Origin of the sequence: Streptococcus sanguinis, assembly GCF_003943735.1 — a bacterium.
In the GTDB taxonomy this organism is placed as follows: domain Bacteria; phylum Bacillota; class Bacilli; order Lactobacillales; family Streptococcaceae; genus Streptococcus; species Streptococcus sanguinis_E.
Genome location: NZ_RJMV01000014.1, coordinates 1 through 54,114 on the forward strand (window position 1 = coordinate 1; position 54,114 = coordinate 54,114).

Genomic DNA, 54,114 nt, shown 5'->3' on the forward strand with positions numbered 1-54,114 from the left:
GAACTATAATGTTTCCCAATTTAATCGAAATTTATCAAATATTGATATAAAGTTTAATGAATTTATTAATCGAGATGATTCCTATGAGAAGATAATACTTGACTATATTTATCAGAATAATTTATATTTAATTTCAGAGAAAAATTTGCGATTTTTCATACATTGGAACTTGAAAAAAGGATATACTGACTATGAATTCAATCATCAGAATTTTGAACTTCTTAATACAAATATTGCATTGAAACCTTTATTAGATTATTGTTTGTCTTCGGAAGAAAATTTATTGCAATATGCCAAGGTTTACATTGAATTATCAAATGGTAAAATGGATGACCATCCGTCCTATATTGAACAATTGCTCAACCATGATATCATATTCCAAAATGAGGTTGTTAAAGGTGAAAAGAAGACGATAGCTGAAGCTATAATTAATAGTATTCCAAAGCTTTCTATTTATTATACTGGAGAGAAATTTAATGAATTATCTGGTGAGAATAAGCTGAAATTGATAAATTACCTTGTACTAAAACAAAAAGCAAAGGTTAATTCTGAAGTTGTTTTTAATTACTTTAACATTACCGAAGTTATTAATAAATATTTAATTGACTTCATTAATCAGGACCCTAGTTTTAAATTGAAAAAAAATATATTTTTGGAGCTCAGTAAGGACCTACAAGATGATTTCGTTACTCAAATTGTATCTGCAAATGATTTGGAATTAGCTATCTATAAATCAATGCTTGCAGGAATAAAACCACATTATGAAGAGTTTGATGAAAAGGGGCTTTCGGATGAAAGAATGAGTGTTTTGATAGATTTGAAGATTATAGATTTTAACACTACTAATCTTGACTTTATTAGAACAGAGTATCCATCTATGCGAACTTATTTCATTTTTAAAAACATAGAAAAGTATCTTAAGATTGAAGGAGATGTTCATGATGAAATGGAGCTCAATGATTTGTTGCAATACGAAGGACTAGATGATTCCTATAAGCTACAAATAATAGATATTCTGGATTATGTAAGTTTGAAAAATCAAAAATTCTCAATTGAACTTATTACTCACATCTTAGATTCTAAATTTGATATAAATGATTTTAGCTATATAATTAGTCCTGATTATTATGACAATGCTGATGAATCCATCAAAAACAAGATAAGAGAACTAACTAAAGAGAATAGGGATAAACTTATTAATCTAGATAATAGTGAAATTAGTATCAACCTATGCGAATGGTTATTAGGCCTAGGCGATATTGAGGATTCAGAACGTAAAAATTTGCTTAAAAATAACTTATTATCGAATCCTGAAATGTCAAAATATAAGTTATATTTATTAGGGGATAACTTAGATTTATTTGAGCTATGGGAGATAATGAACTTATTGAGTGATTCTGATATGCATGCAGAGTGGATTGAAGCGTTTAATAAATTGAATGAAAATGAAGATGTTGGCCACAATGGGAATCAGTCAGCAACGGTATCTCGTTGTGAATTCAATATCAAGTTATTAGACTATCTAAAGAAAAGAGATTTGATATCCAAAAAATCTCGTCCTGATTTAAAAGGTATTGTTTTATATGGATTTAGAAGTGGCCAAATTGAATATCAATAGTCTATTTGAATAGAAACGCTGTAAATTTAATTATGAGTGTCTACATTATTGTGAGTTACTCTACTGTTGTCAACCAATCAAGCCCTTCTTTCAGAATGGGTCTTGATTGGTTTTTCTTATTTCCGGATTTTAAACTGTATTTGTTCTGTATTTCAAATAAATAGAGGCTTGAAACTTTATCATATAGCAGCTTTTGGTTAGAACATTCGCCATTATTACGTTTTGGTTAAATTTGTTAGGAGTGTATGAATTGTCAGAAAATTTTTATTATAATATGGTTTATAAATAAAGATAAGGAGACTTCTATGCAAAGACAACGTTTTTCACTCCGTAAATACAAGTTCGGTCTGGCTTCTGTTCTGCTGGGAACTGCTCTGGTTTTTGGTGCTGGACAGGCTCAGGCGGATGAGCAGGCGACAGTTAATTCATCAGGACAAAGTCAGCCGTCTACCGCTGTGGTATCAGCGACTGAGTCCGCTTCTCAAGCAGCTACACCTGAGAGTCAGCCGGCAAGTTCAGCTGCTGTGGAGAAAGCAGCACCAGCTTCTTCTGAATCGGTAGCTTCAAGTACAGAGCAGGCGAGCCAGCCTTCTACGGCAGAGGATAAGGAAGCAGCTGCAGCTCCTGTAGAGAAAGGAGCGACTTCTTCATCAGAACAGGCTTCTTCAAGTGCTGAGAAGGTAACTCAGCCAACTGCCACAGAGACCAAGCTGACAGCTCCAGCTAGTCCGACTGTAGAGTCTCCAGCAGCCGTAAACTCAGACAAGTCTGCATCTAAACCTGATGCAGTAGCAGAGTCACCAACTTCTCGGGATGCTAAACCAAGCAGCATCAGTACCAATGAGATTATCAAGGTTCCTCAGACCTGGTCACAGGGTTATAAAGGTCAAGGCCGTGTGGTAGCCATTATCGACTCAGGTCTGGATGTCCACCATGAGGTTCTGAAGATCTCTGACCCGTCAAAGGCCAAGTATCAGACAGAGGCAGCTCTGGAAGAGGCTAAGAAAAAGGCCGGTATTGACTACGGGAAGTGGTACAACAGCAAGGTTGTCTATGCCTATAACTATATCGATGGTGATGACAATATCAAGGAAAAGAACAGTTACTCACATGGTATGCACGTAACAGGGATTACAGCGGGAAATCCCAACAAGAAAGCTCCTAATGATGAGTATGTCTATGGTGTTGCGCCAGAAGCACAAGTTATGTTTATGCGGGTCTTCTCAGACCGTCAACGTACAACAAGCGACGCTATCTATATTAAGGCCATTGATGATGCAGTAGCTTTGGGAGCTGATACCATCAATATGAGTCTGGGCTCAGCAACAGGTTCAACGGTTGATGTCAGCCCTAGTCTGCAAGCGGCTATTGAGCGCGCTCGGGCCAAGGGGGTGAGCGTGATCATTGCGGCGGGTAATGACAACACCTTCGGAAGTGAATACTCTAAACCGCTGGTTGAAAATCCAGACTATGGTCTAGTTGGCAGTCCTTCAACAGTAGAAAGCTCTATCTCAGTCGCCTCTGTCAATAACACTGTTCTGACAGAGGAAGTCATGGAAGTGCGTGGTCTGGAAAAGAATGATAAGCTTTTGAACGGTCATTTCAGCTACTCCATGGGTGAGACAAATGCAACCTTTGAAAAGGGCAAGGAATATGAGTATGTCCATGTTGGTCTTGGCCGTGAAGAGGACTTTGCTGGTAAGGATCTGACAGGTAAGCTGGCTCTTATCCAGCGTGGTTCCTTTACCTTTGCTGAAAAAGTTAGAAATGCCATTAGCCATGGTGCTGTTGGTGCTCTGATCTACAATAATGTCGACGGAGCTAACCTAACGATGAGCCTAGACAGTGAATCTAAAAAGGTTCCGTCAGCCTTTATCAGTAAGAAATATGGAGAGGCTTTAGCAGCTGGTAACTACAAGGTGGCCTTTAATGGACTTAAGGTCAATCGGCCGCATCCAGGAGCAGGTAGTCTGTCTGACTTCTCTAGCTGGGGTGTGACGACAGATGGCTTGCTCAAGCCAGATGTGACAGCACCAGGTGGCGATATTTACTCTTCACTTAACGACAATACCTATGGCAATATGCAGGGAACCAGTATGGCTACCCCTCATGTGGCTGGTGTAGCGGCTCTGGTCAAGGAATATCTCCTTCAGCACTATCCAGACCTGACACCTGCCCAGAATGCCGATTTGGTCAAAGCGCTCATCATGTCCACAGCCAAGCTGCACGTCAATAAGGAAACAGGTGTCCATACCTCTCCGCGTCAGCAGGGAGCTGGTATCGTAGATACGGCAGCGGCTATTTCTACGGGCCTCTATGTGACAGGGGATAACCAATATCCTAGCGTTTCCTTGGGTAATGTCCAAGACAGCTTCACCTTTGATGTTACGGTTCATAATATCACGGATAAGGATCGGACACTGAAGATGATTGTCAATACCAACACGGATGCGGTCAAGGATGGCTACTTTACCCTGACACCTCGCAAACTAACCGAAACGGTCTGGCCAGAAGTTACCGTCAAGGCTCATAGCAGCCAGAAAGTGACGGTCAAGGTAAATACTGCTAAGTTTGCGGAAGAGTTGATCAAGCAGATGCCGAACGGCTATTTCTTAGAAGGCTTTGTCCGCTTTGTGGATCCAGCGGATGACGGCGATGTGGTGAGCCTGCCATTTATGGGCTTCCGTGGGCAATTCCAAGATCTGCCAGCTGTAGAAAGACCAATCTATGATCTGGTCCAAGAAGGCAAGTCAGGCTTCTATTACCCAGTTCCAGAGGACAAGAGTATCCTGTCTGATGACAATGTCTCTTCCCTTGTGACAGAGTCAAATGATACACTCTACTCTACCGGTCGAACAGCTGCTCGCAGCTCAATTGTACTGGGAACTGCAGAAAATGCTGATGGTAAGCATGTGCTGCAGCTGGGAGCAGATGGTAAGATTCGTCTGGCCTTCTCACCTAATGGAGATGGCAATCAAGACAGTATCCAGTATCGGACAGTTTTTTATCGCAATATCAATAATCTGACAGCTAGTGTCTATACGGCAGATGATAAGGACTATCGCTTCCCAATCTGGCAGAGCAGCACGATTAGAGAAGGTCGCAAGAACTATTATAGTGGTCAGTCAGACAATCCTAAGTCCTACCTACTAGAAGATACATACTGGGACGGTCGTGATAGCAAGGGTGAGAAGCTGGAAGATGGCCTCTATACCTATGTGGTTCGCTATACGCCAGATGTGCCAGGTGCTAAAGAGCAGCAGATTAGCTTTAACCTGAAGATTGATAATCAGAAGCCTTTGATTAGCTCAGGCTATATCAGTACCAAGGATGGTGCGGAAACCTTTACGGCTCGTAAGCCAAAAGATGTTGGCAACGGCGGTATTTTGAGAGAACAGGTCTTCTATCTGCAAGCAGATGAAAAAGGGAAAGAGACCTATAAAGACGTGGATGATTTTGGCATTGAGCGTGATTACGAGCGTCGAGTTTACATCTCAGCCAATGCGGATGGCAGCTACACCTTGCCAAAAGGAGTGGACAAGTCTAAGATCTTCTATGTGGTAGAGGACTATGCGGGTAACCGTGATGCCATAGCTTTGTCAGAGCTAGTCAGTGCTGAAAATGATGGTCGTATCCGTGTCGCTCTGGTGGATGCCAATACGCGTCAAGATGTGCATTCGACCTTTGTCTATCGAATCAAGGATAGCAAGGGCAAGTATGTCGAACTGGACAAAGGCAAGCAAATCAATGCCCTGCCGTTTGGACGCTACACAGCTGAGATCTTTACTTATGATAAGGATGAGCTTCGTTTCTACAGCGCTCTGACTCAGGAGTTTGAGCTGACAGCCCAAGATAGCTTTAAGACGATTGAGTTTCTAGTCAAGAAGCTGGTCTTTGCACCGGTCAGCGTTGCCTTTGATCAAGCTGTTCCGAAGAATACTCAAGTGGTTCTCAAGAATAACAATGGCGATGCCTATACGCTTCCAGCAGAACTGTTTGGCAAGCATGCCTTCGGAAGATCCGTAGCAGCTGGATTCTACTCTGTCTTTGTCAACCTGCCGACTGGCTACGAGCTCTGGGAAAGTGAGCCGACTGTTGAGGTCAAAGAGGGCAAGAATAACCTGCTGAAGCTGGGAGTTATCGTCAAGTCAGGCTTGCTGGCAGCTGTCAATCAGCAGTCTAGTCTAGTCGGCACTGCTCAGTATTACAATGCTTCTGCAGCGAAGCGCACAGCCTTCGACCAAGCATATCAAGCAGCTAAGGAAGCTTTGACAAGCAAACTGACCCAAGCGCAAGTTGATGCCGTAAGAGCAAAACTAGAAACAGCTTTGGCTGATCTAGACGGCAAGGACTCTGATATTGCTGCGGTTAAGGCGGCTGTGGAAGCTTATGCAGCAACCACTAAGACAGGTGCTTATGCCAATGCTAAGGATAGGACTCGCCGCGCTTATGACAAGGCCTTCCAAGCAGTGGCTCTGCTCTTGGTGCAGGACAAGGTGACCCAGGAGCAAATCGATACAGCTCTAGCTCAGCTGACTACAGCAGAGAAGAAGCTGGATGGCAAGGCGACTAACTTTACCAATCTCAAGAAGATAGTCGATGATGAGGTGCATTACCAAGCCATCAGCAATAAGTTTATCTATGCGACTGACGCATTGAAGTCGGCTTATCTAGAAGCTTATGCACAGGCTAAGGCAGTCTTGGCGGATTCAGGTGCCAGCCAGGAAGATGTCAAAGCAGCTATTGCCAACCTCAGAGAGGCAAAAAGAAAACTCGATGGCAGAAAGCCAAGAGTCGTAAGACCAAAAAAACCTAAACAAGTCTAATTGGTTTTCAAGTCAGTTAAAATCCCTTAAGTTGAAACTTGAGGGATTTTTCGATAAGTATTTTACATTGGTCCTATTTTCTGCTATAATCTTTTTTAGAAAGAATTCTCATTGTCTACTTTTTAGCGAGTTCGGGATAGTGTGAGCCGGATAAGGAAGCAGTGCAGATGGCGCTTTCGGATATAATTTCAAAAGTAATGAAGTAATAAATTAGGGTGGAACCGCGTCTTGACGCCCCTAGGTGAATAACCTAGGAGTGTCGGATGTGGTTCTTTTGCGTACTGAGTCTATTGTTCGAAAGAAAGGAGATTCGTGGAGAACCTTTATCTTGTAAAAGACGAGAACCAATTAGCAGCTTTTCGAGATTTCGTCGCAAAGAATGCCGCAAAGTTGCAGGGTTATCTAGCTTTTTTAAAAGACGAGTTTGCGGTTTATGACTTGCCGCAAGCCATCATTTGGTCCGATTTTGATTCTGCTACGCAAATCATTCGGGAAATTCCTGTACCAGCCTATACAAATGATAGGCGGATGGTTATGACTCCCGAGTTGCCGGTTTGGAAAGATTTATATCTTCTTCAGCTGGAGAATTACGAGTCCTCTCACCAAACTCAAGCAATAGCAAACCACTATCAGTCTTTGTCTGAAAAATCCCTCTTGCAGATTGTGGGTCATGAGTTGGCTCATTGGTCGGAGCATTTTTTAGATGACTTTGATGGATACGGTGCCTATATCTGGTTTGAAGAAGGGATGGTTGAGTATATTAGCCGCAAGTATTTCTTTACAGATGAGGAATTTCAAACGGAAAAGGCTTATAATCAGTCTCTCGTTGAGCATTTTCAGAAAAAGCACGGTTGGCATTCATTAAATGATTTCGGCACTTCGACTTATCAAGGGAATTATGCTAGTATTTTTTACGAATACTGGCGCAGTTTTTTGACAGTTGACAAGTTAGTAGAAAATCTAGGCAGTGTGCAAGCGGTCTTTAATTCTTATCATCGTTGGGCAAATACAGATAAAACACTTACCTTGTTGGATTGGTTCATAGAACAGAAAATAATAGACAAAGAGATATAAACAAAAGGAGTAACAAATGTCCAAGAAACTTACTTTTCACCTCGCCAAAGTCAATTGTGAACCTAAAGGTTCGATTGACTAACGACAACCGCTATGGGGCGGTTTGTCTAGGCGATGTACTAGCTTTTCAAAAGGGAAATAATCGTTCCCTTTTGAACGCTTCGCAAGAATCTCAAGAAACTAAAGGAGTAACTAATGTCTAAGAAATTAACATTTCAAGAAATAATTTTGACTTTACAGCAGTTCTGGAATGACCAGGGGTGTATGCTTATGCAGGCTTATGATAATGAGAAGGGGGCGGGAACGATGAGTCCCTATACCTTCCTGCGGGCTATTGGGCCAGAGCCTTGGAATGCGGCTTATGTCGAGCCTTCTCGCCGGCCGGCAGATGGTCGTTATGGGGAAAACCCGAACCGTCTTTATCAGCATCACCAATTTCAAGTGGTTATGAAGCCGTCTCCAAGCAATATCCAAGAACTTTATTTGCAGTCTTTGGAACTCTTGGGTATCAATTCGCTGGAGCACGACATCCGCTTTGTCGAGGATAACTGGGAAAATCCGTCAACTGGCTCGGCTGGTCTGGGCTGGGAAGTTTGGCTGGATGGTATGGAAATCACTCAGTTCACTTACTTCCAGCAGGTCGGAGGTCTGCCAACTCAGCCGGTGACTGCTGAGGTGACTTATGGTCTGGAGCGTCTGGCTTCTTATATCCAAGAAGTGGACTCAGTCTATGACATTGAGTGGGCTGATGGCGTTAAGTATGGCGAAATTTTCACGCATCCTGAGTATGAGCATTCTAAATACAGCTTTGAAGTCAGTGACCAAGACTTGCTCTTGGGGAATTTTGAGAAGTTTGAAGCGGAAGCCAAGCGCTGTCTGGACGAGCATCTGGTGCACCCGGCCTATGATTACGTTCTCAAATGCTCGCATACCTTTAATCTCTTGGATGCGCGTGGAGCCGTATCTGTGACAGAGCGGGCTGGTTATATTGCTCGTATTCGTAATCTGGCGCGTGTTGTGGCCAAGACCTTTGTAGCTGAGCGCAAGCGTCTGGGCTACCCGCTTTTGGATGCAGAGACTCGCGAGAAACTCTTGGCAGAGGAGGGAGAATAATCATGGTAAAAAATTTATTAGTTGAATTAGGCTTGGAGGAAATGCCAGCCTATGTCGTGACACCGAGCATGAAGCAGCTGCGCGACAAGATGGGAGCCTTCCTGACAGACCATCGTCTGAGCTTTGAGAAAATTGAAATGTTCTCCACACCTCGTCGCTTGGCGGTGCGCGTGGTTGGCTTGGCGGACAAGCAGTCTGATTTGACCGAAGATTTCAAAGGCCCTTCTAAGAAAATTGCTCTGGATGCTGATGGCAACTTTACCAAGGCTGCAGAAGGCTTTGTTCGTGGCAAGGGCTTGACGGTTGAGGACATTACTTTCCGTGAGATCAAGGGCGAAGAATATGTCTATGTGACCAAGGAAGAAATCGGTCGCCCTGTTGAGGAGATCATCCCTGCAGTGACAGAAGTTCTGCAAGCCCTGACCTTCCCTGTCAGCATGCACTGGGCCAACAACACCTTTGAATACATCCGCCCGGTCCACACCTTGACAGTACTCTTAGATGAGCAGGCCTTTGACTTGGACTTCTTGGATATCAAGAGCGGCCGTACCAGCCGTGGACACCGTTTCTTGGGGCAAGAAACGGAGATTGCCTCAGCGGATTCCTATGAAGATGACCTACGGGCTCAGTTTGTCATTGCCAGTCCTCTTGAGCGGGGAGATATGATTGTCGAGCAGATTCGAGCACTAGAAGAGGAGCACGGGGTTTCTATCGAGATTGACGAAGACTTGCTCAATGAAGTGTTGAATCTGGTAGAATATCCAACTGCTTTCCTAGGTAATTTTGATGCTAAATATTTAGAGGTGCCAGAAGAAGTCTTGGTGACTTCCATGAAAGAGCACCAGCGTTACTTTGTTGTGCGCGATAGTGAAGGCAAGCTTTTACCGCACTTTATCTCTGTCCGCAACGGAAATGCAGAGCATTTGGAAAATGTCATCAAGGGAAATGAAAAAGTCTTGGTGGCTCGTCTGGAAGATGGGGAATTCTTCTGGAGAGAAGACCAAAAACTGGCTATTGCCGACTTGGTTGAAAAGCTGAGCAATGTGACCTTCCATGAAAAGATTGGCTCTCTGGCAGAGCACATGGAGCGGACTGGCAAGATTGCTGCTCTCTTGGCGCAAGAAGCAGGATTGGATGCTGATGAGACAGTCGATTTGGCTCGTGCAGCGGCTATTTATAAGTTTGACCTGCTGACTGGTATGGTTGGGGAATTTGATGAGCTGCAAGGTATCATGGGCGAGAAGTATGCTCTTCTGGCTGGTGAGAATGCTGCGGTGGCAGCTGCTATTCGGGAGCACTATATGCCGACATCAGCCGATGGCGAATTACCTGACACCAAGGTCGGAGCAGTCTTGGCTCTGGCTGATAAGCTGGATACCATTCTGTCCTTCTTCTCAGTTGGACTGATTCCGAGCGGTTCCAATGACCCGTATGCACTACGCCGTGCGACTCAGGGTGTTGTGCGTATCTTGGATAAGTTTGGCTGGAACATTGACTTGGCTCAGCTTCTTGGTCGACTTTACGAACTCAAGTTTGATAGTCTAAGCTATGACAATCAAGAGGCCGTGCTAGACTTCTTCCGTGCCCGCGTTGAGAAGATGATGGATCACGGCATTCCAAAAGACATCGTGACGGCTGTTCTTCAAAGCACTCACTTTGTCGTACGCGATTTGGTAGAAACAGCTGCGCTTCTAGCAGAAAAAGCTCAGGAAGATAACTTCAAGTCAGCAGTGGAAAGCCTATCTCGGGTCTTCAATCTAGCTGAGAAAACCCAAGGGCAGACAGCTGTCAATCCAGCACTCTTTGAAAATCAAGAGGAAAAAGACTTGGCTGCGGCCATTGAAGCAGTAGAGCTGACATCTTACTTAGCTGCCAATCTGGACCAACTCTTTGCGCTCAGTCCAGTTATCGATGCTTTCTTTGACCATACCATGGTCATGGCAGAAGATGAGGCTGTGCGTAACAACCGCCTAGCTCTCCTAGCTTCTTTGACAGCCAAGGCTGGCCAGTTGGCGCAGTTTAATCAGATTAATACCAAATAAAAGGTAAGAGAGAGGTAGAATCATGGATCCTAAAAAAATTGAACGTATCAATGAATTAGCTAAAAAGAAAAAAACGGAAGGCTTAACTGCTGAGGAAAAAGTGGAACAAGCCAAGCTTCGTGAAGAGTATATCGAAGGCTACCGTCGCTCTGTTCGTCATCACATCGAAGGCATCAAGATTGTTGATGAGGATGGCAATGATGTGACGCCTGAAAAATTGCGTCAAGTTCAGCGTGAGAAAGGTCTTCATGGCCGTAGTCTGGATGACCCAGAGTCTTAAGTAAAAATATAAAAAAATCCCTCGCTAGGAATCTAGAAAGCTCCTGTCGAGGGATTCTTTTATTCTTGTTTACGTTTTTTCAAAATACGGAGAGCTACATAGATGCAGCTAGCGATGATTGCTACATCCAGCCAGAAAATCCAAGGCTCTGTAATACGGAAAAAGAAATAAGCAGCGATGGCAGTAATGAGGAACAGAATGCCTAGATCCATTTTTTCTTTGAGATTGAGTCTCATAGGTCTTCTTCCTCCTTTTTTTGTGCTTGACGAATCTTTCCTTTGGCAATGAAATGCATAATCAGTCCAAATCCAAGGCCTGCGGCTAATCCAGTTACAATAAGTTTAGGTTGAAGCAAAACTTGTAGGATATCTTTCTTTTCCATGACAGCTATCATGATGCCGAAGATAGGATAAAAGAGAAGCCAATAGGAGAAGCCTGCTTTGAGGCCAGCATGTTTCATAGCTTTTTCTTCTCTTTCATCCTGAAGTCCTAGCTCTAGGTCATCAATTCCTTTGCGCCGTGCTTGAATGACTATATAGACACAGAAGCCGAGGATAAGGATTTCCAGCAGGATAGGATAAGCAACAGCGATAATTTGGGGCCAGCGAAAGGCTAGGGGAAAGGCGATGGCATTGCCAAAAATCAGAATAAAGAAAAGCCAAATGAAGCCTATATTTCCTAGATGCTCAGCCTGTTGGCGTTTTTGCTCGTCCAAAGGTCCGGTAATGCCGTAAAATCGTTTGATCATCTTGTCTGAGAATGTTTCTTTTTTCATGTTTGTTTCCTTTCTAGCTTAAGTCAAGGGATTATTCGCTCTGTTCAGTATGGTGTTTGCGCGATTTGAAGTAAAAGCTGATAAAAATACCTAAAATGCTAGCGACCAAGGCTGTTTTCAGGATTCGATCAGCTTGTAAAAAGAGAGTGAAAAAGTCTTGCTTGAGAGTGACTGCTTCTACAAGGCTAAAGATAGGATGGAAAGTCAAGCCAACGAAGAGAGCAATCTTAAGACCAGGATATTGAAGCTTGCGCCTTTCTTTTTCACTCATGAGTTCCAAATCCAAATCTGCCAGGTGCTCTTTCTCAGACCTGAAGTAAATGATACCAGCTATTATAAAGGTAAGAAGTTCTATAATAATAGGATAAATCCGAGCATCTAAGCCTGGATAGATATCGGCTAGCATGAAAGCTAGGAAATTACCAACTTGCAGAATCAAGAAAAGCCAAATAAAGCTTATATTTCCTAGATGCTCAGCCTGTTGACGCTTTTGCTCGTCCAAAGGTCCAGTAATGCCGTAAAATCTTTTAATCATCTTGTCTGAGAATGTTTCTTTTTTCATTTTTTAGTCCTTTCTTTAGGTATGAATGTTGTTACAAGGAAAAACTCTTAGTCATCTGATTCTTCATCTGTCAGCTGGGGTTCCCAAAAGAGGGCGTTGAGGTCAGTATCCAGCGCTCTAGCCAGATTGATACAGAGCTCGAGGGTGGGGTTGTATTTGTTGTTTTCAATCATATTGATAGTTTGCCGCGATACCCCGATAGACTTTGCCAACTCTAGCTGAGACATCTTTTTTTCTTTTCGAAATTCTTTGACACGATTCATTACACCCTTCCTTTCTAATTCTATAACTGATAACTTTCAGGTAGTTTGTCAGTTATATTTGACTTTTATTTTATGCTAGTATAATACTTTTCAGAAAAAGTGTCAAGTATATCTGACAAAAAATTTAAAAAAGGATTTCATCCGCTTACTTTTTCTTTTAAATTTTTTTTTGCTTTTGAATGTGATATAATAAGTAAGATATGACAAACGAATTTCATCACATTACTGTTCTTCTTCATGAAACGGTTGACCAGCTGGCGGTTAAGCCTGACGGCATCTATGTCGATGCGACCCTTGGGGGTGCTGGTCACAGCGAATATCTTTTGAGCCAGCTCGGAGACGAAGGGCATCTCTATGCCTTTGATCAGGACCAGACGGCTATTGACAATGCTAAAAAGCGCTTGGCTCCTTATGTAGAGCGGGGGATGGTGACCTTTATCAAGGACAATTTCCGCCACCTCAAGAGCCGTTTGCAAGAAGCTGGTGTGGAAGAAATTGATGGGATTTGTTATGACTTAGGCGTTTCCAGCCCTCAGCTGGATCAGCGTGAGCGTGGTTTTTCCTATAAACAGGATGCGCCTTTGGATATGCGTATGAACCGCGAGGCAGCCTTGACAGCTTTTGAGGTTGTCAATCATTATAGCTATCAGGATTTGGTACGAATCTTTTTTAAATACGGCGAAGACAAGTTTTCTAAGCAGATTGCCCGTAAGATTGAGCAGGCTAGAAGTGTCAAGCCCATTGAAACAACGACAGAACTGGCTGAAATTATCAAGTCAGCCAAGCCAGCTAAGGAGCTAAAGAAGAAAGGCCACCCAGCCAAGCAGATTTTTCAGGCCATTCGGATTGAGGTCAATGATGAACTGGGCGCAGCGGATGAGTCTATTCAGCAGGCCATTGATCTGCTAGCGGTGGACGGCCGGATTGCGGTCATTACTTTTCATTCGCTGGAAGACCGTCTGAACAAGCAGCTTTTCAAGGAGGCGTCGACAGTGGATGTTCCCAAAGGCTTACCTTTCATCCCAGATGAACTGCAGCCTAAGCTGGAGCTGGTCAGCCGCAAACCAATTTTACCAAGCAAAGAAGAATTAGAAAGCAATAATCGGGCTCATTCCGCCAAGCTGCGCGTGGCCCGTAAAATACACAAGTGAGGAAGAAATGTCAGAAAAAAGACCAAATCCGCTTCAAGATCAGATGAGAAAATTTTCCCGAGTTGAGAAGGCCTTTTACGGATCTATCGTTTTGACTGCCATTATTTTAGCGGTCAGCATCGTCTTTATGCAGACCAAGCTATTGCAGGTGGATCGGGATTTGACGGAAGTCAATACACAGATTGAAGCGGAGCAGACAGAGCTGGCTGATATCAAGCAGGAAGTCAATGAACTGACCCGCTATGAAAGGTTGTCCCAGTTAGCCAGCTCTCAGGATATGAAACTCCAGAAGGGAAATCGTAAAACAGTGAGTTCAACGGATGAAGAATAGAATTTTTGAAAAAATTAAAAAATACGCCCTGAAAAATAGGCAAACCCCTGAATACAATCGGCGGCAAGTGGGAAAGAGCATGAGCATCTTAGCTATCTTTCTCTTTTTCGTTTTCTTGATTAATTTTGCCATTATTATCGGGACAGACCAGAAGTTCGGTGTTAATCTGTCAAAGGGAGCAGAAGTTGTCCATCAAAAGACGGTCACAGTCGCTGCTCGGAGGGGAACAATCTATGACCGAAATGGAGTTCCCATTGCGGAGGATGCCACGACTTATAATGTCTATGCCATTATTGACAAGAGTTACAAGTCAGCTACCGGCAAGATTCTCTACGTAGAAGAATCCCAGTATGATAAGGTGGCAGAGATTTTCAATCAATACTTAGAGCTGGACAAGGACTACGTCAAAACCCAGCTGTCGCAGAAAAATCTCAAGCAGGTTTCCTTCGGGGCTCAGGGCAATGGCATCACCTACAGTAATATGAATGCCATGCGGGAAGCCTTTGAAGCTGCTGGTATTGAAGGGATTGACTTTACTACCAGTCCTAACCGCAGTTATAATAACGGTGTGTTTGCCTCCCAGTTTATCGGTCTGGCCCAGCTGCAGGAGGATAAGGAAGGCAATAAGACGCTGAAAGGGACTTCTGGCATGGAGCAGGCTCTGGATAGGATTCTTGCTGGTCAGAATGGGGTTGTGACCTACGAAAAAGACCGGAATGGCAATGTTGTGCCTGGGTCAGAAAAGGTCTCTGTACAGGCAGAGGACGGCAAGGACGTCTATACAACGCTGTCGGCTGATTTGCAAACCTACCTGGAAACGCGGATGAATGCCTTCCAGGAAAAGGTTAAAGGCAAGTTTGTCAATGCGACCTTGGTCAGTGCTAAGACAGGCGAAATCCTAGCCACATCTCAACGGCCTACCTATAATGCAGATACCAAGGAAGGCTTGAATGAGAAAAATCTAGGCAACTGGAACACCATGCTCTATCAAGGTCAGTATGAGCCTGGATCTACTATGAAGGTTATGACTCTAGCTTCAGCTATTGATAATGGCAGCTTTAATCCTAACGATACCTATGACAGTAGAGAATACAAAGTTATGGATGCGACCATTCGGGACTGGAATGTCAACATGGGGATTTCAGAAGGGGAAACCCTGACCTTTGCCCAAGGATTTACCTATTCCAGTAACGTTGGTATGACTATTTTGGAACAGAAGATGGGCAATGACAAGTGGCTGGACTACTTGAGTAAGTTTAAGTTTGGTCTGCCGACCCGCTTTGGGATGGGCAATGAAACTTATGGCTCCCTGCCAGGTGATAACTATGTTACGATTGCCATGAGCTCTTTCGGCCAAGGGATTGGTGTGACCCAGGTGCAGATGCTACGTGCCTTCTCATCTGTTGCCAATGATGGCGTCATGGTAGAGCCTAAGTTTATCAATGCCATCCATGATCCTAAAACCAATACAGCTCGTAAGACTGCGACGGAAATTATTGGAAATCCTGTCTCAGAAAAAGCAGCTCAAACCACTCGGGATTATATGGTTCAGGTCGGAACAGACCCCTACAAAGGAACCCTGAATGTCGGTGGAGAACCCGTCATTCAAGTGGCCGGTCAGAATGTCGCTGTCAAGTCAGGGACCGCTCAGATCGCTTCTGAAAATGGTTATCTAGAGGGCGAGAACGACTATATCTATTCAGTTGTTGCCATGACCCCGGCAGAAAATCCGGAATTTATCATGTATGTGACAGTTCAGCAGCCTGAGGAAAAATTCCAGCCTATATTCTGGCAGGAAGTGGTCAATCCGGTCTTGGAAGAAGCTGTCGCTCTCAAAGACAGTCTTAATCTGACGACAGAGACAACTCCAGCTCTTGAAACAGTCACTGAAGAAACCAGCTATAAAATGCCATCACTGGAAGAACTGACCAAGCAACTAGGTCTGAAACATCAAGTCAGTCCTGGCGGTCTGGCAGATGAATTGCGCCGCAACCTCGTCCAGCCAATTGTGCTGGGAACAGGTGGCAAGATTAAAAAAGTATCTGTCAAAGAGGGCAAAAATCTCAAGGCCAACCAGCAGGTTTTGATCTTGTCAGATGATTTAGACAGTCTGCCTGATATGTACGGCTGGACCAAGGCCAATGTCGAACGTTTTGCCAAGTGGCAGGACATCGAAGTCACTTTCAAAGGAGAGGGATCCAAGGTCGTCAAGCAGAGCGAGAAGACCAATACTTCGCTGAAAAATCTCAAGAAAATAACAATTACAATGGGAGACTAATATGCTTATTGCTCTTATTGCAGGAATCGTAACTTTTATCCTAACTATCATCGGCATTCCTGCCTTTATTCGTTTTTACCATAAGGCTCGTATCACAGGCCAACAGATGCACGAAGATGTTAAGCAGCATCAGGCCAAGGCCGGAACACCAACCATGGGTGGTACTGTCTTTCTTTTGACATCTGTTCTGGCCAGCTTTGTTATCGGTCTGTTTTCGCATCAGCTGTCCAACGGCCTCATCATGATTCTTTTTATCTTGGTTCTGTATGGCGTTGTCGGCTTTTTGGATGATTTCCTTAAGGTGTTTCGTAAGATCAACGAGGGTCTAAATCCCAAGCAGAAACTGTTTTTGCAGCTGGTTGGCGGAGTTGTCTTTTACTTCTTTTATAATCAGCACGGTGCAGGCGACCAGCTGAATGTCTTTACCGTTCCTGTCCAGATAGGCTTCCTCTATGTCTTTTTCGTCCTTTTTTGGCTGATTGGCTTTTCCAATGCTGTCAATCTGACGGATGGAATTGATGGTTTGGCCAGCATTTCGGTGGTCATTAGCTTGGTAGCCTATGCTGTGATTGCTGTTGAGCAGAAGCGTTTTGATATTCTGATTGTCATCATTAGCATGATTGGCGGCTTGCTAGGCTTCTTTGTCTTCAACCATAAGCCCGCTAAAATCTTCATGGGAGATGTAGGAAGCTTGGCTTTGGGCGGTATGCTGGCTGCTATCTCCATTTCCCTTCATCAAGAGTGGACTTTGCTCTTGATTGGTATCGTCTATGTATTTGAAACGACCTCAGTCATGATGCAGGTGACTTACTTCAAGCTGACCGGCGGCAAGCGGATTTTCCGGATGACCCCGGTTCATCACCACTTTGAGCTGGGAGGCCTAACTGGCCACGGCAAGGAGTGGAGCGAGTGGAAGGTCGATTTCTTCTTCTGGGGAATCGGTATCGTGGGCAGTCTTTTGACCCTAGCTATCTTATATCTATAGCAAGAAGCGAGTCTCTGGCTCGCTTTTTTGCTTCTTAGATTTGAGGATAAGCAGGATGGTCAATTTTTTGGTATAATAGTTAGGATAATAGAATAGAGGACAAGATGAAATTTACAGAATTTAAGTTTAAAGATTATATTCAGGAAGCGCTCAGGGATTTGAACTTCGTTGAAGCGACTCCAGTCCAAGAGAAGCTGATTCCAGTGGTATTGTCAGGTCGGGATTTGGTCGGTGAGTCCAAGACAGGCTCTGGGAAGACCCACACATTTTTGCTGCCGATCTTTCAAATGCTGGATGAGGAAGCAGACAGCGTGCAGGCTCTTATTACAGCCCCAAGTCGGGAGCTGGCAGCACAGATTTATCAGGCGGCTCGTCAGTTGGCTAGCTTTTCTGAAAAAGAGATTCGGGTGGCCAATTATGTCGGCGGGACTGACAAAGCTCGTCAGATTGGGAAGTTAGAGTCTAGTCAGCCTCATATCGTCATCGGAACCCCTGGGCGGATTTATGACCTGGTAGAGTCTGGCGATTTGGCTATTCACAAGGCCAAGACCTTTGTCGTTGACGAGGCAGATATGACACTGGACATGGGCTTTTTGGCGACGGTTGATAAGATTGCAGGCCGGCTGCCAAAAGACCTGCAGTTTCTCGTTTTTTCAGCGACCATTCCGCAGAAGCTCCAGCCTTTTTTGAAAAAATACCTATCTAATCCAGTGATTGAGCAGATTAAGACCAAGACGGTCATTGCGGACACCATTGAAAACTGGCTCCTATCAACCAAGGGACGAGACAAGAATGCTCAGATTTATCAAATCAGTCAGCTTCTGCAGCCTTATCTGGCCATGATTTTCGTCAATACCAAGACGAGGGCAGATGAACTGCACAGCTATCTGACAGCTCAAGGGCTCAAAGTTGCTAAAATTCATGGAGATATTGCTCCGCGGGAGCGCAAGCGTATCATGAATCAGGTCAAGAATCTGGATTTTGAGTACATTGTCGCTACTGACTTGGCAGCGCGGGGGATTGATATCGAAGGTGTCAGCCATGTTATCAACGATGCCATTCCTCAGGACTTGTCTTTCTTTGTCCATAGGGTAGGCCGAACCGGCCGTAATGGTCTTCCTGGCACAGCCATTACCCTCTACCAGCCGAGTGACGACTCAGATATTCGTGAACTGGAAAAGATGGGGATCAAATTCGCTCCCAAGATGATAAAGGATGACGAGTTTCAGGATACCTATGACCGAGACCGTCGTGCCAATCGGGAAAAGAGCCGGGAGAAGCTGGACACGGAAATGCTGGGGCTGGTCAAGAAGAAAAAGAAAAAAATCAAGCCAGGCTACAAGAAAAAAATTCAGTGGGCTGTTAACGAAAAGCGCCGCAAGACCAAGCGAGCAGAGAATCGTGCACGTGGCCGGGCAGAGCGTAAGGCTAAGCGCCAAACCTTTTAGTGATATACTTTTCTTATCGCTGTGATAAGAAAAATATATTAGTCTTTATGAGATAGATATGATAGACTAGTGAAACTAGTCTATTTTTATATTGGGCTTAGTGTGGCTTATTTGATATTTAGGAACACGAGATTTGCACTAGCTACTCACGTTTTGACTGCTAAAAGACAGTAAAAGCGAAGCAAATTCTTTGTTTTGTTCCAGAATTATGTTAAAATATTTCATTATCAAGAAAAGGAAGTAATAATGGTGGTTACAACTTATCTTCTGACAACTGGTTGGTATGAGGAGTTCCTCAAGTTCATTCCAGATGGTAAATTATTTAGTTTAAGGGCTGTTTTTGAGGCTATTCCCGGCATTTTGCAAAATTTGCCAATCACCCTTCTTTTGACAGCGGGTGGTGCAGTCTTTGGTATTCTGCTTGCCATGGTTTTTGCTATCGTCAAGATTAATCGGGTTAAAGTCCTGTATCCGATTCAGGCTTTCTTTGTCAGCTTTCTGAGAGGAACACCGCTGCTGGTCCAGCTCATGCTGACCTATTTTGGGATTCCTTTATTGCTGAAGGCTATCAATCAGAAGTATGGCACAAGCTTTAATATCAACGAGATTCCAGCGTCTGTCTTTGCGATTGTTGCCTTCGCTTTCAACGAAGCAGCTTATGCCAGTGAGACCATTCGGGCAGCAATCTTGTCCGTGGATTCGGGAGAAATTGAAGCTGCTCGCAGTTTAGGGATGACCAACAAGCAGGTTTATATGCGTGTCATTATCCCCAATGCAGCAGTAGTCGCGACACCTAGTCTGATTAATTCCCTGATCGGCTTGACTAAGGGAACTTCTCTGGCCTTTAGCGCTGGTGTAGTGGAAATTTTTGCCAAGGCACAGGCTATCGCGGGGGCAGACTACCGTTACTTTGAGCGTTTTATCTCGGTGTCGCTGATTTATTGGGCAGTCAATATTCTCATTGAGCAACTTGGCCGCTGGATCGAAAAGATGATGGATATCAAGCAGCCGGATAAATTTGAATCGCTTCAGCAAGCAGAAGGAGAAGGAATCTGATGATTAATATTTCACATTTAAGTAAGACTTTTTCAGGTCAAAAGGTTCTGGATGATCTCAGTTTGGACATTCAAAAAGGCGAAGTAGTGGCTTTGATTGGCTCTTCAGGTGCTGGGAAATCAACCTTTCTCCGTAGCCTTAACTATCTGGAACAGCCAGACAGCGGAAAAATCACTATCGACGGTTTCAAAGTGGATTTTTCAAGGATTTCCAAAGATGAGATCTTGCTGCTGCGCCGCAAGCTAGCCATGGTCTTTCAGCAGTTCAACCTCTTTTCCCGTCGGACAGCTCTGGAAAATGTCAAGGAAGGTCTACTGGTAGTTAAGAAATTGTCAGACCAAGAAGCGACCAAGATAGCCAAGGAAGAGTTAGCAAAGGTTGGCTTGTCAGACCGAGAAAATCACTATCCTAGACATTTGTCAGGCGGACAGAAGCAGAGGGTAGCCTTGGCAAGGGCTTTAGCTATGAAGCCAGATGTTCTTTTACTAGACGAGCCGACCTCAGCCTTGGACCCCGAGTTGGTAGGAGAAGTAGAGAAATCAATCGCTGATGCAGCCAAGTCTGGCCAAACCATGATTCTGGTCAGTCATGATATGTCCTTTGTCGCTCAGGTTGCGGATAGAGTACTCTTTTTGGATAAGGGGAAAATCATAGAGTCTGGGACACCAGATGAAATTATTCATCATCCAAAGGAAGAAAGAACCAAGGAATTTTTTGCTAGTTACAAACGCACCTATATTTGATATAATAGAGACAGTGAAGGCTCAGTTGGCTAGACCAGCTGAGTTTGTTTTCAGTCTCAGCATACTGCGGAGCAGGCTTTCTTGTCTAGTGGGTGTTTTATGCTGACAGCTAGATTTGGAGTTGTTCCCTTTCTTTGTACTATGAGGCTGATTGACCTTTGAGGAGTTGACATGTTAGATCAAATATTTGCACTTTATATCGAGAGCCTGCTTTATACAGCAGTCGGTGTAGGGATTATTGCGGGTTTATGGATTGGACTGCGGATGATTCGCCGCAAGGACAAGACAGCCAAGGAGCGTCAGAGTCATCTGTACGATGTCCTTTTGATTGTCATTATGACGATTCCAGTCCTGTCTTTTGCGACGCTGGGCCTGCTCATTGTCCTAAAAGCTTAAATGCTTGTAAAACTGTAGAAAAGTTGTTAGAATAATTCTAGTTACAACAAGGAGAAAGAAGAGTTATGTACGATACAATTATTATTGGAGCCGGGCCTGCCGGCATGACAGCTGCCCTCTATGCAGCCCGCAGCAACCTAAAAGTTGCCCTGCTGGAGCGTGGTATTCCTGGTGGTCAGATGAACAATACTGCTGACATTGAAAACTATCCAGGCTATGCCAATATTAGTGGTCCTGAGCTAGCAGAGAAAATGTTTGAGCCTCTTGAGAATCTAGGTGTTGAACATCTATTTGGCCTAGTAGAAAAAATTGAAGACCGAGGCGATTTTAAGGAAGTCATCACAGAGGATGAGCGTTTTGAAGCTAAAACAGTCATCATTGCTTCTGGTGCCAATCATCGTCATCTGGGGGTTCCTGGCGAGGAAGACTACAACAGCCGCGGCGTTTCCTACTGTGCGGTCTGTGATGGCGCATTTTTCCGCGATGAAGACCTGCTGGTTGTCGGTGGTGGCGACTCGGCGGTAGAGGAAGCTATTTTCTTGACGCGCTTTGCAAAAAGTGTGACCATTGTTCACCGTCGTGATGAGCTGCGAGCACAAAAGGTGCTGCAGGATCGCGCCTTTGCCAATGAAAAGATTCGCTTTGTCTGGGATTCTGTAGTGGAAAGTATCCATGGTGATGAGCGTAAAGTGACTGGCGTAACCTTCAAGAATGTCAAGACAGGTGAGATTAGCCAAGCAGATTTTGGCGGCATCTTTATCTATGTCGGTCTAGATCCGGTTAGTGAATTTGCTGCGGACTTGAGTATCACTGATGAGGCTGGCTGGATTCTGACGGACCATCAGATGAAAACGTCAGTAGCCGGTATTTACGCTATTGGTGATGTTCGCCAGAAAGACCTGCGCCAGATTACAACGGCTGTTGGCGATGGTGCCATTGCCAGTCAGGAAGCATACAAATATCTTACAGAGCAAGCATAAAAATAAGAGCTAAGCAAGTGTGTCTATTCAAGTGAGTTGACAGGATTTGCTTAGCTTTTCTGGAATTATGATATAATAAGAGGTATCTAGCGTAAAGGAGCAAGAAGATGTACCCAGATGATAGTTTAACTCTGCACACTGATTTGTACCAAATCAACATGATGCAGGTTTATTTCAAGCAAAATATTCATAACAAGCGTGCAGTTTTTGAAGTTTTTTTCCGTAAGAATCCTTTTAATAACGGCTACGCAGTTTTTGCGGGCTTGGAAAGAATTATTTCCTATCTCAATAATCTGACGTTCAGCCAGAGCGATTTAGATTATTTGCAATCCTTGGGCTATCACGGAGAGTTTCTGGATTATTTGCGGAATCTCAAGATGAGTCTGACAGTAAGATCTGTTCAGGAAGGTGATTTGGTTTTTGCCAATGAACCAATCGTGCAGGTGGAAGGTCCACTGGCTCAGTGTCAGCTGGTTGAGACTGCTCTGCTCAATATCGTTAATTTTCAGACCCTGATTGCTACCAAGGCAGCCCGTATCCGCTCTGTTATCGAAGATGAGCCACTGATGGAGTTCGGTACGCGCCGGGCCCAGGAAATGGATGCTGCTATTTGGGGGACTAGGGCAGCGGTGATTGGCGGAGCTAACGGTACCAGTAATGTCCGAGCTGGCAAGCTCTTTGATATTCCAGTCTTGGGAACGCATGCCCATGCTCTCGTTCAAGTCTATGGAAATGATTATGATGCCTTTAAAGCTTACGCTGAGACTCATCATAACTGTGTTTTCCTAGTAGATACCTACGATACATTGCGCTTAGGTGTTCCGGCAGCCATTCGGGTGGCGCGTGAGCTAGGAGACAAGATTAAGTTTCTGGGTGTCCGCATTGATTCGGGAGACCTTGCCTATATTTCTAAGAAAGTTCGTCAGCAATTAGATGAAGCTGGCTTCCCTGACGCTAAGATTTATGCGTCCAATGATCTGGATGAAAATACCATTCTCAACTTGAAAATGCAAAAAGCCAAGATAGATGTCTGGGGTGTGGGAACCAAGCTCATTACAGCCTACGACCAGCCGGCTTTAGGAGCGGTTTATAAGATTGTTGCTATTGAAGATGAGAATGGCGTTTTGCGCAATACCATCAAGCTGTCCAATAATGCCGAAAAAGTTTCGACTCCAGGCAAGAAGCAGGTTTGGCGTATTACCAGCCGCGAAAAAGGGAAGTCCGAGGGAGACTACATTACCTATGATGGCCTTGATGTTAATGGCTTGGAAGAGCTGGAAATGTTTCATCCGACCTATACCTACATCAATAAAACGGTAAAAAATTTTGATGCCGTACCGCTTTTGGTGGAAATTTTCCAAGAAGGGAATTTGGTTTATAATCAGCCGACCTTAACTGAGATCCAAGCCTATGCCCGTAAGGAATTTGATAAACTTTGGGACGAGTACAAGCGGGTTCTCAATCCACAGGATTATCCAGTTGACCTGGCTCGAGATATCTGGCAGGATAAGATGGATTTGATTGACCAGATGCGCAAGAAAGCCTACCAGACAGGAGCAGAAAAATGAGTCTACAAGAAGAAATTATCGCTCAACTGGGCGTCAAACCAATCATTGACCCGGAGGAAGAAATCCGCAAGTCGGTGGACTTTCTCAAGGCCTATCTAAGAAAGCATCCTTTCTTGAAAAGTTATGTTCTGGGAATTTCTGGTGGTCAGGACTCGACCTTGGCTGGCCGTTTGGCCCAGCTAGCTGTAGAGGAAATGCGGGCTGAGACTGGTGATAATAGCTACCGCTTTATCGCTGTTCGTCTGCCTTACGGTGTTCAGGCAGATGAAGATGATGCGCAAAAGGCTCTGGCTTTTATCCAGCCCGATGTCAGTTTGACAGTCAATATCAAGGAATCTGCTGATGCCATGACAAGGGCTGTGGAGGCAACGGGTGCCACAGTCTCTGATTTTAACAAGGGCAATATCAAGGCCCGCAGCCGTATGATTGCCCAGTATGCTTTGGCTGGTTCGTACAGCGGGGCTGTCATTGGGACCGATCACGCAGCAGAAAATGTCACGGCCTTTTTCACCAAGTTTGGGGATGGCGGAGCAGATATCTTACCGCTTTACCGTCTCAATAAACGGCAAGGCAAGCAGCTTTTGGCCACTTTAGGAGCTGATCCTGCCCTCTATGAAAAGGTACCGACGGCTGATTTGGAAGAGGAAAAACCTGGGATTGCGGATGAAGTCGCTCTGGGAGTGACCTACAATGAAATTGACGATTATCTCGAAGGTAAGTCTGTTTCAGCTCAAGCCCAAGAAACTATCGAATCTTGGTGGCATAAAGGACAGCATAAACGCCATTTGCCGATTACGATTTTTGATGAATTTTGGAAGTGAAATCTCTATTGAAACTTTTTAGTTTGAGCTAAGAAACGAGGAAGCTATGAAAAAGATTGGTACACAGTCCATTGAAACCAAACATCTTTTGCTAAGACCTTTTCTGGAATCAGATGCTCAAGCTATGTACGACAACTGGGCTTGTCGTCCGGATAATTTGTTGCATGTGACCTGGTGTGCTCACGAGAGTCCTGAAGTCACCAAACGATCCATTGCTCGCTGGGTTGAGAATTATCAAAACAAGGATTTTTACAAGTGGGCCATCTGCCTGAAAGAAAATCCTGAACAAGTGATTGGCGATATTAGTGTGGTGGATAGAGATGAAGCAGTTAATGCTTGCGAAATCGGTTATATTTTAAGTAAAGACTATTGGGGGCAGGGGCTGATGACAGAAGCTTTGAAAGCTGTTTTGAACTATCTCTTGCAAGACGCAGGATTCAATCGTGTCACAGCAAGATTTGTAACAGCCAATCCAGCTTCGGGGCGTGTTATGGCTAAAGCTGGAATGAGCTACGAAGGTACTTTCCGTCAGGCTGTATTTCATAAAGGACAAGTCAAAGATTTTTCCGTCTATGGAATCCTAACATCCGATTTAGAAAAAGGCTAGGACTCTTTTGCCCAGCCTTTTTACTTGCGCTCTTTTTTTAAAGTTCTATAATAGATGTATAATGACAAGGAGGATTCTATGAAGTCGTTAGAACAAGATTTTACAGATAAGTTGTATGCTGCTTATGAGGCCAATCCCAAGTTTGCAGCAATTGAAAATGCCATCAGCCACAATGGCCTTTTGGCTTCCTTAGAGAAGCGAAGCGCTGCTGTGGAAAACACACCTGTCTTTTCACTGGACCTCACTAAGGACAAGGTTAGCGACCAGAAAGCTTCTGGACGCTGTTGGATGTTTGCAGCTCTTAATACCTTCCGCCACAAGATGATTGCTGGTTTCCAACTGGAGGATTTTGAGCTATCTCAAGCCCATACCTTCTTTTGGGATAAATATGAAAAATCCAACTGGTTCTTAGAGCAGGTGATTGCGACGGCTGACCAAGAATTGACTAGCCGTAAGGTCAAGTTTCTCTTAGATACGCCTCAGCAGGATGGTGGTCAATGGGATATGGTCGTGGCGCTTTTTGAGAAATACGGCGTCGTGCCTAAGTCCGTCTATCCAGAGTCAATCTCTTCCAGTAACAGCCGTGTGCTCAATCAAATTCTCAATAAGCTCTTGCGCCAGGATGCGCAGATTTTGCGAGAATTAGTGGTAGAAGGAGCAGACTTGGCAGAACTTCAGGCTAAGAAAGAAGAGCTCCTCCAAGAAGTCTTTAACTTCCTAGCTATGAATTTAGGCTTGCCGCCTCGCCAGTTTGACTTTTCTTATCGCGATAGGGACAATCATTTCCATAGCGAGAGCGGATTGACACCACAGACCTTTTATCAAAAATATGTTGACCTCAAGCTAGATGACTATGTTTCTATCATCAATGCGCCGACTGCAGACAAGCCTTATGGTCGGTCCTATACAGTCGAGATGTTGGGAAATGTCGTTGGCAGCAAGCCAGTCCGTTATTTGAATGTTGAAATGGGCCGACTAAAAGAGCTGGCTATTGCGCAAATGCAGGCTGGCGAGACCGTTTGGTTTGGCTCGGATGTAGGTCAGTCTAGCAATCGCAAGGCAGGTGTTATGGCAGAAGGGATGCATGATTTCACTGCTAGCATGGATATTCGACTAACTCAGGACAAGGCTGGCCGCTTGGACTATAGCGAAAGCCTCATGACCCACGCTATGGTCTTGACAGGTGTGGACTTGGATGAAAATGGCAAGGCTAAGAAATGGAAGGTCGAAAACTCCTGGGGCGAAAAGGTTGGTAACAAGGGCTATTTCGTAGCCTCTGACGCTTGGATGGACGAGTATACCTATCAAATCGTCGTCCGTAAAGAGTTTCTGACAGCCGCAGAATTAGCTGCATATGAAGCAGAGCCTCTTGTCCTATCTCCCTGGGATCCCATGGGTGCTTTGGCAAAGTAAGCTTTGATGAGAGAATAAGAAAAGAGTAAGAATTTTTCATTCTTACTCTTTTAGTTTGTATTCTAATCTTCGTAACCCTAGTCATTTCCACCGTCACCGGAAGATGAGTCATTGTGGCTAGAAGAGCTATTGTTTGAATCACCAGAATGCTCACTGGAAGCTGATGTGTCAGAGCTAGCTTCTGTACTGTAACTGCTATAGCTAGAATAGTTATAGTACTGCTGGTTATTGTAGTAACGGTTATAGCCAGTACCACTGTTGAGGTAGACATAAGATCCACTGCGGTAGAGACCATCTGGCATTTCCCAATCTTCTGAAGCAGAGCCGTCTTGAGCTAGGTAAAGCATCATTTCGCGGTAGACATCTGTTGCTACCTTAACCCCATCATCAAGAATTGGTGTCAGGCGGTTAGAGTAGCCGGTCCAAACAGCCATTGAATACTTAGGCGTGTAACCAACGAAGAGCTCGTCTGGTGTGACAATGCTAGAGTAGTAGTAAGGCTTGGTCAGCTTGGCTAATTCATCGTCAGCATAGTTGGAGGTTCCAGTCTTACCAGCCTGATAAACCCCAGAAATAGCAGCGTTTGTACCTGTACCAGACTGCAAGACTGTTTTCATCATATCGGTCATCATGTAGGCTGTCGTTTCCTTCATAGCCTTGGAACCATTGTTGGAGAAGGTCTTCTCTGTTCCGTCGCTGAAGACAACGCGATTGACATACTGAGGTTTGTAGTAAGTACCACCATTGGCAAAGGCTGCATAGGCAGCAGCCATTTTTTCACTGCTGGCTCCGTATTCGTTGCCGGATTTGCTGGTATTACTTGAAAAGGCATTAACATAGAACATTTCAGGATAGTTAATCCCAATACGATTTAGGAACTTGAGGGACTCATCCAGACCAACGGCTTCCAGCGTTTTCACGGCAGGAACGTTCCGGGATTCCTGAATAGCGTATTGAATCGTCATCCCGCCGTAGTATTTCTTATCCCAGTTATAGACTGGTGTGCTGGAATACGGGAAGTTATATGGAGCATCCGTGATAGGAGCAGCAGTTGAAGTATAGACTTCATTTTCAAGAGCTGGAGCATAATCGGTGATTGGCTTCATTGTTGAACCGAAGTCACGGTTGGTTTCAACAGCTTGGTTGGTACCAAAGGATACGTTGGTAGATTGGTTACGAGAACCGAGCTGGGCAATGACTTTACCAGTTTGCACATCCATAACAGTGGAGGCAACCTGCATTTCGTCATCTGGATAAGCTACATAATCTCCTGTGTTGTAAATATCCCAGAGTTTCTTTTGGGCATCAGTGTTGACGTTTGTATAGACTTCCATACCAGTTGTCAGGACATTGTAGCCAGTCTCTTCTTCTACTTGTTCAATTACTTCCTTAAGATAATTATCCATGTAAGCGGGATAACTAGTGGAAGCTTTCAAACTTTGAAGTCCGTCGGTTACAGGGGTATTCTTAGCTTGCTCATACTGCTCATCTGTGATGTACTTGAGATCATGCATCTCACGAAGTACCAGATTACGGCGGTTGGTTGCAGCCTCTGGGTGAGTGTAAGGGTCGTATTGGTTAGGTGCCTGAGGCATACCTGCCAGTAGAGCTGTTTGGTGTAAGCTCAAGTCTTTTAGGTCCTTGCCATAGTAGCTTCGGGCTGCTGTCTGCATACCGTAGTTACTGTTAGACATGTAGACTTTGTTGACATAATAGGTCAAGATTTGCTGCTTGGTTGCTTTGCGCTCAAGCTGAGCGGCCAGCCAAGCTTCTTGGATTTTACGTGAAAGGGTCGCGTCCGAAGAAGAAGTTGAGAAATAAGACAGCTTAATCAACTGCTGGGTCAGAGTTGAACCACCTTGACGGCCTCCGCCACGGATGTTACTGATAAGGGCACCTGCAATCCGAATAAAGTCCACCCCGCGGTGGTTGAAGAAGCGATGGTCTTCGATGGCGACAATGGCGTTAACCAAATCCGTAGGTATTTCACTAGTTTCAGCATTGACCCGCTTTTCAGCGCCTAGGTCCGCAATCAAATTGTTATTGCTGTCAAAAATCTTACTGGATGTGGTCGCGATGAGGTCTTTTTCAGAAAGCTTAGGAGCCTTGACCGCATAGTAGGTAAATACCAAACAGCCAATCACGAATCCAATCATAAGCAGGGTTATAAGTGCACTTGCAAGATATTTCAAAGCCTGCATAAGAGTTTGTTTATTCATTTATAATACCACCTAGTAGTTTTTGTTCGATAATTTCAAGATAAGGGATGCTGGGAAGTTGCTGCATTTCAATCGGATAACCATGCTCTTGAATGTAGGTTAAGGGCATGGACTTCCCTCCCTTGTCGATCTTGTAAAACTCAATTAAATAAGAAGCGGGAAGTAGGTAAGTCTCCCTTAAGCTGGAAAAATGCAGTAAGACAAAACAGATGCCCTTTTGCTCAAGGACTGCCTCCATATGTTCAATCTGATGCGAATGAAAATTTTTCATGGGCATCGATTTTTTCTGTCGGGTTTCCTTGGCTTCAAAGTCAATATAATGGCCCTTGTAGACACCAGAATAGTCTGTTGTGGAAGCTTGCCGAAAGTAAGCCTCTACAATCTTGGCTCGGCTACGGTGCGGATAATCAACCTTGACAATCTGAATGGGGGTAGGCTTTTTATGGATGACAGCGAGTCCTCTGCTTAGATAGTAGTTGTTGGATTCGTTGATCATCTTTTCAAAAGACATCCCACGATTGGCAAAGTTAACAATGCCGGGAACAGGCCTGTTGATACTGCTTTTTGCCTTTAGCTTATGCGGATAGTTGACCATAAAACTCCTTATTGGTACAATAGCATCACTCTATTATACCACAAAAAACTTTTTTAAGGGAGAATAAATGACCAGTCTATTAATAACAGGCTACAAAGCCTTTGAAATCGGCATTTCGACGGAAAAAGATATGAGAATAAAAATTATAAAAGAAGCCGCTAAGAGGGACTTAATCCGTTTTTTGGAAGACGGAGTGGATTGGCTGGTTTTTATGGGAAATCTGGGCTTTGAATCTTGGGTTTTGGAGCTGGCCAACGACCTGAAAAAGGACTATGAATTTCAGACGGCAACCATCTTTCTCTTTGAGAATCAAGGTGAAAATTGGAACGAAGCTAATCAAGCAAAATTAGCTGCTTTTAAGCAAGCCGATTTCGTCAAGTATGCTTATCCGACCTATCAAAATCCTAGTCAGTTTCGTGATTACAATCAATTCGTCATTCAAAATACAGATGGAGCCTACTTGTTTTACGATGAAGAACAGGAGACAAAACTGAAATATCTTTACCAAGAAATGAAAAAACAAGAACAATATTTTATCAAAAAATTAACATTTGATGACCTGAATGAAGTGGCCGAAAATTTTTCGGGAAATTAGATGATAAATCTTGATTTTTATTAGGCATTTTGTTTATAATTGAATATGACAAACTAGATTGGAGAGAGAAGATGGCAAGTATTATTTTTACAGCAAAAGATATTTTTGATCAGGATTTTAAACGCGAAGTACGCGGTTATAGTAAGTCCGAAGTGGATGAGTTTTTGGATGATATTATCAAGGATTATGAGACTTATGCAGCCTTGGTAAAGGAGCTGCGTGAGGAAAATCGCCGTCTCAAGGAAGAGTTGGCTGCGAAGCCGGTTGAAAAAGCACCGGTTCAGCCGACTCAGCCTGTCCAATCAACACAAGCGACTCAGTCGACTGTGGAAAGCTTCCCTCAGATGACTTCTGCGACTAACTTTGATATCTTGAAACGCTTGAACCGCCTCGAAAAGGAAGTATTCGGGAAACAAATTCTGGATCGTGAATAATGGTTCTTTTTAGAACAGTGCAATTTTTGGATAATCGCGTGGAAATTTTAGATTTTCATGAGGAAAGTCCATGCTAGCACTGGCTGTGATGCCGGTAGTGTTTGTGCTAGGCGAAGAAATAAGCCTAGGGACGGATTTTTCCGTTACGGCGACTGAAAGGGCTAAGTCTTTGGATATGTCTGATTAGGTCTGAAAGTGCCACAGTGACGTAGTTCTTCTGGAAACAGAAGAAGTGGAACGCGGTAAACCCCTCAAGCTAGCAACCCAAACTTTGGTCGGGGCATGGAGTGCGTGGAATCGAACATAGCACTCTGACTGGAAACAGTAGACAGATGATTATCGAAGGAAATGGTACCTAGTCATTTCCGGAACAAAACATGGCTTACAGAAAATTGCATATAGGCTGAGGCTGGGACGTCAAGTCCTGTCCTCTTTAAATTTTATAATAGAATAGCAAGAGAGTGGCTGAGCGCTCTATTCTCTGCCAAGTTCAACTAACTGTTGCTTCATTTGTCTGATGGATATTTCAAGGAATGAGCTAGCTGATAAATGGCAGCGAAACCTTCTCAGCCCAAAATTTAAAAAGGGAGAGTGAGGAAAATCGATGTGACGAAATCACGATTTTTGTCTCACTCCCTTTGTTTGTATAGATTAGAATCCATTTAAAAAGCCAAGATGAAAGAAAAATTTAATTTAATTGCGACCGCAGCGGCAGGGCTAGAAGCTGTCGTCGGCCGTCAAATCAGAGAGTTGGGACTTGATTGTCAGGTCGAAAATGGCCGGGTTCGCTTCGAGGGTGATGTCAGTACTATTATTCAAACCAATCTCTGGCTGCGCGCGGCCGATCGGATTAAGATTGTAGTTGGCAGTTTTCCAGCCAAGACTTTTGAAGAGCTCTTTCAGGGAGTTTTTGCTCTGGATTGGGAGAATTATCTACCGCTGGGAGCTAAATTTCCTATTGCCAAGGCCAAATGTGTCAAGTCAAAACTTCACAATGAGCCTAGCGTTCAGGCTATTTCTAAAAAGGCAGTTGTCAAGAAGCTGCAGAAGCATTATGCACGTCCGGAAGGGGTGCCCCTGCAGGAAAATGGAGCTGAGTTTAGGATAGAGGTTTCTATTCTAAAAGATGTAGCGACGGTCATGATTGATACGACAGGATCCAGCCTCTTCAAACGTGGTTATCGGGCCGATAAAGGTGGTGCACCGATCAAGGAGAATATGGCAGCAGCTATTTTACTTCTATCAAATTGGTATCCAGATAAGCCTTTGATAGACCCGACTTGCGGCTCTGGTACTTTTTGTATCGAGGCAGCCATGATTGGGATGAAGATAGCGCCGGGACTCCATCGTCCCTTTGCCTTTGAAGACTGGAATTGGGTGGATAAAGACCTGGTAGCTCAGGCTCGCTCGACTGCACTCAGTCAGATTGATCAGACCATCCAGCTGAATATTTCTGGATCGGATATCGATGGCCGTATGGTAGAACTAGCTCGAAAAAACGCTGAGCAAGCAGGAGTTGCAGAGCAGATTCACTTCAAGCAGATGCGTCTGCAGGATTTGCATACAGATAAGATTAATGGTGTGATTATCTCTAATCCGCCGTATGGGGAGCGCCTCCTAGATGATGAGACTGTGACTCGTCTTTATCAGGAAATGGGAGAAACCTTTGCTCCGCTCAAAACCTGGAGCAAGTTTATCCTGACTAGCGATGAAGCGTTTGAAAGCAAATACGGCAGTCAGGCCGATAAAAAACGCAAACTTTATAATGGTACTTTAAAAGTTGATTTATATCAGTATTTTGGCCAGCGGGTCAAACGTCAGTTAGATTAGAAAGGATTTGCCGTGACGAAAGAAGAAAACTACTCACCGGAAGAAGAAAAGAAAGAGTCGGTCCTTGATTTTGAAGAGGCCAAGGAAATGACAGTCGGACAAGCCACTCGTAAAAAAGAGGAGCTGGAAGCCGGTGTGAATGAAAGTGACAATGTGCTAGATAAGTATATCAAGCAGCACCGTCAGGAAATCGAAGCTGGAAAATTTGAAACCCAGAAAATCAGAAAGCTGCAGGAGCAGGAAGCAGCTCAAACTGAGCAAGCCTCTTCTGATTTGACCGACTTCATCAAAGAAAGACGGCAAGAGGTTGAAAGTGAACAGGAGATTCCAACAGCTCAGTCGACAGGCACTGAGAGAGCAAGTGAGCCAGAAGCAGCTCCAAACCCCTTAGGTTCTCGCAGTCAACGCTCAGAGCAAGCTGATGCGGTTCCTGCCGCTCCCGTTCAAAAGACATCTTACGGTCCTATTCCAGAACCGCTTGATGAGAAGGAATTACAGGTTTCTAAGACGCCTTTCTACAAGAAAAAAGCTTTCCTTTATCCAGTCTTAGGACTTTTAGGGATTGCTGTAGCGGGCACAGGGCTTTACTTTGCTCTGGGGCATAATTGGGGTCATAAGACCGTTACAAGCTCCAGCTCTTCAACATCGCAGTCCAGTAAAAAGAGCTCGTCTTCCTCTAGCTCTGATAATATTGCCAAGGATTTGAAGTCCTTTAATGATGAGTATGCTGCATTCTTCACAGATAGCAATCAGACAGCTGTTAAAAACAGTAAATTTGGTGACTTGGAAAAATTAAAAACCTTACTTGAAAAGCTAAAAGGCAGCAAAGACTATGATGCCGCTAAGAGCAAGTATGATTCCTTGGTCAAGCAGATTTCGGCTATCCAAAGTGTCAATTCGCAGTTTGATGGCGGAGCGATTACTGACGGTGTCTTGAACAAGGATGCCAAGGCGAATACAAATGCGACCTTCTCAGATGTATCAAGTGGCAATGCTAAGTTAGATGAAGTTCTAAAGGCAGCGATTGCCCAAGGACGTAGTCAACAAGTACCAACACCAGCTCCCGCTACTGATCAAGGAGGTACAGGTGCAGGTACAAGTGGCGGTTCAAGCTCGTCTGCTTCTGGTTCAGGAGCTTCCAGCTCTTACTCTGGCTATGGTCTCCCAAGCAACGGAGTAAATCTGCAGAGAGACCTCAGTCGTGTTCCTTATAATCAAGCAGCTATTGATGACATCAACAATCCGGCTTGGACGTTTAATCCTGGCGTTCTGGAGAAGATTTTGCAAACTTCTCGTGAGCGCGGCTACATTTCTGGAGACAGCTATATTCTGGAACGCGTTAATATTATCAAAGGAAACGGCTACTACAACCTCTTCAAACCAGACGGTACCTACCTCTTCAGTATCAACTGTAAGACTGGATACTTCGTCGGAAATGGACCGGGTCATGCTGACTCACTTGATTTCTAGTTTGTTGATGGATTTCATTATACATGCACAAAAAAAGTTCTCGATTTCGAGAACTTTTTACTGTTTTAAATCACATGGCGTTCAAAGGCATCGTCAGAGATTCCTTGGCTGAGAATGAGCTTAGCCCATTCTTTGGCTGAAAAGAGGCTGTGATCCTTGTAGTTTCCGCAGGATTCAATGGTTGTTCCAGGGACATCTTCCCAGCTAGTTGACTCAGCGATTTCTTCCAGACAGGATTTGATGACCTGAGCAATCTGGCTGGAGCTGTGTTGGCCCCACATAATCATATGAAAACCAGTGCGGCAGCCAAAAGGTGAGCAGTCAATCATACCATCAATGCGCTTGCGAATCAACATGGCCAGCAAATGCTCAATGGTATGCAGGCCAGCAGTTGGGATTGAATCTTCATTAGGCTGAACCAGACGGATATCAAAATTGGAAATGATGTCGCCTCTAGGGCCAGTTTCTTCTCCGATAAGGCGGACATAAGGCGCTTTGACAATGGTGTGATCCAGCTCAAAGCTTTCGACGATAACTTCTTTAGACATGGTTTCTCCTTTACAATATAGCAAGTGCGAGAAGGTTTTTCTATTGATATCAAGCCATAAGTTTGTCTTGTTAGCGAAGAAAAAGCCTGTCTCATAGACACATTTTCTTCTCTGATTATAGCATAAAAAATTTTTATTTGGGAATAAAGTTTGCATCTTAAAGGAATGAAAAATTTGAACAATCTTGCTTATCTCTTGAAAAAAGTTTTGGTGCTCAGGCTTCTACAAACTTTGAAGATTTAGTCGGTAAAAATTGGACAAAAGCTTTCTTGTTTTTCAAAAAATAGGTTTGTGAATTTTTTAGATTTGTGATAGAATAGTATGGAATTTTGAATTCAACAATTAAATAGATTTGGAGTAAAAACATGGACCTATTTCCTATAATTATGTCTGTTTTTGCTGCCATCATTGGTTTAGTGATTGGATATGTAAGTGTCTCAGCTAAGATGAAATCATCTAAAGAAGCTGCAGAGCTTACTCTTTTAAATGCTGAACAAGAAGCAACCAATTTACGCGGACAGGCTGAACGCGAAGCTGATTTGATTGTCAAAGAAGCCAAGCGGGAAACAAGTTCGCTTAAAAAAGAAGCACTTTTGGAGGCAAAAGAAGAAGCCAGAAAATATCGTGAACAAGTTGATGCAGAATTTAAGTCTGAACGTCAAGAGTTAAAACAAATCGAAAGCCGCTTGACAGAGCGTGCTTCTACCCTTGACCGCAAAGACGATAATTTAAGCAACAAAGAAAAGGCTTTGGAGCAAAAAGAACAAAGTCTCTCAGATAAATCTAAACACATTGATGCGCGTGAAGAACAAGTAGCGGAACTTGAAAAGCAGAAGGCGGCAGAGCTGGAGCGAGTTGCTTCGCTATCGCAGACAGAAGCGCGTGATATTATTTTGACGCAGACCGAGGACAAGCTTTCTAAAGAGATTGCGACTAGGATTCGGGATGCGGAGCAAGATATCAAAGAGCGGTCTGATAAGGTTGCGAAGAATATCTTGGTCCAAGCCATGCAGCGTATTGCCGGTGATTATGTCGCTGAGCAAACCAATTCAACGGTGCATCTGCCAGATGACAGTATGAAGGGCCGGATTATTGGCCGTGAAGGTCGCAATATCCGAACTTTTGAAAGTCTGACTGGTATTGATGTCATCATTGATGATACGCCTGAAGTGGTTACTCTCTCAGGTTTTGATCCGATTCGACGTGAGATTGCTCGTATGACCATGGAAGCACTCTTGAAAGATGGCCGTATTCACCCAGCTCGCATCGAGGAGTTGGTTGAGAAGAATCGTCTGGAAATTGACAATCGCATCCGTGAGTATGGGGAAGCCGCAGCTTATGAAATCGGAGCTCCTAACCTGCATCCTGATCTGATGAAAATCATGGGTCGTTTGCAGTTCCGTACTTCTTATGGCCAGAATGTCCTGCGGCACTCTATTGAAGTGGCCAAGCTTTCCGGTATCATCGCTGCTGAGTTGGGTGAAAATGCCAATTTAGCTCGCCGTGCTGGATTTCTCCATGATATTGGCAAGTCTATTGACCGTGAGGTTGAAGGCAGCCACGTGGAAATCGGGACTGAACTGGCTCGTAAGTACAAGGAGCATCCAATCGTTGTTAATACGATTGCCAGCCACCACGGAGATGTGGAAGCAGAAAGTGTCATTGCTGTTATCGTAGCTGCAGCAGACGCACTCAGTGCTGCTCGTCCAGGTGCCCGCAGTGAATCTCTGGAAAGCTATATCAAGCGTCTCCAAGATTTGGAAGAAATCGCTAATAGCTTCAAGGGTGTCAAGAACAGCTTTGCTTTACAAGCCGGCCGTGAAATCCGGATTATGGTTCAGCCGGACAAGATTAAGGATGACAAGATTACGATTTTGGCGCACGATGTGCGTGAAAAGATCGAAAACAACTTGGAATATCCAGGCAATATCAAGGTAACGGTTATCCGTGAGATGCGTGCCGTTGACTACGCAAAATAAAGAAGAAATGCAGTCTGGTAACAGATTGCTTTTTTCTTGAATTATCTGCCGGTCTATTTGGTTTTCCGTATGATTGCTTGCTTATTTTTTCTAGTTTCTCAAAACTCTAGACACATACATTTCTTCCTATACTCTTGAAATATCAGCCTAATTTTGTTACACTAGATAGAAAGACTGTGAAGGAGACATGATGACGGAACGAGGCTTACTAATCGTCTTTTCTGGCCCCTCTGGTGTAGGAAAAGGGACTGTTAGACGAGAAATTTTTGAAAGCACTGATAATCAATTTCAGTACTCGGTATCCATGACGACTCGTACTCAGCGTCCAGGTGAAGTGGATGGAGTTGACTATTTCTTCCGCACTCGCGAGGAGTTTGAAGAGCTGATTCGTCAGGGACAGATGCTGGAGTATGCAGAGTATGTAGGAAACTACTACGGGACGCCTCTGACTTATGTCAATGAAACGCTGGATAAAGGTATTGATGTCTTCCTGGAGATTGAAGTTCAGGGAGCTTTGCAAGTCAAGAAAAAAGTTCCAGATGCCGTCTTTATTTTTTTGACTCCTCCAGACTTAGAAGAACTCAAAGACCGCTTGGTCGGCCGCGGGACAGACAGTGCTGAGATTATCGCCCAGCGCATTGAAAAGGCCAAAGAGGAAATTGCCCTCATGCGCGAGTATGATTATGCCATTGTCAATGATCAGGTGTCGCTGGCTGCCGACCGTGTCAAGCGCGTGATTGAAGCAGAGCATTTCCGAGTAGACCGTGTTATCGGCCGTTATCAGGACATGCTTCCAAAAAATGAAACGATTATTCGATAGAAAGTTAGAAATTAGGTAGAAAATTATGATGTTAAAACCGTCTATTGACACATTGCTGGACAAGGTTCCGTCAAAATATTCCTTGGTTATTTTAGAAGCTAAGCGCGCTCATGAGCTTGAAGCTGGAGCTCCCGCTACGCAGGAATTCAAGTCTGTTAAATCCACTCTTCGTGCTTTGGAAGAAATTGAATCCGGCAATGTCGTTATCCATCCAGATCCAGAAGGCAAGCGCGAGGCAGTTCGCCGTCGGGCAGAAGAAGAGCGCCTGCGTAAAGAAGAAGAAGAACGCAAGATTAAAGAGCAAATCGCTAAAGAAAAAGAAGAAGGTGAGAAGATTTAAGGTTGGGGATGCTCAATCTTATTTTTTCTGTAATGACGTTTAGGAAAGTGGGGTGAGAATGTGAAGCTAGCAAAGATTATTGTGGATGTTCCTCTGATGCAGACGGACAAGCCCTATAGTTATGCTATTCCAGAAGAGTTTGAAGGGATGCTGGCAGCTGGCATGCGGGTCCATGTCCCTTTTGGGCAGGGAAATCGCCTGATTCAAGGGATTGTAGTCGGCTTTGATGAGACGGGAGGCCAAGAAGAGCTGAAGGAAATTGCAGAAGTCCTTGATTTCAGCCCCGTCTTGAATCAGGAACAGCTCTGGCTGGCGGATGAACTGCGTAAGTCAGTCTTTTCCTATAAGATTACCCTTTTAAAGGCCATGCTGCCTAGTCTTCTCAACTCCAGCTATGATAAACTGCTCTATCCGACAGAGCTGCTGAATGATGAGGAACGCTCAGCTATCTTTGGTCAGGAGGACAGTCTTCGCTTCTCTGATTTGGACAAGAAAAGCCAGGCCAAGCTGATGCGACTGACCCAAACTGGCCGCATTCGGCTGGAGTATCAGGCGACGGACAAGAAGCATATTAAGACTGAGAAATGGTATCAGGTCAATCATACCGCTCTGCAAAATCATGACCTTCCCCGACAAGCCAAGAAAAAACAAGCATTAAAAGAAGTCTTGCTGGAGCAGCAGGACAGCCGGCTCTTGGCTGATTTGCGAGAAAACTTTTCGCGGGATATTATTAATTATTTTATCAAAGAAAATCTAATTAGCATTGAGGATAGAGAAATCAGCCGTTCTGCTGCTTATTTCCAAAAGGAGCGTCAGCAGCAAAGTCTGACCTTAAATGATGAACAAGCCGCAGCAGTTGCGGCAATCACTCAGAAAATTGGTCAGAGTCATTCTCAGCCAGTCCTCTTAGAAGGGGTTACTGGCAGCGGGAAGACCGAAGTTTACCTGCAGGTCATCGCAGAGGCACTGGCTCAGGGAAAGACTGCTATCATGCTGGTTCCGGAGATTTCTCTGACTCCGCAGGTTACTGACCGTTTTATTTCTAGATTTGGCGACCAAGTTGCAATTTTGCATTCAGGTCTGTCTGACGGTGAGAAATATGATGAATGGCGCAAGGTGGAGCGAGGAGCTGCTCAGGTCGTTGTCGGCGCGCGCTCAGCTATTTTTGCTCCGCTGACAAATATTGGAGCCATCATCATTGATGAAGAGCATGAATCCTCCTACAAGCAGGATTCTAATCCTCGCTATCATGCTAGAGAGGTGGCTCTCCTGCGAGCTCAGTACAATCAAGCTGTCTTAGTGCTGGGGTCGGCGACTCCGAGCCTGGAGAGCCGTGCTCGAGCAAGTCGTGGTGTCTATGATTTTCAGCTGCTCAGCAAGCGCGCAAATCCGCTGGCGCAGATTCCTCAAGTGGAAGTGGTGGATTTTCGGGATTATATCGGCCAGCATGAAGCCAGTAATTTCACGCCAGTCCTGCTAGATGCTATTCAAGATCGTCTGGATAAGGGAGAGCAGACGGTTCTCATGCTTAATAGGCGGGGTTATTCCAGTTTTGTCATGTGTCGGGAATGTGGGACCGTTGATAGCTGCCCTAACTGTGATATTTCTCTGACCCTGCATATGGACACCAAGACCATGAACTGCCACTACTGTGGTTTTACTAAGAATATTCCTCAGTCTTGTCCTAACTGTGCCAGCCGCAGTATTCGCTATTATGGGACAGGGACGCAGAAAGCTTATGATGAGTTGGTTCAGTTCTTTCCCCAGGCTCTCATTTTACGGATGGATGTAGATACAACCCGTAAGAAAGGTAGTCATGAAGCTATTTTAGAAAGCTTTGGTCAAGGGCAAGCAGATATTCTCTTAGGCACTCAGATGATTGCCAAGGGGCTAGATTTTCCAAACGTGACGCTGGTTGGTGTACTCAATGCAGACACAGCTCTTAATCTACCGGACTTTCGCTCTTCAGAGCGAACCTTCCAGCTGCTGACTCAGGTGGCGGGCCGGGCTGGTAGAGCAGAAAAGGCTGGTCAAGTCTTCATCCAGTCCTATAATCCCCATCATTATGCCATTGAGTTTGCCAAGCAGCAGGATTACGAGGGCTTTTATGCTTATGAAATGGGAATCCGCCGGCAGCTAGGCTATCCGCCATATTACTTTACGGTCGGCCTGACTCTGTCGCATAAGGATGAAGAGACAGCAGTGCGAAAAGCCTATGAGGTTATGGATGTTCTGCGGAGCGGTCTGTCAGAAAAAGTGCAAATCTTGGGTCCAACGCCGAAGCCCATAGCTCGTACCCACAATCTCTATCATTATCAGATTTTGCTCAAATATCGCTTTGAAGACAAGCTGCAGGCGACACTAAATCAAGTCTTGGACTGGACACAGAATCGGGACAATAAAGATTTACGTCTGACAATTGATAATGAACCACAAAATTTTATGTAAAGCTTTTTAGCCGAGATTAAGGTTGTTGCAGGCGACTTCTGATATAATAAGGGAAGGAACAAAGAAGGAATCAATAGTTGAAAATGATGAAAATAATATTTATGGGAACACCAGACTTCTCAGCGACTGTCCTAAAAGGGCTGCTGGACAGCGGTCAATATGAAGTGTTAGCAGTGGTAACGCAGCCGGACCGTGCCGTCGGCCGTAAAAGAGAGATTCGCATGACTCCAGTAAAAGAATTGGCCTTGGAATACGGGCTGCAAGTTTATCAACCGGAAAAGCTGGCTCAAAGCTCGGATTTAGAGGAGTTGATGAACTTAGAAGCAGATGGTATTGTCACAGCTGCTTTTGGGCAGTTTTTACCTAGCTGCTTACTGGACAGTGTTGACTTTGCGGTGAATGTTCATGCTTCTTTGCTGCCTAAATACCGAGGTGGTGCGCCCATTCACTATGCTCTGATCAATGGTGATGAGCAAGCGGGTGTTACGATTATGGAAATGGTCAAGGAAATGGATGCTGGAGACATGATAGCCAGCAGAGCGGTGCAGATTGAAGAGACTGACAATGTCGGAACTCTCTTTGAAAAATTGGCGATTATTGGTCGAGATCTGTTATTGGATGTGCTGCCAGCCTATAGGGCAGGGCAGATTATCCCTCAGCCGCAAGATCCTAGTCAGGTCACTTTCTCTCCGAATATCAGCCCAGAAGAAGAGAGGATAGACTGGAGCAAAACAAACCGACAAATTTTCAATCAAATTCGTGGCATGTATCCTTGGCCAGTAGCTCATACCTTGCTGCAGGGACAACGCTTTAAGATTTATGAAGCAGATATGGTAGCTGGCAGCGGTCAGCCGGGACAGATATTGTCTATTAGTAAAAAAGAACTGGTGGTTGCAGCTGGTAAGGGAGCCCTCTCGCTGAAGACGGTTCAGCCTGCTGGTAAGCCCAAGATGGCTATCGTTGATTTTTTGAATGGACTGGGCCGCAGCCTGTCCCTAGGAGATACTTTTGGAAAGTAAGCAAAAAACGGCCCGTTGGCAGGTCTTGGAAATTTTGGAAGAAGTTTTTGAAGAAGGAGCCTATTCCAATATCGCCTTAAACCGGGCTCTGAATCAAAGCTTGCTGAGTCAAGCAGATAAAGGTCTGGTAACAGAGCTGGTTTACGGCACAGTTGCTCGGAAAATCACACTGGAGTGGTATCTATCCCATTTGATTGAGGATAGGGATAAATTGGATAACTGGCTCTACATTCTGCTTATGCTCAGTCTGTACCAGATGCTCTATCTGGATAAAATCCCTCAACATGCAGCTGTTCATGAGGCTGTTGAGATTGCGAAAATCCGTAAGCGTGGCAGTGAGAAATTTGTCAATGCCTTGTTACGTAGGATTGAGCGTGAGGGTGTGTCTGATTTTGAAACAATCAAGCGCAAAAACAAGCGCTACTCGATCCAGTATTCTCTGCCGGTCTGGCTGGTCAAAGATCTGATAGAAGAGTTTGGCGAAGAAAGGGCTCTAGCTATCTTTGCCAGTCTCTTTGTTCGAAGTAAGGCCAGCATTCGCGTGACGGATATGTCGCGCAAGGCAGAGCTTCGCCAGCTTTTAGGGGCTGAGGACTCTCTTTTATCTCCGTCAGCCTTGGTTAAGAGACAAGGACATTTTGCTGGGCATCAGCTCTTTGAAAGAGGAGCGATTACGATTCAGGATGAGTCTAGCCAGCTTGTGGCTCCTACTCTGGCCATAGAAGGAGAGGAGCAGATTTTGGATGCTTGCAGTGCACCGGGGGGCAAGACTGTCCACATGGCTTCCTATCTGACGAGCGGCCACATTACAGCCTTGGACCTCTATGATCATAAGTTAGAACTCGTAGAAGAAAATGCAAAAAGACTGGGCTTGGCAGATAAAATCACCACTAAAAAGCTGGACGCGACCAAAGTGTTTGAGACATTTGGCCCAGATGCTTTCGATAAAATCTTGGTGGACGCTCCTTGCTCAGGTATTGGCTTAATTCGCCGCAAACCAGATATAAAATATAATAAAGAAAATGCAGATTTTGAGAATTTACAAAAAATTCAGCTGGATATACTAGACAGCGTTTGTCAAAGTCTACGTAAAGGTGGTATAATAGCTTATAGTACTTGCACGATTATGGCCAAAGAGAATTTTGAGGTTGTCGAAAAATTTCTGGCCAGTCATCCGAACTTTGAGCAAGTCTTATTAGACCATGAAAGAAAAGATATCGTCAAAGACGGCTGTATCTTAATTACGCCGGAATTATATGAAAGTGACGGATTTTTTATCAGTCAATTTAGGAAGATATCGGAATAAGAGGAGGAAACTGATAGTATGGAAATTTCATTATTAACAGATGTTGGTCAAAAGCGTACAAATAACCAAGATTATGCTAATCTTTTTGTGAATCGGGCGGGCAAGACCCTTATCATCTTGGCAGATGGTATGGGCGGTCACAGAGCTGGAAACATTGCTAGCGAAATGGCTGTGACAGACTTAGGAGCTGCATGGGTTGATACACAGATTGATTCGGTGAATCAGGTGCGTGAATGGTTTGCGGAGCACTTGGAAGAGGAAAATCAGCGCATTCATCAATTTGGTCAAGATGAAGAATACAAGGGTATGGGGACGACTTTGGAAGCCTTGGCTATCATTGATAATCAAGCCATCTATGCCCATATCGGCGATTCTCGCATCGGTTTGATCCGTGGTGATGAATACCGTCAGCTGACTAATGATCACTCGCTTGTTAATGCTTTGTTGAAAGCTGGACAGATTACTCCAGAAGAAGCAGAGCGTCATCCGCAGAAGAATATCATTACCCAGTCTATTGGTCAAAAAGACGAAGTACAGCCTGACTATGGCATGATTACCTTGGAAGATGGTGACTATCTTCTCCTCAACAGTGACGGTCTGACCAATATGATTTCAGACAGTGAAATTTGTGACATTGTCACCAGCGACATCAGTCTGTCTGAAAAAACAGAAACCTTAATTCGCTTTGCCAACAATGCTGGAGGGCTGGATAACATCACAGTTGCTCTGGTTCGCTTTGACAAGGAGGATAAGGCATGATTCAAATCGGCAAAATCTTTGCCGGGCGATATAAAATCATCAAGCAGATTGGCCGTGGAGGCATGGCAGATGTCTATTTGGCCAAGGACTTGATTTTGGATGGTGAGGAAGTTGCGGTAAAGGTTCTTAGAACCAATTACCAGACAGATCCTATCGCTGTCGCGCGTTTCCAGCGGGAAGCCAAGGCGATGGCTGACTTGGACCATCCGCACATCGTTCGGATTACTGATATTGGGGAAGAAGATGGCCAGCAGTATCTGGCTATGGAATACGTGGCAGGTCTTGACCTCAAGCGCTATATCAAAGAGAATTCTCCGATTTCAAATGAAGAAGCAGTCAGAATCATGGGACAAATCTTGCTGGCGATGCGCTTGGCGCATACACGCGGTATTGTCCATCGTGATCTGAAACCACAAAATGTCCTCTTAACCCCGGATGGCAATGCCAAGGTAACAGACTTTGGGATTGCGGTGGCCTTTGCGGAGACAAGTCTGACTCAGACTAACTCAATGCTAGGCTCGGTTCATTATCTATCACCTGAGCAGGCACGTGGCTCTAAAGCAACTGTTCAGAGTGATATTTATGCGATGGGGATTATTTTTTATGAGATGCTGACTGGTCATATCCCTTATGATGGAGACAGTGCCGTTACGATTGCCCTTCAGCATTTCCAAAAGCCTCTGCCATCCATCATTTCTGAAAATCCTAATGTGCCTCAGGCCTTGGAAAATGTGGTCATTAAGGCAACAGCCAAAAAACTGACGGATCGTTATCAGTCAGTTGCAGAGATGTATGTCGACTTGTCCAGCAGCTTATCTTATGAGCGCCGTAATGAAAAGAAATTAGTCTTTGATGATGTTGCGAAAGCAGACACCAAGACCTTACCAAAAATCTCACCTGTACCTCAGCCAGCAGTTCCACCTGTTAAGCCAACTCCGGTTAAAACAGAAGCGGATGAAGTTAAGGAAGAGACACCAGATGCGGTTAAGAAAGTTCCAAAGAAACGTCGCTTGAGAACGCGTTATAAAGTACTTTTCTTTGCAGTCCTATTGGTTTTGGCGGCTTTTGTTGTCCTTCTTTATAATAGCCCATCCAATACCAGCGTGCCAGATGTTTCTGGTCAGACTGTGGCAGAGGCTCGCTCCGCTATCGAAGCTAAGAAGCTGGTTGTCGGAGACGAAAAGGAAGAATACAGCGACAAAGTCGAATCCGGCAAAGTCATTAAAACTGATCCACAGGCCAATAGTCAGCGCCGCGAAGGCAGCAAGATTGACCTGATTATCTCCAAGGGATCCAAGACCTTTGTAATGGAAGATTATGTTGGACAAGCAAAATCAGCCGCAGTTGAAAATCTGAAAACAAACTATAATGTTTCTGAGAAATTGATTGAGATTGTTGAGGAGGAATCGGACGAGTACGAGCCAGGCCAGGTCATTCGCCAGTCTCCGGCAGCTGGTTCGACCTATGATTTGACTTCTAATCATAAGATCAAGCTGACAGTGGCGAAAGAAGTAACTAGTGTGTCCATGCCTGACTTTGGCAGCATGCAGTACACCTACGCTAATGCTCGTTCTTACTTGATTCAAATGGGAATTTCTTCTTCTCGAATTGAGCGAGTTGTTGACCGTTCGGTCACTTCGACTCAGGCGGACTTGGTGACCTCTCAGTCTCCGGCGGCAGGTCAGACAATTGACCTCAAGTCAAATGAAAAAATCACTCTTTACGTGACAGAAGCAACGACACCATCGTCATCTAGCTCGTCATCATCATCGTCTAGTAGCAGCTCAAAGAGCAGCTCATCGTCTGAAGATAGTGGACATGGAACTAATTCCAGCTCATCTGATAGTTGATTAATAAACCATCCATTTCAAGTTTTTTATCTTAAAACGGATGGTTTTTTCTTATTTACTGGACAAATTTCCCCATTTCATGCCTTGGACGGAGGATTTTTGGTCTAATTTTGTTAAAATAGGAAGGTAGAGAAAGGAAACGGCTATGTGGAAGGTTCAATTATTTGTCTTTGTTGAAACAGTCTTATTATCCATGGCATTGGTGACCATGTTGGCAGCTGATTTTTCACGAGTTGTCATTATCTTGGTCCTTTTTTTGCTGCTGCTCTATTATTACTTCGGCAAGCAAAAAGGGAATTTTTTGCTAGTCGCTTCCATGATTATGCTGTTTTTTATTATCATGCTGAATCCTTACGTTATTGCTGCGCTCTTATTTGCGCTAGTTTATGGTATGATTGTCGCCTATCCTTATATTTATAAGGAAAATCAAGAAACCCATCTTGTTTACGAAGAAGATGTGGAGATTGAGAGCGAAAAGAACCGTTGGCTGGGAGATTTGCAGCATTTTTCGAAAGATAGCTGCCAATTCCACGACATCAATCTCTTGCGCATTGTTGGGAAAGACACCATTCATTTGGAAGACGTGATTTTGGTCAATCATGATAATGTGATTGTGATTCGAAAGGGCTTTGGCGATACCAAGATTATTGTGCCGCTGGATGTGGAAATTCAGCTGCAAATCAATACTCTTTACGGGGAGCTAAACTTTCTGCATCATCCATCCCGCAAGCTGCGCAATGAAACCATTTCGCTGACGACACCAGACTATAAACGGGCCAATAAGACAGTGAAGATAGTCCTCGTCAGCTTCTTAGGAAATGTGGAGGTTGTCAGAAAGTGAAGAAATCAAATTATTTTCTCATTCTCCTCTATACTTTCTTTGTCTTATTTATCATCTTTCATTATATTTTCAATATTTTTGATTTTACTTGGCAGGAGCTCTTTAATGATTTGGAGCTGTTGCAGTCTTTTGTGTTCTTTGTTGTGATTATCGGTTTATCACTGACCATTCTGATTGTGATAGCAGCTCGCTTGATACAATATCTATCAGTAGCCCATGTACAAAAAAATCTTCGGAATTTGCTGGATGGACGGAGAATGGAGCCGACAGACCAACCCGAGTTGGATCGTTCTCTGCATCAGCTCGAGAGAAGGCTGCACCGTTTAACAGAGAATCTCCAGAAGTCTGAAAACCAAACCCTGCAGACAGAAGAGAAAATTATCGAAAAAGAACGGCGACGGATTGCGCGTGATTTGCACGATACTGTCAGTCAGGAATTATTTGCAGCCAATATGATTCTGTCAGGAGTAGCTGGAAATGTAGAACGGCTTGATGGAGAAAAACTGCAAAAGCAGCTCAAGGGGATTGCAGATATTCTGGACACAGCCCAGAAGGATTTGCGGATTCTCCTGCTCCACCTGCGGCCTACAGAGTTGGAAAACAAGACTCTGGTCGAAGGGATGGATGTGATTATCAAGGAGCTGACTGATAAAAGTGATATTGGTGTTCACTTCAATCATCAGGTTGGGCATCTACCCAAACAGATGGAGGAGCATGTCTTCAGAATCATGCAGGAAATTATCAATAACACACTGCGGCATGCCCAAGCCAGTCGGCTGGATATTTACCTCTATCAGGCACCTAATGAGCTTAAAATCAAGGTATCTGATAATGGCGTCGGTTTTGATCCGTTGGCTCAGGATGAACTCAGCTACGGCTTGAAAAATATGGAAGACCGTGTACGGGATATGGCGGGCACCTTTAAGCTTTTGACAGCCCCCAGAAAAGGTCTTTCTATTGAAATCACGATACCTTTACTAGAAGGAGAAGATCATGAAGATATTGTTAGTGGATGACCACCAGATGGTCAGATTGGGATTGAAAAGTTATCTGGAACTGCAAGATGATATAGCTGAAGTATCTGAAGCAGTCAATGGCAAAGAAGGAGTTGAGCAGGCTTTGGCAGAACATCCGGATGTGATTATCATGGATATTGTCATGCCTGAGATGAATGGTATCGAAGCGACGCTGGCCATTTTAAAAGAATGGCCGGAAGCAAAGATTCTGATTTTGACTTCTTATTTGGATAATGAAAAAATTTATCCTGTTCTGGATGCAGGCGCTCATGGATATATGCTTAAGACTTCCAGCGCTGAAGAAATTCTCCGTGCTGTCAAAAAAGTGGCCAAGGGAGAATTTGCCATTGAAACAGAGGTCAGTAAGAAAGTGGAGTATCATCGTAACCATATCGAGCTCCATGAGGATTTGACCGCTCGTGAGCGTGATATTTTAGGGCTTTTAGCCAAGGGGTATGAAAATCAACGGATTGCGGATGAGCTCTTCATTTCCCTCAAAACAGTCAAGACTCATGTTTCCAATATCCTGTCCAAATTGGAGGTGAGCGACCGCACTCAGGCAGTTGTTTATGCTTTTCAGCACCATCTTGTCCCACAAGAAGACTTTTAATGGTATAATAGAAAAGATTAAGATTGGACAAGGGGAGATATGGACGCGAAATTAAAGTATAAGGCAAAAAAGATAAAAATTGTCTTTTTCGATATAGATGATACCCTGCGGGTCAAGGATACAGGTTTTATTCCAGATTCTATACAGACAGTTTTCAAGCAATTGAAAGACAAAGGAATTTTAACGGGTATTGCGTCTGGACGAGGAATGTTTGGTGTCGTGCCGGAACTGAGAGCTTTGCAGCCAGACTTTTTCGTTACTCTGAACGGAGCCTATGTCGAAGACAGCAAAGGGAAGGTGATTTCTCAGACGGTTATCCCGTCTGAACGAGTGATGTCCTATATTGCTTGGGCTCAGGAAGTAGGGATTGACTATGGTTTGGTCGGCAGCCATGGAGCGGCCTTGTCCAATCGAAATTCTCTGATTTCAGAGGCCATTGATGTGGTTTATCCAGATTTGCCTGTAAATCCAGACTTTCATTTAGACAAGGATATTTATCAGCTTTGGACTTTTGAGGATAGAGGAGATGGCCTGCAGTTGCCAGAGGCGTTAGCGGAGCATCTGCGTTTGGTTCGCTGGCATCCTCATTCGTCAGATGTCGTGCCGACAGAAGGTTCCAAGGCAGCCGGAGTTTCCAAGGTTGTCGAGCATCTGGGCTTGAAACCTGAAAATGTCATGGTTTTTGGCGACGGACTCAATGATCTGGAATTGTTTGACTATGCAGGAATTGGCATTGCCATGGGCGTTTCCCATGAAGAACTGCGAAAAAGAGCAGATTATATTACAAAAACAGTAGAAGAAGACGGTATCTTTGCCGCCTTAGAGGAGTTAGGTATGGTAGAAAAAGAATTACATTTTCCACAAGTAGAACTTGCAGCAGCAGAAGGTCCAAAAGCGACTATCAAGACTAATCATGGGGACATGAAAGTTCAGCTGTTTCCAGAACAGGCACCAAAAACAGTAGCCAACTTTATTGCCCTTGCTAAAGATGGTTATTATGACGGTGTGATTTTCCACCGCATTATTCAGGATTTTATGATTCAGGGTGGCGATCCTACTGGTACTGGTATGGGTGGTCAGTCTATTTATGGCGAGAAATTTGAAGATGAGTTTTCACCAGAATTGTACAATATTCGTGGGGCTCTTTCCATGGCAAATGCTGGTCCAAATACTAATGGCAGTCAATTTTTCATTGTTCAAAATAAAAATCTACCTTATTCAGCTAAGGAATTAAGCCGCGGCGGCTGGCCTGAAGCTATCGCTGAAGTCTATGCCAGTCAGGGAGGAACACCGCATTTGGATCGGCGCCACACTGTCTTTGGTCAGCTGGCTGATGAAGCGTCCTACCAAGTTTTGGACAAGATTGCAGCTGTTGAGACGGGGGCTATGGATAAGCCGGTGGAAGATGTTGTGATTGAAACGATTGAGGTTGAAGACTGATGAAAATCGGTGATAAATTAAAAGGCAAAATCACTGGGATTCAGCCTTATGGAGCTTTTGTTGAACTGGAAAACGGAACGATTGGCTTGATTCATATCTCAGAAATTCGTCCAGGCTATATTGAAAATATCCATGATAGTGTAAAGATCGGCCAGCAAGTCTTGGTACAGGTTGTGGACTATGATGAATTTTCTGGGAAGTCCAGTCTGTCTATGCGAACCTTAGAAGAAGAAAAGCACCGCCTCCCTAGACGTCACCGCTTTTCAAACGACCGCTGTAAAATTGGTTTTGAGCCTTTAGGAAGACAGTTGCCTATCTGGATCAAAGAGGCAAAAAAATTCTTAAAAGAAGAAAAAGTTTAAAAAATATCCTGTTCGATAAGAGAACAGGATATTTTGCTTGGATAGAATTGCGATTCAATTCATAGCCGAGTACTAAGTTGAAATGGACAAGTTTTTCAAAAAATACTAAGCATCAAATTCATAGAGAGCGGTAGACAGGTAGCGTTCGCCGTTATCAGGTGCCAGAGCAAGGACTTTCTTGCCAGCTCCTAGTTTTTTCGCTACTTCAATAGCTGCGAAAATAGCAGCAGCAGATGAAATCCCCACTAAGAAGCCTTCCTGACCGCCAATATAGCGTCCGAATTCCAGTGCTTGATCAGAAGTTACGCGGACAATACCGTTGTAGGCTTCTGTATCTAAGGTCTCTGGAATGAATCCAGCTGAAAGTCCTTGGATTTTGTGAGGGCCTGGCTTCTCACCAGAAAGGATAGCAGATTCGTCTGCTTCGACTGCGTAGATTTGGATGTCCGGATTAACTTTTTTGAGAGCGTGAGATACACCGGAAATAGTTCCGCCAGTTCCGACACCGCCTACAAAGGCATCCAGTCCAGTTTCACTGAAAGCAGCGATAATTTCTGCTCCTGTTGTTCGTTCGTGAACCTCTGGATTGGCCGGATTGTTAAACTGCAGTGGCAGCCAGCCATTTCGTTCTTGCGCGATTTCCTGTGCTTTTGCAATGGCACCTTTCATTCCTTCGCTACCCGGAGTCAAAACTAACTCAGCACCATAAGCTTGTATAATCTTGCGGCGTTCCACACTCATGGTTTCTGGCATAACAATGACGACCTTGTAACCTTTAGCTGCTCCAACCCATGAAAGGCCAATACCGGTATTTCCGCTGGTTGCTTCAACGATGGTATCGCCGGGCTTGATAAGGCCATCGCGTTCAGCCGCCTCAATCATGCTGAGAGCAATCCGGTCTTTGACAGAAGAGCCGGGATTGAAAGCCTCTAACTTCACATAAACCTCAGCAGCTCCTTCTGGAACCAAGTTGTTCAATTTGACGATGGGAGTTTGCCCAATTAGTTCTGTAATGTTTTGATAAATACGTGACATAGAATACATACCTCAATATAATTTAATAGAATTAGTATAAAATGAAATAAGCGCTTTGTAAAATATAAAAATCCTATCAAAGTGATAGGATTTTTTTATATTAGATTAAACCATTAATTTTCAAACGATTATTATAGGCTAATTCAAATAGATATTTATATAAGGGTGCAATATCTGCCTTTTTAGGAAATTCGAACTTATGTTTCTTAGGGAACTCGTTGTGGGCTTTTAAAAAGGCATTGTCTAAATAAGTGATTGTAATTTCACTATCATCAATACCAGCTCCAGCAGTTTCCATATCAACGTCCACAATATTCATCAGAAAAATTGATTTCACAGACATCTTCCGGCCAGTTGCTCCTTGCTTGTCAGTAAAAATAATACGAATATTTGTAAATAAGATAGAGTCACGAATCAGAGTGTAGCCACTCTGGATAACTTCACCTTCAAGTAAATATTGTCCGTATTCTTTTGAAAGTTGATCAACATTTTGTTCGCTGAAATTTCCAGCTAATCCTTGCATTAATTTTCCAAATGCCATAATTTTCTCCTTTAATTTTCTTTATCTAGTATAGCATGCACTTCAACTTCTCGCAAGCCTAAGTCAGTTAGTTCTATTTTTCCGTTGAAAAATTCTGTTAAATTTCTCTTAGTGGTTTCTTTGATATTTTTGTCAATATAAATGGTTGTATCAACTAATTCTGTAAAGATTGTATCGGTTTCTTCTAAGTTTTGGACCTTCAGAAAATTCGCAAAATCCTGATACTGGCTGTAAGACAGTTTTAGGCGTAGGCCAGCTTGTTCTTTTATCTCAACCAGTCCAATCTCCTTAATAGCCAGAGCAACACTGCCGGCATAAGCTCGAATCAGGCCGCCGGCTCCTAGTTTAATACCGCCAAAATAGCGAGTAACCACAACGCAAAGATTGGTCAAATTGTGCTTTTCTAGGACTCCCAGCATAGGAACTCCGGCTGTTCCGCTGGGCTCACCATCATCGCTAGTTCGCTTTATATCACTCTTTTCCCCAATGATAAAAGCAGAGCAGTTATGAGTGGCCTTGTAATGTTCTTTTTTTATAGCAGCTATAAAAGCGCGAGCCTCTTCCTCAGAGTAAATTCTTTTTACATGGCAGATAAAGCGGGATTTTTTAATTTCCTCTTGAACCATACCATCTTCTTTAATTGTCTTAAATTCCATAACTATATTTTACAAAAAAAGACGAATTTTGCCAAAAAATTACGAATAAATAAGTATGTTAGAGTTGCAAGATTGTTTAGGACGTATATTTACAGAGAGTCAGTTAGAGTCTAGCTTGCGAGCACAAGCAAAAGAAATTCCCAGTATCCGAGAAGAAAAAGGCAAGCTCCACTGTGGACGCTGCAACAGCTTGATTGAACGAGAAAATCAGCTACCTGTTGGAGCTTATTATTGTAGAGAATGCTTAATCTTGGGTCGGGTACGTAGTGACCAAAAACTCTACTATTTTCCCCAAGAGGATTTTCCTAAGAATCAGGTGCTTAAATGGCAGGGGCAACTGACAGAGTTTCAGGGGAAGGTCTCCAAAGGCTTACTGGATGCGCTAGAGAAAAGACAGAATACGTTAGTGCATGCTGTTACTGGCGCTGGAAAAACAGAAATGATTTACCAAGTGATTGCAAGAGTTATTGATAGAGGAGGAGCTGTTTGCTTGGCCAGTCCGCGGATTGATGTTTGTTTAGAGCTTTATCGGCGCCTTAAAGAAGATTTTTCTTGTGAAATAGCCCTTCTGCATGGGGAGTCAGAAGCTTATTTCCGCAGTCCCTTGGTGATTGCCACCACCCACCAGCTCTTAAAATTTTATCGGGCTTTTGATTTGCTGATTGTGGACGAGGTAGACGCCTTTCCTTATGTAGATAATCCCATGTTGTATCACGCAGTAGAGCGTTCAGTTAAAGAGGATGCTACAACTATTTTTCTGACAGCCACTTCCACGGATGAACTGGATAAAAGAGTTCAAAAAGGTGAGCTGAAACGCCTGAGTCTTCCCAGAAGATTTCATGGTAATCCCTTGACCATCCCTCAGAAAGTTTGGTTATCTGATTTTCAAAAGTATCTTCAGAAGAAGAAAATAGCACCTAAACTTTTGAACTATATACAAAAACAGAGAAAGACTCAATTTCCTCTCTTGATATTTGCTGCAGAAATTCAAAGAGGAGAGGATGTTGCTCAGGCTTTGCAGATAGCTCTGCCTGATGAAAAGCTGGCTTTTGTCGCCTCCACAACAGAAAATCGTCTAGAGATTGTCGAGCAGTTTCGTCACAAGGAGATCACTATTTTGGTGACAACGACTATTTTAGAGCGTGGGGTAACCTTTCCTGGTGTAGATGTTTTTGTCTTGGAAGCCAATCATCGCCTGTTCAGTCGTAGTGCTCTGGTTCAGATTTCAGGCCGAGTTGGTCGTAGTATGGATAGACCGACTGGACAGTTGCTATTTTTTCATGATGGGACTACCCTTGCTATGGAAAAGGCAATTCGGGAAATGAGAGATATGAATAAGGAGGCGGGATTATGACAGAGTGTCTTTTATGTAAGGAGCAAATTAAGGAGAAAGGCAGTTTTTTACAGCTTTTTCTATTAAAAGGAGAAGGACCAAGCTGCTGCTCCACTTGTTATCAAAATTTTGAATGCATATCTGAAGAGCGTTGCCCACGCTGTTTTCGCAATGGGAAATCAGATTTATGTAGAGATTGTAAAAAGTGGGAGGGAGAGGGGAATCAAGTTCAGCATCAGTCACTATTTACCTATAATGAAGCAATGAAGGATTATTTCAGTCAATACAAGTTTCAGGGAGACTATGTATTGCGCTTTGTATTTGCAAAAGTAGCTAAAAAAGCAGTCAAAATGTTTAGAGAGCATACCATTGTTCCGATTCCAGTGAGTAACGAAAAATTTCAAGTTCGAGGATTTAATCAAGTGCAGGGAATTTTAGATGCTGGAAACTTGTCATATAGAAATATATTAGAGAAAAAAGACACTCTAGCACAGTCGAGCAAGACACGTGAGGAGCGTTTGCAGACGCAGCAGGCTTTTAAAATTAAGAAAGGAGTTGATTTGCCAGATAAAATTTTGCTGGTTGATGATATCTATACGACTGGAAAAACCTTGCAATTAGCTAAGCAAATCTTATTGGAAGCCGGTGTGAAAGAAGTATTGTCGTTTTCAATCGCAAGATAAGAAAAAATTTGCAAAAAAGGAATGAAAGCGTTATAATGATATTATAAATAAAACATTTATGTTTAGAAAGAAGGTACTTATATGCTTAAATATAGTATCCGTGGTGAAAACCTAGAAGTAACAGATGCTCTCCGTGACTACGTAGTTTCTAAACTTGAGAAGATTGAGAAGTATTTCCAAGCAGAGCAAGAACTTGATGCACGTGTGAACCTCAAGGTTTACCGTGAAAAGACTGCGAAAGTGGAAGTGACAATTCCGCTAGGCTCCATCACTCTTCGTGCAGAAGATATCTCTCAGGACATGTATGGATCAATTGATTTGGTCACAGATAAGATTGAGCGCCAAATCCGCAAAAACAAGACCAAAATTGAAAGAAAGAATCGCAATAAGGTTGCTACAAGCCAGCTTTTCACAGATTCCTTTGCTGAAGAAGCAGAAAAAGTTCCGTCAAAAGTTGTCCGTTCAAAACATATTGATTTGAAGCCGATGGACTTGGAAGAAGCGATTCTGCAGATGGATTTATTGGGGCATGATTTCTTTATCTATTCCGATGCAGAGGACAGCAGCACAAATGTGATATACCGTCGGGAAGATGGAGATATTGGCCTGTTAGAAGTCAAATAAATAAGAAAAGAGGGTTGAGAGCAAATTTCTCAACCTTTTTAGATTATAGAAAGTCATGCACTCAGGTGGCATAAACCAGCTTTCGGCTCACAAAGAAACTAACTTTATACTTATAGTTGAAAAAATAAACTTTTAAAAAAACGAAAAAATATTAAAAAAGGTATTGACAGGAGGTGTGGTTGGGTGATATACTAATATAGTTGTCGCGAAAGACAAAGCCCTTTGAAAACTGAACAAGACGAACCAAGTGCAGGGTGACATAGAGATATGTAACCTGTCAAAAAACGAAAATAAATCTGTCAGTGGACAGTAATGAGTGCGAACTCAAACTTTTTAATGAGAGTTTGATCCTGGCTCAGGACGAACGCTGGCGGCGTGCCTAATACATGCAAGTAGAACGCTGAAGAGAGGAGCTTGCTCTTCTTGGATGA

Annotated in this window: 48 protein-coding genes, 1 rRNA gene, 1 other RNA gene and 1 pseudogene; 41 read left to right on the forward strand and 10 right to left on the reverse strand. The window is 43.9% G+C overall.

The window, feature by feature from the left end:
- The 6 genes and pseudogenes from D8877_RS12300 to D8877_RS10895 form a co-directional block, all read left to right on the forward strand.
- Positions 1–1,618: pseudogene (locus D8877_RS12300) on the forward strand (hypothetical protein); the annotation flags it as partial.
- A gap of 305 nt (positions 1,619–1,923) precedes the next feature.
- A complete protein-coding gene (locus D8877_RS10875; protein ID WP_125353327.1) occupies positions 1,924–6,444 on the forward strand; it encodes a S8 family serine peptidase in 4,521 nt (1,506 codons plus the stop codon).
- A 312-nt stretch (positions 6,445–6,756) separates the two neighbouring features.
- Positions 6,757–7,518, forward strand: a complete 762-nt coding sequence (locus D8877_RS10880; RefSeq protein ID WP_125353329.1) for an elongation factor Tu — start codon at positions 6,757–6,759, stop codon at positions 7,516–7,518.
- A gap of 195 nt (positions 7,519–7,713) precedes the next feature.
- A complete protein-coding gene (gene glyQ / locus D8877_RS10885; protein WP_125353332.1) occupies positions 7,714–8,631 on the forward strand; it encodes a glycine--tRNA ligase subunit alpha in 918 nt (305 codons plus the stop codon).
- Between the two features lie 2 nt (positions 8,632–8,633).
- Positions 8,634–10,673 carry a glycine--tRNA ligase subunit beta gene (gene glyS / locus D8877_RS10890; RefSeq protein ID WP_125353334.1) on the forward strand — a complete coding sequence of 680 codons (2,040 nt, stop codon included), beginning with the start codon at positions 8,634–8,636 and terminating at the stop codon, positions 10,671–10,673.
- 22 nt (positions 10,674–10,695) lie between these two features.
- Complete coding sequence (locus D8877_RS10895) at positions 10,696–10,953, forward strand: DUF896 family protein (RefSeq protein ID WP_002916326.1); 258 nt, start codon at positions 10,696–10,698, stop codon at positions 10,951–10,953.
- A 59-nt stretch (positions 10,954–11,012) separates the two neighbouring features.
- Here D8877_RS10895 and D8877_RS10900 read toward each other — a convergent pair whose 3' ends face one another.
- The 4 genes from D8877_RS10900 to D8877_RS10915 are packed head-to-tail and all read right to left on the reverse strand — an operon-like array spanning position 11,013 to position 12,553.
- The gene (locus D8877_RS10900; RefSeq protein WP_002905217.1) at positions 11,013–11,189 is read right to left on the reverse strand and encodes a hypothetical protein; all 177 of its coding nucleotides are present in this window, start codon (positions 11,187–11,189) and stop codon (positions 11,013–11,015) included.
- Complete coding sequence (locus tag D8877_RS10905) at positions 11,186–11,728, reverse strand: DUF3278 domain-containing protein (RefSeq protein ID WP_125353337.1); 543 nt, start codon at positions 11,726–11,728, stop codon at positions 11,186–11,188. Before D8877_RS10905 ends, D8877_RS10900 begins: the two co-directional genes overlap by 4 nt.
- Positions 11,729–11,759: 31 nt before the next feature.
- Positions 11,760–12,290, reverse strand: a complete 531-nt coding sequence (locus D8877_RS10910) for a DUF3278 domain-containing protein (RefSeq protein WP_125353339.1) — start codon at positions 12,288–12,290, stop codon at positions 11,760–11,762.
- A 47-nt stretch (positions 12,291–12,337) separates the two neighbouring features.
- On the reverse strand, positions 12,338–12,553 hold the full coding sequence (locus tag D8877_RS10915; protein ID WP_002903294.1) for a helix-turn-helix transcriptional regulator: 216 nt from the start codon (positions 12,551–12,553) through the stop codon (positions 12,338–12,340).
- 200 nt (positions 12,554–12,753) lie between these two features.
- On the opposite strand from D8877_RS10915, the gene rsmH reads away from it, so the two are divergent.
- The 13 genes from rsmH (at position 12,754) to pepC (ending at position 26,330) form a co-directional block, all read left to right on the forward strand.
- The gene (rsmH, locus tag D8877_RS10920) at positions 12,754–13,704 is read left to right on the forward strand and encodes a 16S rRNA (cytosine(1402)-N(4))-methyltransferase RsmH (RefSeq protein ID WP_125353341.1); all 951 of its coding nucleotides are present in this window, start codon (positions 12,754–12,756) and stop codon (positions 13,702–13,704) included.
- Positions 13,705–13,711: 7 nt separating this feature from the next.
- Complete coding sequence (ftsL, locus tag D8877_RS10925) at positions 13,712–14,035, forward strand: cell division protein FtsL (protein WP_002893529.1); 324 nt, start codon at positions 13,712–13,714, stop codon at positions 14,033–14,035.
- Complete coding sequence (gene pbp2x / locus D8877_RS10930) at positions 14,025–16,313, forward strand: penicillin-binding protein PBP2X (protein ID WP_125353344.1); 2,289 nt, start codon at positions 14,025–14,027, stop codon at positions 16,311–16,313. The genes ftsL and pbp2x overlap by 11 nt, the downstream gene beginning before the upstream one ends.
- 1 nt (position 16,314) lies before the next feature.
- The gene (gene mraY, locus D8877_RS10935) at positions 16,315–17,298 is read left to right on the forward strand and encodes a phospho-N-acetylmuramoyl-pentapeptide-transferase (protein WP_002893527.1); all 984 of its coding nucleotides are present in this window, start codon (positions 16,315–16,317) and stop codon (positions 17,296–17,298) included.
- Between the two features lie 104 nt (positions 17,299–17,402).
- Positions 17,403–18,746 carry a DEAD/DEAH box helicase gene (locus D8877_RS10940; protein ID WP_125353346.1) on the forward strand — a complete coding sequence of 448 codons (1,344 nt, stop codon included), beginning with the start codon at positions 17,403–17,405 and terminating at the stop codon, positions 18,744–18,746.
- A gap of 246 nt (positions 18,747–18,992) precedes the next feature.
- A complete protein-coding gene (locus D8877_RS10945; RefSeq protein ID WP_002923363.1) occupies positions 18,993–19,802 on the forward strand; it encodes an amino acid ABC transporter permease in 810 nt (269 codons plus the stop codon).
- Positions 19,802–20,545 (forward strand): amino acid ABC transporter ATP-binding protein, encoded by a 744-nt coding sequence (locus D8877_RS10950; protein ID WP_125342642.1) that lies wholly within the window; start codon positions 19,802–19,804, stop codon positions 20,543–20,545. Before D8877_RS10945 ends, D8877_RS10950 begins: the two co-directional genes overlap by 1 nt.
- A gap of 171 nt (positions 20,546–20,716) precedes the next feature.
- Positions 20,717–20,941, forward strand: a complete 225-nt coding sequence (locus D8877_RS10955) for a DUF4059 family protein (protein ID WP_002893522.1) — start codon at positions 20,717–20,719, stop codon at positions 20,939–20,941.
- 65 nt (positions 20,942–21,006) lie between these two features.
- Positions 21,007–21,921 (forward strand): thioredoxin-disulfide reductase, encoded by a 915-nt coding sequence (gene trxB / locus D8877_RS10960; RefSeq protein WP_125353348.1) that lies wholly within the window; start codon positions 21,007–21,009, stop codon positions 21,919–21,921.
- Between the two features lie 107 nt (positions 21,922–22,028).
- Positions 22,029–23,489 carry a nicotinate phosphoribosyltransferase gene (locus D8877_RS10965; protein ID WP_125353350.1) on the forward strand — a complete coding sequence of 487 codons (1,461 nt, stop codon included), beginning with the start codon at positions 22,029–22,031 and terminating at the stop codon, positions 23,487–23,489.
- Positions 23,486–24,310, forward strand: a complete 825-nt coding sequence (gene nadE / locus D8877_RS10970) for an NAD(+) synthase (RefSeq protein WP_002908979.1) — start codon at positions 23,486–23,488, stop codon at positions 24,308–24,310. The genes D8877_RS10965 and nadE overlap by 4 nt, the downstream gene beginning before the upstream one ends.
- Before the next feature lie 46 nt (positions 24,311–24,356).
- Positions 24,357–24,917, forward strand: a complete 561-nt coding sequence (locus D8877_RS10975) for a GNAT family N-acetyltransferase (RefSeq protein WP_125353352.1) — start codon at positions 24,357–24,359, stop codon at positions 24,915–24,917.
- Positions 24,918–24,995: 78 nt separating this feature from the next.
- Positions 24,996–26,330 (forward strand): aminopeptidase C, encoded by a 1,335-nt coding sequence (pepC, locus tag D8877_RS10980; RefSeq protein ID WP_125353354.1) that lies wholly within the window; start codon positions 24,996–24,998, stop codon positions 26,328–26,330.
- Positions 26,331–26,407: 77 nt separating this feature from the next.
- Here the strand turns inward: pepC and pbp1a are convergent, their stop codons facing one another.
- Both pbp1a and recU read right to left on the reverse strand, forming a co-directional pair.
- A complete protein-coding gene (gene pbp1a, locus D8877_RS10985) occupies positions 26,408–28,549 on the reverse strand; it encodes a penicillin-binding protein PBP1A (protein WP_125353357.1) in 2,142 nt (713 codons plus the stop codon).
- Positions 28,542–29,144, reverse strand: a complete 603-nt coding sequence (gene recU / locus D8877_RS10990; RefSeq protein ID WP_125342647.1) for a Holliday junction resolvase RecU — start codon at positions 29,142–29,144, stop codon at positions 28,542–28,544. The genes pbp1a and recU overlap by 8 nt, the downstream gene beginning before the upstream one ends.
- Before the next feature lie 67 nt (positions 29,145–29,211).
- Here recU and D8877_RS10995 point away from each other — a divergent pair, with 67 nt between their 5' ends.
- The 5 genes from D8877_RS10995 to D8877_RS11020 all read left to right on the forward strand — a co-directional run bounded on the left by D8877_RS10995 (position 29,212) and on the right by D8877_RS11020 (position 33,473).
- Positions 29,212–29,739: an SLOG family protein gene (locus D8877_RS10995; RefSeq protein ID WP_004185623.1), complete on the forward strand. Its 528-nt coding sequence runs from the start codon at positions 29,212–29,214 to the stop codon at positions 29,737–29,739.
- A gap of 71 nt (positions 29,740–29,810) precedes the next feature.
- Positions 29,811–30,173 (forward strand): cell division regulator GpsB, encoded by a 363-nt coding sequence (gene gpsB / locus D8877_RS11000; protein ID WP_050540601.1) that lies wholly within the window; start codon positions 29,811–29,813, stop codon positions 30,171–30,173.
- 22 nt (positions 30,174–30,195) lie between these two features.
- Positions 30,196–30,563, forward strand: an RNA gene (gene rnpB / locus D8877_RS11005) — RNase P RNA component class B.
- A gap of 285 nt (positions 30,564–30,848) precedes the next feature.
- Positions 30,849–32,003: a THUMP domain-containing class I SAM-dependent RNA methyltransferase gene (locus tag D8877_RS11015; protein ID WP_125353360.1), complete on the forward strand. Its 1,155-nt coding sequence runs from the start codon at positions 30,849–30,851 to the stop codon at positions 32,001–32,003.
- 12 nt (positions 32,004–32,015) lie between these two features.
- Complete coding sequence (locus D8877_RS11020; RefSeq protein WP_125342649.1) at positions 32,016–33,473, forward strand: cell division site-positioning protein MapZ family protein; 1,458 nt, start codon at positions 32,016–32,018, stop codon at positions 33,471–33,473.
- Positions 33,474–33,538: 65 nt separating this feature from the next.
- Here the strand turns inward: D8877_RS11020 and D8877_RS11025 are convergent, their stop codons facing one another.
- Positions 33,539–34,021 carry an S-ribosylhomocysteine lyase gene (locus D8877_RS11025; protein ID WP_125341613.1) on the reverse strand — a complete coding sequence of 161 codons (483 nt, stop codon included), beginning with the start codon at positions 34,019–34,021 and terminating at the stop codon, positions 33,539–33,541.
- A gap of 365 nt (positions 34,022–34,386) precedes the next feature.
- Between D8877_RS11025 and D8877_RS11030 the strand changes: the two genes are divergently transcribed.
- The 13 genes from D8877_RS11030 to D8877_RS11090 all read left to right on the forward strand — a co-directional run bounded on the left by D8877_RS11030 (position 34,387) and on the right by D8877_RS11090 (position 48,811).
- Positions 34,387–36,000 carry a ribonuclease Y gene (locus D8877_RS11030; RefSeq protein WP_002911302.1) on the forward strand — a complete coding sequence of 538 codons (1,614 nt, stop codon included), beginning with the start codon at positions 34,387–34,389 and terminating at the stop codon, positions 35,998–36,000.
- A gap of 187 nt (positions 36,001–36,187) precedes the next feature.
- The gene (gene gmk / locus D8877_RS11035; protein WP_125341614.1) at positions 36,188–36,820 is read left to right on the forward strand and encodes a guanylate kinase; all 633 of its coding nucleotides are present in this window, start codon (positions 36,188–36,190) and stop codon (positions 36,818–36,820) included.
- A 25-nt stretch (positions 36,821–36,845) separates the two neighbouring features.
- Complete coding sequence (gene rpoZ / locus D8877_RS11040; protein WP_002893503.1) at positions 36,846–37,160, forward strand: DNA-directed RNA polymerase subunit omega; 315 nt, start codon at positions 36,846–36,848, stop codon at positions 37,158–37,160.
- A 60-nt stretch (positions 37,161–37,220) separates the two neighbouring features.
- Entirely contained in the window at positions 37,221–39,608 is a 2,388-nt protein-coding gene (locus D8877_RS11045; RefSeq protein WP_125341615.1) for a primosomal protein N', read from the forward strand.
- Positions 39,609–39,691: 83 nt separating this feature from the next.
- A complete protein-coding gene (gene fmt / locus D8877_RS11050; protein WP_125341616.1) occupies positions 39,692–40,627 on the forward strand; it encodes a methionyl-tRNA formyltransferase in 936 nt (311 codons plus the stop codon).
- Entirely contained in the window at positions 40,617–41,933 is a 1,317-nt protein-coding gene (rsmB, locus tag D8877_RS11055; RefSeq protein WP_002926518.1) for a 16S rRNA (cytosine(967)-C(5))-methyltransferase RsmB, read from the forward strand. Before fmt ends, rsmB begins: the two co-directional genes overlap by 11 nt.
- An 18-nt stretch (positions 41,934–41,951) precedes the next feature.
- The gene (locus D8877_RS11060) at positions 41,952–42,692 is read left to right on the forward strand and encodes a Stp1/IreP family PP2C-type Ser/Thr phosphatase (RefSeq protein ID WP_002893499.1); all 741 of its coding nucleotides are present in this window, start codon (positions 41,952–41,954) and stop codon (positions 42,690–42,692) included.
- The gene (pknB, locus tag D8877_RS11065; RefSeq protein WP_125341617.1) at positions 42,689–44,542 is read left to right on the forward strand and encodes a Stk1 family PASTA domain-containing Ser/Thr kinase; all 1,854 of its coding nucleotides are present in this window, start codon (positions 42,689–42,691) and stop codon (positions 44,540–44,542) included. Before D8877_RS11060 ends, pknB begins: the two co-directional genes overlap by 4 nt.
- A 145-nt stretch (positions 44,543–44,687) precedes the next feature.
- The gene (liaF, locus tag D8877_RS11070; protein WP_125341618.1) at positions 44,688–45,383 is read left to right on the forward strand and encodes a cell wall-active antibiotics response protein LiaF; all 696 of its coding nucleotides are present in this window, start codon (positions 44,688–44,690) and stop codon (positions 45,381–45,383) included.
- The gene (locus D8877_RS11075; RefSeq protein WP_125341619.1) at positions 45,380–46,399 is read left to right on the forward strand and encodes an envelope stress sensor histidine kinase LiaS; all 1,020 of its coding nucleotides are present in this window, start codon (positions 45,380–45,382) and stop codon (positions 46,397–46,399) included. Before liaF ends, D8877_RS11075 begins: the two co-directional genes overlap by 4 nt.
- Positions 46,377–47,009 carry a response regulator transcription factor gene (locus D8877_RS11080; protein WP_111675396.1) on the forward strand — a complete coding sequence of 211 codons (633 nt, stop codon included), beginning with the start codon at positions 46,377–46,379 and terminating at the stop codon, positions 47,007–47,009. Before D8877_RS11075 ends, D8877_RS11080 begins: the two co-directional genes overlap by 23 nt.
- Before the next feature lie 39 nt (positions 47,010–47,048).
- Positions 47,049–48,449 (forward strand): bifunctional Cof-type HAD-IIB family hydrolase/peptidylprolyl isomerase, encoded by a 1,401-nt coding sequence (locus tag D8877_RS11085; protein WP_002911309.1) that lies wholly within the window; start codon positions 47,049–47,051, stop codon positions 48,447–48,449.
- Positions 48,449–48,811: a S1 RNA-binding domain-containing protein gene (locus D8877_RS11090; protein WP_002901252.1), complete on the forward strand. Its 363-nt coding sequence runs from the start codon at positions 48,449–48,451 to the stop codon at positions 48,809–48,811. Before D8877_RS11085 ends, D8877_RS11090 begins: the two co-directional genes overlap by 1 nt.
- Positions 48,812–48,916: 105 nt before the next feature.
- On the opposite strand, the gene cysK is transcribed toward D8877_RS11090, so the two are convergent.
- The 3 genes from cysK to D8877_RS11105 form a co-directional block, all read right to left on the reverse strand.
- Positions 48,917–49,846, reverse strand: coding sequence for a cysteine synthase A (gene cysK / locus D8877_RS11095; protein ID WP_002911310.1), 930 nt, complete (start codon positions 49,844–49,846; stop codon positions 48,917–48,919).
- A 100-nt stretch (positions 49,847–49,946) separates the two neighbouring features.
- Complete coding sequence (locus D8877_RS11100) at positions 49,947–50,387, reverse strand: PH domain-containing protein (RefSeq protein WP_002911311.1); 441 nt, start codon at positions 50,385–50,387, stop codon at positions 49,947–49,949.
- An 11-nt stretch (positions 50,388–50,398) separates the two neighbouring features.
- Complete coding sequence (locus D8877_RS11105; RefSeq protein ID WP_002911312.1) at positions 50,399–51,043, reverse strand: YigZ family protein; 645 nt, start codon at positions 51,041–51,043, stop codon at positions 50,399–50,401.
- Between the two features lie 55 nt (positions 51,044–51,098).
- On the opposite strand from D8877_RS11105, the gene D8877_RS11110 reads away from it, so the two are divergent.
- From D8877_RS11110 to D8877_RS11125, 4 genes are all read left to right on the forward strand, one after another.
- Positions 51,099–52,397, forward strand: a complete 1,299-nt coding sequence (locus tag D8877_RS11110; protein ID WP_002911313.1) for an ATP-dependent helicase ComFA — start codon at positions 51,099–51,101, stop codon at positions 52,395–52,397.
- Complete coding sequence (locus D8877_RS11115) at positions 52,394–53,059, forward strand: ComF family protein (protein ID WP_125353362.1); 666 nt, start codon at positions 52,394–52,396, stop codon at positions 53,057–53,059. Before D8877_RS11110 ends, D8877_RS11115 begins: the two co-directional genes overlap by 4 nt.
- 81 nt (positions 53,060–53,140) lie before the next feature.
- Complete coding sequence (gene hpf, locus D8877_RS11120; protein WP_125341625.1) at positions 53,141–53,683, forward strand: ribosome hibernation-promoting factor, HPF/YfiA family; 543 nt, start codon at positions 53,141–53,143, stop codon at positions 53,681–53,683.
- Positions 53,684–54,015: 332 nt separating this feature from the next.
- Positions 54,016–54,114, forward strand: a 16S ribosomal RNA gene (locus tag D8877_RS11125); the annotation flags it as partial.

Excerpts from the sequence above, each read along its gene's own strand:
- cysK (WP_002911310.1), bottom strand. The coding sequence starts at position 49,846 with ATGTCACGTATTTATCAAAACATTACAGAACTAATTGGGCAAACTCCC.
- D8877_RS10915 (WP_002903294.1), bottom strand. The coding sequence starts at position 12,553 with ATGAATCGTGTCAAAGAATTTCGAAAAGAAAAAAAGATGTCTCAGCTA.
- fmt (WP_125341616.1), top strand. The coding sequence starts at position 39,692 with ATGATGAAAATAATATTTATGGGAACACCAGACTTCTCAGCGACTGTC.
- pepC (WP_125353354.1), top strand. The coding sequence starts at position 24,996 with ATGAAGTCGTTAGAACAAGATTTTACAGATAAGTTGTATGCTGCTTAT.
- D8877_RS11115 (WP_125353362.1), top strand. The coding sequence starts at position 52,394 with ATGACAGAGTGTCTTTTATGTAAGGAGCAAATTAAGGAGAAAGGCAGT.
- D8877_RS11110 (WP_002911313.1), top strand. The coding sequence starts at position 51,099 with ATGTTAGAGTTGCAAGATTGTTTAGGACGTATATTTACAGAGAGTCAG.
- glyS (WP_125353334.1), top strand. The coding sequence starts at position 8,634 with ATGGTAAAAAATTTATTAGTTGAATTAGGCTTGGAGGAAATGCCAGCC.
- pknB (WP_125341617.1), top strand. The coding sequence starts at position 42,689 with ATGATTCAAATCGGCAAAATCTTTGCCGGGCGATATAAAATCATCAAG.
- gpsB (WP_050540601.1), top strand. The coding sequence starts at position 29,811 with ATGGCAAGTATTATTTTTACAGCAAAAGATATTTTTGATCAGGATTTT.
- liaF (WP_125341618.1), top strand. The coding sequence starts at position 44,688 with ATGTGGAAGGTTCAATTATTTGTCTTTGTTGAAACAGTCTTATTATCC.
- D8877_RS10945 (WP_002923363.1), top strand. The coding sequence starts at position 18,993 with ATGGTGGTTACAACTTATCTTCTGACAACTGGTTGGTATGAGGAGTTC.
- hpf (WP_125341625.1), top strand. The coding sequence starts at position 53,141 with ATGCTTAAATATAGTATCCGTGGTGAAAACCTAGAAGTAACAGATGCT.
- trxB (WP_125353348.1), top strand. The coding sequence starts at position 21,007 with ATGTACGATACAATTATTATTGGAGCCGGGCCTGCCGGCATGACAGCT.
- D8877_RS10910 (WP_125353339.1), bottom strand. The coding sequence starts at position 12,290 with ATGAAAAAAGAAACATTCTCAGACAAGATGATTAAAAGATTTTACGGC.
- glyQ (WP_125353332.1), top strand. The coding sequence starts at position 7,714 with ATGTCTAAGAAATTAACATTTCAAGAAATAATTTTGACTTTACAGCAG.
- D8877_RS10995 (WP_004185623.1), top strand. The coding sequence starts at position 29,212 with ATGACCAGTCTATTAATAACAGGCTACAAAGCCTTTGAAATCGGCATT.
- D8877_RS11025 (WP_125341613.1), bottom strand. The coding sequence starts at position 34,021 with ATGTCTAAAGAAGTTATCGTCGAAAGCTTTGAGCTGGATCACACCATT.
- D8877_RS11015 (WP_125353360.1), top strand. The coding sequence starts at position 30,849 with ATGAAAGAAAAATTTAATTTAATTGCGACCGCAGCGGCAGGGCTAGAA.
- D8877_RS10905 (WP_125353337.1), bottom strand. The coding sequence starts at position 11,728 with ATGAAAAAAGAAACATTCTCAGACAAGATGATCAAACGATTTTACGGC.
- pbp1a (WP_125353357.1), bottom strand. The coding sequence starts at position 28,549 with ATGAATAAACAAACTCTTATGCAGGCTTTGAAATATCTTGCAAGTGCA.
- D8877_RS10955 (WP_002893522.1), top strand. The coding sequence starts at position 20,717 with ATGTTAGATCAAATATTTGCACTTTATATCGAGAGCCTGCTTTATACA.
- D8877_RS10895 (WP_002916326.1), top strand. The coding sequence starts at position 10,696 with ATGGATCCTAAAAAAATTGAACGTATCAATGAATTAGCTAAAAAGAAA.
- ftsL (WP_002893529.1), top strand. The coding sequence starts at position 13,712 with ATGTCAGAAAAAAGACCAAATCCGCTTCAAGATCAGATGAGAAAATTT.
- D8877_RS11085 (WP_002911309.1), top strand. The coding sequence starts at position 47,049 with ATGGACGCGAAATTAAAGTATAAGGCAAAAAAGATAAAAATTGTCTTT.
- D8877_RS11090 (WP_002901252.1), top strand. The coding sequence starts at position 48,449 with ATGAAAATCGGTGATAAATTAAAAGGCAAAATCACTGGGATTCAGCCT.
- D8877_RS10900 (WP_002905217.1), bottom strand. The coding sequence starts at position 11,189 with ATGAGACTCAATCTCAAAGAAAAAATGGATCTAGGCATTCTGTTCCTC.
- nadE (WP_002908979.1), top strand. The coding sequence starts at position 23,486 with ATGAGTCTACAAGAAGAAATTATCGCTCAACTGGGCGTCAAACCAATC.
- D8877_RS11030 (WP_002911302.1), top strand. The coding sequence starts at position 34,387 with ATGGACCTATTTCCTATAATTATGTCTGTTTTTGCTGCCATCATTGGT.
- D8877_RS10975 (WP_125353352.1), top strand. The coding sequence starts at position 24,357 with ATGAAAAAGATTGGTACACAGTCCATTGAAACCAAACATCTTTTGCTA.
- rpoZ (WP_002893503.1), top strand. The coding sequence starts at position 36,846 with ATGATGTTAAAACCGTCTATTGACACATTGCTGGACAAGGTTCCGTCA.
- D8877_RS11105 (WP_002911312.1), bottom strand. The coding sequence starts at position 51,043 with ATGGAATTTAAGACAATTAAAGAAGATGGTATGGTTCAAGAGGAAATT.
- recU (WP_125342647.1), bottom strand. The coding sequence starts at position 29,144 with ATGGTCAACTATCCGCATAAGCTAAAGGCAAAAAGCAGTATCAACAGG.
- D8877_RS10875 (WP_125353327.1), top strand. The coding sequence starts at position 1,924 with ATGCAAAGACAACGTTTTTCACTCCGTAAATACAAGTTCGGTCTGGCT.
- D8877_RS11080 (WP_111675396.1), top strand. The coding sequence starts at position 46,377 with ATGAAGATATTGTTAGTGGATGACCACCAGATGGTCAGATTGGGATTG.
- pbp2x (WP_125353344.1), top strand. The coding sequence starts at position 14,025 with ATGAAGAATAGAATTTTTGAAAAAATTAAAAAATACGCCCTGAAAAAT.
- D8877_RS11100 (WP_002911311.1), bottom strand. The coding sequence starts at position 50,387 with ATGGCATTTGGAAAATTAATGCAAGGATTAGCTGGAAATTTCAGCGAA.
- gmk (WP_125341614.1), top strand. The coding sequence starts at position 36,188 with ATGATGACGGAACGAGGCTTACTAATCGTCTTTTCTGGCCCCTCTGGT.
- D8877_RS10950 (WP_125342642.1), top strand. The coding sequence starts at position 19,802 with ATGATTAATATTTCACATTTAAGTAAGACTTTTTCAGGTCAAAAGGTT.
- mraY (WP_002893527.1), top strand. The coding sequence starts at position 16,315 with ATGCTTATTGCTCTTATTGCAGGAATCGTAACTTTTATCCTAACTATC.
- D8877_RS11060 (WP_002893499.1), top strand. The coding sequence starts at position 41,952 with ATGGAAATTTCATTATTAACAGATGTTGGTCAAAAGCGTACAAATAAC.
- D8877_RS10965 (WP_125353350.1), top strand. The coding sequence starts at position 22,029 with ATGTACCCAGATGATAGTTTAACTCTGCACACTGATTTGTACCAAATC.
- rsmH (WP_125353341.1), top strand. The coding sequence starts at position 12,754 with ATGACAAACGAATTTCATCACATTACTGTTCTTCTTCATGAAACGGTT.
- D8877_RS10940 (WP_125353346.1), top strand. The coding sequence starts at position 17,403 with ATGAAATTTACAGAATTTAAGTTTAAAGATTATATTCAGGAAGCGCTC.